Here is a 57671-nt window from a genome sequence, read left to right as displayed (position 1 = left end):
CATTGTTTGTGGCAACCATTGATAGTTAAAGTATGGAGAGGGATCCTCTGAGCCAAGGGCGGTTCGTAAGGCTTTATGGGTATCTTGTTTGCCATTTGAGAGTGCGTGGAGGTGACCATGAATACCAGCATAATCCAATAAGGCCAGTCTGGCTTGTGCGGGATCATTTCCCAATAAGGCATGAGTCAGCTCGGTGCCGCTACCCAGATCTTCCATGATGAACATGCCCAGATTGCGATCCCCGGCATAAAATTTTGGTGCCAGTGGTTCATCTGGCGTCAGGGCCTGCACAAATTGTAGGCTGGCCCACTCGTTAAGAAACAGTGGATGAATATCTGTAAGTGGCGTTCCATCTGGCTGGCTGGCCTGTTTTATAATGACACTGGATGACAGGACATCTTGACCCTCTATGACAGGACAACGATAAACCTTAGAGCGCTGGCTACCACCTAAATCTTCACCGGCCCCCAGCCGAATTGTGGTTCCGTAGGTCTGAGTCAGCAATTTTTCTGCCGCAGCCACCGTTTCAACGGCCTGAAGTGGCTGAGTCGTCTGATCTTGTGCCATGGGTCCTTCCTTTCTTTGTCTTCTTTTTTTATACAGTATATGTAATCAAGCAAGCTGCTAGCAAAAATTGAGGTACGCTTCCTTCGCTGCTATCTCTAGTTTGCAACTTTATTGCATGTGTTGCGTAACTTTTTAGAAGGTTTTATACATATGTTATGCGACAATTTTACAGGGGGTTTACAGGATGACACCACAAATGAGCTCTGAGGAACAGCGCCCGCACTCCAATACTTATCAAGGATATGAAGGGCAGTCGGAGATCCGGCAGAATCCACCACCATATGAACAGACGCGACCACCTTATGCGCAAGCGCCCGGTGCCAATAACTTTGTTGACGACAATTTTGTAGAGGCGGTCTCCCAGCGTATCGCCCAGCGCCTGACGCAGAGTGATCAATTTAATGGTAAATTGCGTCAGGCCTCAGGTAGCCAGCGCTCAAGAGCATCTTCCGGTCAGCGTCTGGCATTGGGCATCGTCTCTTTGGGCGTCTTGATTCCATTGGTTTCGGTAATCTTTTCAAATGGACTCAGTTCTGGCATCGCGTTAATTGCGATGGGTATGATCTGTGGTTGCATTTGTTTGATTAATGTGATCTTTAACTATTGAACCTGCTCCTTTTTATTAAAGAGAAACACCAGGCCAGGGGTATACCTGATTTAGTGTTTCTCTATCTCGTTTTTGATACTAGTGATGTCATTGTCGAGACGACCGATATGGTTCTGTACTTCGGCGGTTTTTTGTTGTTCGGAACGCACAAAGCGGGTATAGGGTGCAATCGCGTCCTCGATGCGGCCAGTTGAATTCTGTAGCTCCTTGCGGAACTGCTCGCTCATGGCATTGGTCAGACCTGTTTGCAATTCGGCCATTTTTGCTTCAAAGGCTTTCTTGGCCTGTTTGCGGCGCAATGGAATAATGCCATATCCCACGAGCAATAAACCAATGCCAGCGATAATGCCGGTGACATCGGCTGCCAATGTGCCCATAAAGGCTACAATCAGGGCGCCCAGACCTACACCGCCAGCACCTGTAATCACCGCCTGGGCGACAGTGCTGCGCATATCCTGTGCTAGCTGGAATGTCTCAACTTCTGGATCATAGGTGTTAACCACGCCAGTGACCGTGCGTGAGACGGATTGTAAGAGGACACGGCGGTTATAATCAAATTGTCGGCTGACCGTGCCAATCATCTTGTCGTCTCGCTTCAGACTGACCTCTCGGCGTTGATCCAGGTATTCCATGACACTTTGCCAGAAGCGATGTTCCTGCTCAACCATCCAATCAATCATTTCCTGTACCGCCTGGTCAATGCGGGCCGCACTATCCCCAAGGACCTCTCGTTCAAACTCGCGGCGAATACGCTCGCCCTGCACCAGATCCAGGATGCGACGCAGGCGCATCGTATCATCGAAGAAGAAATCGCCACGCTGGCGCATCTCTAGCACGATGTTGACGATCTCGGTCAGCCGATGCTTAAAATTGCGTTCCATATCCTCGCGATAAAATTTGAGTTGATCTTCAATATTCGCGACGGTACGAGAATCTTCTGCCAGGAGTTTGGCCCGCTCTTCGACCGAGACACGTGTTTGTTGGAGCAGGCGTTGCATGACGCCGAGGGGGCTAAGTAGTTTAATGCGTACACGTTCTTCCGCATCCAATGTCTCAAACAAATACTCTTCAAGCTTACCAAAGCGGCTACGCTCCCAGAAATTCAAGGCATCATTGCCGACCGCTGTAAGCGCCTTCTGCGCCTGTAATGCAGAAACAGGAAAAATGTCCGCTTGAAAGCCCAGTAATTGCTGACAATTTGTGGCAATAAAGGTTGTGATTTTTTGTAACTCTTCGGGTGTACGTACCAGATCGATTTTATTCAGCACAAAAACTACTTTTTTGCCCCAGGCGCGGATACGTTCCAGGAAAGTTTTCTCGCTTTGAGTAAAGGGGCGATCGGTTGAGGTGATAAACAGGATCAGATCGCTACGGGGCACAAATTCTTCGGTCAGGCGTTGATGTTCCTGCAAAACGGCATTGACGCCTGGCGTATCCACGATACTGATATCGCGTAGAAACTCCGCTGGATACTCGATTTCCAGGATATCGTGCGCCAGCATCTGTTGGGATTGCTCTTCGCCATGGCGCAGGATGGTTACCTGATGGGTTGTTGGGATAACCCCTTCTTCCAGTACTTCGCCGTGCAGCAGAGCATTAATGCAGGCAGATTTGCCTGCATTAAATTCACCCACGATGACCAGCAGAAATAGATCGTCGAGCGAGGCTGTGACCTGCCGTAGGGTCTGTTCATATGGCTCGCCACCTTCAAAATTTTCCAGGCAGCTTGCCAGATCAATTGCCAATTGTTTCTCTTGTTGTAACAGGACCCGTTGTCGATCCTGTAGAATAGTCTTGGCCATACTCTTTTTCTCTCCTCTGCAAGGCCACTGTATTACCCATCAATCACGATGAGTGGTGTAGTTGTAATACGTTACAGTGGGGGCTGAGAGAACAGATCTTCTGGCAATATTTGTGGCACAATCACTTTTAGGGATTGTGGTACGACGGTAAGGCGGGTTGGTTGCTCTTCTGACGTACTGGTATGTCCCACAGGCTCTCCATCCACTTGAATAGCAACTGGTTCAGTGGTGGTCAAATTGATGGTATCGCTGACCTCATAGCGCACCCATTGCCGGCGTTGTCGTCGGCGCAGGAGAAAATCAAGCAGCACCGGTAAACGACGCAAGATACTTTGTCGGCGTACAACACAGATATCGAGTAGACCATCATCACATTTTGCTTTCCAGGTATATTTCATCGCGCCACCATAGAGCTGGGTATTCCCAATAATTACTTGCAAGGCGTGAACTTTAATTATCTGGTTATTGAGGCGTAGGGATGCGCGGAAGGCTGGATAGCGCGCCCCCCACCAGGCCGCGACCAGCAAATATCCAATGACGCCAAAGCGTTTCACTGGCTTTTTCTCGACGGCATGGGTAACCTCACCATCTACCCCTATGCCTACCATCAGCAAGAAGTAGCGATCATCAAGTTTGCCCAGATCGATACGGCGTGTCTGTCCATTCAGCAGGACCTCGCTTGCTCCATTCAGGTCCAATGGAATGCCTACCTCACGTGCCCAGACATTAACGGTCCCGCTGGGTAATACTCCCAGGGCCGTATCGCTGCCGGCTAACTCCTGAATAACTTCATGAATAGTGCCATCGCCTCCGATGGCAATCACCACATCAAGATGTTGCTCGACCGCCTCACGGGATAGGCGTCGTGCATCGCCACTGGCCTCAGTCAGCTTAAGTTCAGCCTGCCAGCCGCGTTGGCGCAGGGTTGAGATGATACGATCAATCTGATGAGCGTGTGTCGTATAGCTACCTGAAGTTGGATTCGCGATTAAAATGGCCTTTACGTTTTGCTTTTCGGCGGAAGAATTCGTTTTATGGGTCGTCTTCTGCATTATCAGCCTCACCATCAATGAAAAATTATGTATTCAAAGGTTAATGATAACCTGGACATTTTATAGGTGTTTTATATGGATACGCGCGTATCCATATATGTGTTTACTCATCCATTTCTGTTACGTATTATCATCGTCTCTAGTTGTGACTGGCGAAAATCAGGAACTTCAATCGACGCGTGGCACGCGGGCCAGAATTCCTGATACGACTTCATAATTGAAGGAGCCCAGGCGTTCCGCGACTGTTTCAGCGCTCAGGATCAGTTCTCCCTGGCGTCCAATCAATACGACTTCATCTCCCATGCGTGTTTGAGGAATATGGGTAACATCCACCATACATTGATCCATACAGACACGGCCTAAGATGGGGGCTTCCTGCCCATGGATGAGTACACTGCGCCAATTTTGTGGACCACGGCGAAAGCCATCGGCATACCCGACCGGAAGTACCGCGATGCAGGTAGGTTTTTCGGTGATATATGTACTGCCATAGCTAATGCCTTCGCCGGCCGGAATCCATTTGACCTGTGAGACCTGCGTTTTAAATGAGAGGGCCGGACGGAAACCTTCAGGTAGAGGTACATTGGGTGATGGCTCAAGCCCGTAAATGGCGATGCCTGGCCTGACCATATCAAAACGTGCCTCGGGCAGCATCAAGGTTGCGGCGCTATTGGCTGCATGTACAATGGGAGGTCGTAAACCTTCAGCCTCCAGAACTTGCAAGATCTCGTTGAAGCGGGCCAATTGCATGTGCACATGTGTCTGATCTTCCGCATCGGCCTGGGCAAAATGTGTATAGATGCCTTCGAGTTCCAGTCCTGGCAACTGACCAGCCTCACGTACCAACTCCAGAATCTTGGCGCGCTCCTCATAGCGAATACCCAGGCGTCCCATGCCTGTATCAACTTTGACATGGACCTTGACGAGCTTATTCAAGGCCAGTGCCGTCCGTGAGAGCGCCTGGGCCTCTTCTTTAGAATAGATGGTTACGCTGACCCCGAGGCGTAATGCTTCACGCATCTGCCAGCGTGGTACATAGCCAAAGACGAGGATTGGTGCATTGATGTGAGCGTCGCGCAGTGGTAGTGCCTCACTTACCGTCGCCACTCCGAGCATGCTGGCCCCATTTTGTAGGACGGTGCGCGCGACCTTTAGTGCGCCATGGCCATAGGCGTCGGCCTTTAAGGCAACCAGTACCCTGGTCTGTGGTCCTACCAATGAGGCGATGTGGCGTGTATTGCTGCCAATCGCATTCAGGTCGATCTCGACCCAGGTTGGACGTTCAGCATGCATAAAGAAGGTCTTTTTCCAGCCCGGTGTCTGGCGTACCAGTAACTCAGATGCTTCCCAGGGACGTGCCATCAAGAGCTCAGTTACACGCTCCATTCTTGTTTCTTCAGAGCCTTTGATCAAGATAACCGCAGTGGATGTGGATTTATCCGTTGTCGTTGAGGCGTTAGTGGCTGGTAATGCATCCAGCAGACGACGAGCGGCCTGTGCGGCGTCTTCGTGGGTTGAGGTCATAATGATCCGTTCAAGTGGCATGCCAGCTAATTGCGCTTCTTCAGCGATCAGGGCGGCCCATTCTCCACGCGTAATCAGATAATCTACCTGTTCGACCACTTGCCGCCCAATACTACGATGGGCTTCCTCCTCATATTCGCCCAGGTGTAGCATGTCGCCAAGAATGGCAATGCGCTGGCTATCGGTCGCTGCCAGACTATTGAGCGTCTGTAAGCCTGCACTCATCGAGGCTGGTGTGGCGTTATGACTATCGTCTAGCAGCATCGATTGCCGTACACCGGGGAGTGGATTGAGCCTGCCAGCTAGCGGTTTCAGTTCAGTCAAGGCCTGTTCAACATGTGCTGGATAGATGCCACGGTTGAGTCCAATCTGGTAAGCAGCCAGCATTGTATCAAAGTGATGCTCGCCCAACAATTGAGAGCTCAACTTCACAAAGTCATGTTCTCTTTTATCCGTAGCCTTTGCATCTGCATGCTGCTCGTGTGTATCCTCCAGGGCAATACTACCCTGAATACCCTGCCAGTTTACCGCGGTCACCATTTTTCTGGAGGTCAGTCCCTTAGGGATGGTTGGTAGGAAAGGATGACAGGTGACGGCTGGTATGGTATCGCGCGTATATTGAGTGAGCAAAGCTCGAATGGTTGGATCATCCTGATTGTAGAAGAAGTGGCCGCCAGCAGGTAGACTGGTCAGCAAGGTACTCAATTCAAAGGCCAGATGTTCAAGTGAACTGAAATACTGCAGGTGAGCAGGACTGATATTGGTGAGCACACCGATGGTAGGTTGGAGCATGCGGCAAAGGGCAGCAATCTCACCTGGATGGTCGCAGCCTAATTCGAGAACGGCATATTCATGGCGGGCTTCAAGTCGGCCCAGTGAGAGAGGGATGCCAAGCATGTCATTGTAATTTTGCCAGCTACGGAAGGTGTTAAACTGATGTGCCAGGACGCTGGCAATCGCCTCCTTGGTACTGGTCTTTCCTACGCTGCCAGTTACCGCAATTACAGTGGGATGCCAGATCTTTAAGATGGCGCTGGCATAGTGTTGCAGGGCCAGGCGTGTATCCTCAACCAGAATAATCTCTATATCCTCTTGTGCCAGTGTAGACCGCGTCTGTTCAGATAATTGTTGAAAGACTAATCCTTCGATCAGTAGTCCTGCTGCCCCCTTACGGACGGCATCCAACAAATAATCATGGCCATTTCCACGTTCGCCGCGTACAGCAACAAATAGTTCATCTGGCGTTAGTTGCCTGGTATCATGATTGAAGGCCTGAAAATGTGTATGTTTGCTCTGTTGATGCAAGCTACCCTGGGTCGCTTTTAATAAGTGGTCGAGATAGATCATGGACATCCCTCTGGCTATTTAGTGGAGTAGTGATTGCTCGTTTGGTGTTAGCGTAAGATGATACTCATTTTCTCTTACTTATAGAGTACGATATCACAGTTGTCCCCATGGCTGCGAATAATTTCTGTGCTCTACTCAAGCCTGCTTTTATTATAAAGAAGCGACAGCGATTTTACGCTCAAAGTTGTTAGTTGGTGCGCACATATTGCATGTTCCCGATCTGCTTCACCAGACCATTGAGTTCCATGATTGTTAAGGCGGCGCTCACTGTATTTGTCGCTAGAGTCGATATACGGATGATATCGTCGATATGTTGAGGCTCACGTGTCAGCAGAGCCAGCAGCTGTTTTTCCTCCTCGTTTTCAGGCTCATACAGTGGTAACTCTTCAGCTCGTGGAACTGTATGGATGTTAAGGTGTTCCAGAATATCTCTAACCTCGGTGACAGGATGTGCCCCTTCTTTTAGGAGCTTATTCACGCCGATGCCACTGAACGCGAAGATGCTATTTGGGACCGCATACACTTCGCGTCCCTGGCTGAGTGCCGAGTTGGCGGTGATTATCGCCCCACTTTTATCAGGAGCTTCAGTGACCAGGACTCCTAGCGAAAGGCCAGAGATAATGTGGTTACGTGCGGGAAAGTTGCCTCCATCTGGTTTAATGCCCAGCGGGAAAGAGGTGAGTAAGACGCCCTGGCCGGAATCGACAATCTGTTTGGCCAGGTGATAATTAGAGGGCGGATAGATAGTATCCAGGCCACATGCCAGGACCGCGATGGTGCGTCCCCCTTCATCCAGTGCGGTGACATGGGCTACGGTATCCACACCGAGGGCCAATCCACTGACAATGGTTATTCTGCCTTTTACCAGGTCACGCGCAAAATGTTCAGTCACCTGACGACCATAAGGACTCATCTTGCGTGTGCCAACGATCCCGATGGTATAGCGCAGGTCGTCCTCCTGTAATTGCCCACAGACATACAGTACCGGTGGGGCATACTCCATTTTACGTAGCAATGGTGGATAGTCAGCATCTTTCCAGGTAATCACCTGAATGCGAAGCTTATCCAGGCGCTTTAACTCATCGGCTGGCTCAATGTTGGCGCGCTGCTTGAGAAAGCTGTCGAGTGTACGCTGGTCCAGACCCACTTCTGCCAGTGCGCGCGGTGAGGCCCGCCAGGCGCTGGCGACATCATCGTGAAAAAAATCCAGGAGCATTTGAAAACGTACCGGACCAATGCCCATCACACGACTAAAGGCGATCCAGTATGCAAGTTCATCCAATGATAATGCGTCCGAAGGGTAGTAGCGGGCGGATGTGTCGCTTACTCCCATCCGCCTCTGTTTCTTGCTTACCATGTTTATTCTTCCTCTATTATTTATTTTTTGCAAGCTTTTTGTGTGTCCACACTCGTTCCCTGACGGGAACTTGCTTACTTTGTAGTATGTGGTGCTATTGATGTGCGCCGCAGTGCACATCAATAGCACCACATACTACAAAGTAGAGAATATCTTTGGCGCCCAACTAGCGTGTCAGATATCATTTGATGTGAAAGCTTCTTTCTATATGCCTTGTTTGTCAAATAAACAGGAAAGAATCTTGGTATGCCCGTAAAAATTCAAAGGTCTTGTTAATCTATGTCGTAGTTGTTCGTTTAATATAAATGAGGTTCGGATGGTGCTCGCCCATCACAAAAATCCGAATCCAGGGAATGATGTGGAAGTGGAAGGGAGGTTGTTTGCTACAGATGGGACTCTTCAATGCATGGCATCCTCTTTGGTGTTCTTACGGTTTTGTTCTACATATGCAAAGGACCAGACAGTGCTGTGCCCTTTGGGTAAACAGAAAGTGGGTAGTGATGAGGATGATTACTGTATGAGTAATAATTCAGATCAGCAACTTGATAGCCAACAACCACGGCTTGAGGATAATAGCATACCAAAAACAGGAGGACTTTTAACCAGCTATCGAAATCAGCAGCAGGCAGCTTCTATTTCGCAATCCGGAATACAATCTGAGCCTTTTTCCCCACTGGTATCGGCCCATCCAGAGTCATCGCAGGTGCCTATTTCACGTCTGAAGGGTCCGATCTCCCTTCCTTCAATGCCACTTCCTCCCTCACATGTTCCTTTATCTTCACCGCTACGGTCGTCTCGACTTGACCTGATTGCGACCCAGGGGCAATTGGGTAGCATTCCTGGCTTTTTGTCGACGACGGTAGATCTCGTACGTCATTGGTCAGGTAAGGTGGCTGCGGTAGCGGGCTATAAAGTCCAGCCTCCAGCACCATATATGGAGCGTTATCATGCTCCGAATCCACAGCCAGCTATAACCGAGTCTCCTGTGAGTCAGCCGCAACGTAAGCGCTCCTGGCGACGTTCACGGACCTTACGTATCGCTATGCAGATGAGGCAGCGCCGCGCTCGCTGGCAGCGTGCTCCACGTCGTATCTGGTTTCCTCTGGTCATGGGCCTGCTCTCCATCTTGCTCCTGGTTTCTTTTGCCGGTACTTCGTATAGTTATGGCTATTATGAACACCAATTGCCTCGTGTTAACGAACTGGCCAATGCGCATATTCCCCAGACCACCCGTATTTATGATCGCAACGGAACATTGCTGTTCGAAGCTTATGATCAGAATTCCAGGCAGGGTGGGCGGCGCATGGCCGTGCACTATGAAGACATCCCCCGCGTCATGCAGGATGCTCTGGTCGCGATTGAAGATAAAACCTTCTGGAGTAACGCTGGCATTGAGCCAATGGCAATTGTGCGGGCGGCCGCACGGCAGTATGGCGGTGGCAGTACTTTAACACAGCAAGTGATTAAAAATCTTTCAAATAATCGTGAATATGCGCTTGATCGCAAGCTTACTGAAGCTGCGATGGCGATTGGACTGACAAGGCAGTACTCTAAAAGTAAAATTCTTGAGATGTATTTTAATATAGCGGCCTTTGGTGGGCAGACCTATGGGGTTGAGGTGGCGGTTGAGGATTATTTTGGTTTGCGGCCGGACTGTAAAACGAATCAAAAGTGTATTCCAGGAATTTCCAGGCTGGATTATAATCAGGTTACGCACAAAATTGATCCTTTGTTGGGCCTGGCGCGTGCATCATTGTTAGCTGGTATGCCTAATCAACCTGGCTATAATGATCCAACCCTTGGGCCAGATGCCAAAGGTCGGGCGATTGCGCGCCAAAAACTGGTCTTGCAACAGATGATGCTCCAACATATGGCGGTGGCTGGTCTTGGGCTGGTGACTCCTGAACTGGCAAGTAAAGCTAGTTTGCTCATGGAGAGGACCAGTTTCCAGAGTTATACACGCACTAAGCATGCGCCCCACTTTGTAGATTGGATCATCAATCAAGTTTCGACTGCATTGGGAAATGGTAATGCTGCCGATGGCTATGAGGTTTTTCAAAAGGCTGGTTTAAATATTCGGACTACTATTGATGTAAACTTGCAGGAATATGTCGAGCGGGCCATCGAGCGTCATATCTATCAGCCAGAATACCAAAAGTTGCGGGGTTATTATGCGACTTTAAGTACTTATAATAATTTGCATTCGGCGGCCGTGGTCGTGATGGATGCCAGAACGGGCGAAATCCTGGCGATGAATGGCAGCGCCAATTATAATTCAGATGATCCCAGGGTAGGTGGACAATTTAATGCAGCCGTTAATAGTCGGCCACCCGGTTCGACCTTTAAGCCGATTGAGTATGCGACCGCTTTTCAGATGGGCTGGTATCCAGGTATTATGGTGCAGGACAATCGTACCTATTTTCCGAATGGTGCCCATGTAGGTGCGAGCCTGCCGCTCAGTGACAAAGAAGCTAGCGATAAACACTCAACCATCTATGCTCCTTATGATTATGGGCATAATTATACCGATCAGTTGTTGACGTTACGTAGCAGTATTGCTAATTCTTATAATGTTCCCGCCATTAAAGCTATGCAGTTCAGCGGTGCCCACGAGGTATTGAATACTGCTCGTCGCCTGGGTATTACGACGCAAGCGAATACAGGACTGGCCTGGGCGTTGGGCTCAAAAGATGTCTCGCCATTACAGATGGTTAATGCCTATCAGACCTTTGCCAATGATGGTGTCCGTATCCCTCCTCAAGGAGTATTAGATATCTGGGATAATTCTGGCCAGAACCTGTATCACTATAATCCAACGCAACCACCGGGGGGACGTGTCTTTTCTCCCCAGGTCTCCTATCTGATGACCTCTGTTCTGGCCGATGAATCTTCACGGGCCGCAGAGTTTGGCAGTGACCATGATCTCTCCTTCGCAGATATGGATCCCAATTGTGCCTATTCACACACCACCTGTACACGTCAGGTAGCCGCCAAGACCGGTACGACCGATGAGTTTAGAGATAACTGGACGATTGGCTATACGCCCGATGTTGTCGTTGGTGTCTGGGTCGGTAATGCTAATAATGAGCAGATGAAAGATGTGATTGGTATTACGGGGGCTGGTCCGATCTGGCATAGCATCATGGAACGCGTGATGGGACGCTGTAATGAAAATCCTTTGCCTACCAATGCTTTTGTAGCAGCCGATCAGATTGCCTGTGGACCCGATTATCATTTCCGCTTTTCACAAAATCCGCAATGGACATTTTCGGTGCCGCCTGGTCTGGAAATGTCTCCGGCTGAGACGCTGATAGGATTGCGTGGCGGTGGGCAGCCGGATTTGACGATCGAGGATCTGTCTTCCTACCAAAGCGCTGCTGGAATTTTGCCATAGGAGAGCTTTCTCATCATTACAGCTGTAATTTGCTTATGTATGCCACTCAGCAGTATAGTCTGTGCTGAGTGGCTTTTCTTTTACGATTAATTGTACCTGAAACCTCGCGCCTGCGGCGCGAGCTTAATTTCAGATGTGTGGTGGGATCAGGGCGGTCGCGACCGCCCTGATCCCACCACACATCTGAAATGAGGAATAGATGGCAAGAAAGGCACCAATCTCATTTTCAAGGTGAGGTGTGAGGCCGCTGCGGCGGCCTCACACCTCACCTTGAAAATCCAGGCTCGCGCCGCAGGCGCGAGCTTACAGATATGAGCATAGACACATAACTATAACTAGACAGACATCCACTATCCCCTATTTGGGTAGGTGTGTTAACGTGTGTCAAATAGTTCGTTCACATATGTAGTTCGAGACACTAAAAATAAGGCAATTTGTGGACGACCGATTGTCGGGCAACGTATGTGGTGAGGGGGGCTTATGAACATTTGGACTGACGTCCTCCGAATGTACCTGGATACTACGTTCTTTTTGGATGCATAGAAGAACATCTATCCAGATACTTTCTCTAGCATGTGAGGAGAGGAAGGAGCGGGGACGGCTATTATTTTTTGTTTGACAGTGGGAATGGCAGAGGCTTTTATATACTGCCAGGCAGAGATTTACCTACTGCACTAACATGAGGATAATGTATGAGCGACAATATGAATCCATATTCTGATTCTAATCAACCTGCTGAGAATAATAAACCTCCTAAGACGGGAGGACTTTTAAGTAATTATAAAACACAACAACCAAATCAGAATCCACCCAATGCTCAATCGACTCCTGGATCGAATTCTGCCTCTTTACCGGGAGGGCCAGCTAGAAGCAATTCATCGTTGTTGCGTGGTTCCTTTGCGCAGCATTCTCCTGCGCAAAATTCGCCTTCGATGAATGGCGGTCAGTATCCACAATATTCCCCCTCCCAGCAATATCCAGCAGGTGGGCAGCAGCAATGGTCTCCGGTACGTCAGCCGCAGCCGGGCCAGCAATATCCAGGACAGCAGTTTCCACCCGCGCCCGTGGATCCTCAGCAGGCTTCTTTACGTCAGCGCCATGGCTTGTTATCGAATACGGTTGACATGATGCGTCGCTGGTCCGGTAAATTCGCTTCGGTGGCTGGACAACCACCAGCACAGCCGCCTGAACCATATATGGAGCGCTATCGGCCATCTGCTCTTGTACCCGCTAGCGAGATGCCTCTGCCACGGCGGGCCAAACCCTGGAAACGCTCACGCGTATTGCGCATCAATCAGCAAATCCGCCAGCGTCGTCTGAAAGCTAATAAAGGTGGTCCTGGTCGCGTCCTGGTTATTGCGCTGGTTACTCTGCTTGTCCTTGTGATGATGGGCTCCTTTGGTAGTACAGCTTATGGCTACAGCTATTATTTGCAGCAGCAGCCGCGTATGGAAGAGTATACCAGTCAGCATATCGATCAAAATACACGTATCTATGATCGCAATGGCGTATTATTGTACGAAGCGTATGATAATGCCACCTCTGCTTATAGCGGTCGCCGTGTCGCCATACGCTACGAAGATGTGCCACTGGTCATGCAGAATGCCATGACCGCGATTGAAGATAAAACCTTCTGGACGAACTCCGGTATTGATCCACTGGCTATTGTTCGTGCTGGTGCCAGCAATTATGGTGGTGGTAGTACCCTGACCCAGCAGGTTATTAAAAATATGACTCGCGATACGGCCCCTTCTTATCAACGTAAGCTGAACGAAGCTTCGATGGCCATTGGCCTGACACAACAGTATCCTAAAACGAAAATTATGGAACTGTATTTTAATGTGGCCCCTTTTGGCGCCCAGACCTATGGGGTTGAGGTCGCAGCCGAGGATTATTTCAACCTGAGGCCGAACTGTCAAACCAATAAAGTATGTGTGCCGGGTGTCTCTAATCTGGACTACAACACGAGCACAAAGAAACATGATCCTATTTTAGCTCTGGCTCGTGCTTCTTTCCTGGCGGGGCAGCCAAATGCCCCAAGTGCCACCGATCCAACGATTGATGTTGCGAACAAGACCCGCGCACTTGATCGCCAGAAATTGGTCCTGAATGCCATGATTAGTCAGGGTATGACCGTAGATGGCAAACCTGATGGACAGCTTATCACGCCTGAGATCGCGAAGAAAGCTGAAGATCTTATGGCTAAACAAAAATTTACCCCATACAAGCGTCAGATGCGTGCCCCGCATTTTGTCAATTATGTGATTGATCAAATGGTGGCAGCGCTGGGTGGCGGTAACGCCGGATATCACGCCTTTCTGACAGGTGGCTATAATATCCGTACCACCATTGATGTTAATCTGGTTGACTATACTGAACGTGCCATGAAGCGCCACCTGTATCAATCAGAGGTTCAAAAGGTGACTGGTTTTTCCCTGACGCTGAATGTGGACAATAACGTACATAACTCGGCTGCGGTGGTTATGGATTCTAAGACAGGTGAAATCCTGGCGATGAATGGTAGCGTTGATTATAACTCGGTTGATCCGAAAGTGAACGGTCAGTATAACTCGGCTGTGAATGCGCGCCCTCCAGGTTCAACCTTTAAGCCATTCGACTATGCGACCGCTTTCCAGATGGGTTGGAATCCAGGCATTGTCTTGCAGGATAATCGTACTTACTTTCCAAATGCAGGGCCTGCTGGAACTCTCATACCAGTCGCCAATGACGAACAGGCTACAGAAGCGTCCCAGGGCGGTTCAGTCTATTATTTCCCGTCCGACTATGGTCAAATTTGGACAGGTAGACCTTTGACTGTTCGTCAGGCAACCGCAGGTTCTTTGAACATCCCTGCCATTAAAGCCATGCAATTTGCCGGCGGTGCTGCTGTCTTGAATACTGTTCAGCGCCTGGGTATCACTACTCAGAAAAACAATGGTCTGGCCTGGGCGATCGGCTCTACTGATGTGTCACCTTTACAAATGGCCAATGCTTATCAGACCTTTGCCAATGGTGGTGTGCGCATTAAGCCGCAAAGTATTCTGAATGTATGGGATAATTTAGGCAACAATCTGTATCAATATGATCCTGGCAAGGCCAATGCCGGTCGCGTCTTTTCGCCTCAAGTGTCATATTTGATGACCTCTGTTCTGATCGACGAGCCTGATCGCCGTACTGAATTTGCCAACGACTATGACCTATCCTTCGCTGATATAGATCCCGCTTGTGCTACAAGTCGTGCCTGTGAACATCAGGTAGCGGCTAAAACTGGTACGACCGATGGATTTAAAGATAACTGGACCATTGGCTATACGCCGGATGTGACGGTGGCGGTCTGGGTTGGCAACGCCGATGATTCTAAAATGAACAACGTGATTGGTATTACCGGTGCCGCCCCGATCTGGCATAGTGTGATCGAGAGGACCCTGGGTGTTTGTAATAAGGATACCAAATATATCAACAATTTTCAGGTTGGTGACGATGTTGATTGTGGACCAAACTATAAATTCCGTTTCTCGAAGAATCCACAGTGGAAGTTTGATGTGCCGCCTGGTATCCATCAAGCATCACTTTCGGCGGCTACCGGCCTGGCTGGTGGTGGTCAGATGGATTGGGTGATTGATGGTCAGGATCCACAACGCTAATGCCGTTGTATGGGTTTCTGAATGGAGAGGATGCTGCCAGAAGAATATCTCTGGCAACATCCTTTTTCTTTTAATCTGGCATTGGACAGAAAGTGTCCTCGGTCGTGTCCAATCTCCTATTTCTGTTAGAATCCTGCTGCACATTCCGCTGATAAATTTGTGTGCTCTTGTGATCGGCTGTTTGAAAGCCTTGACAATCGACCCTTGAGAGTGCTATTCTGTACTTGCAGTCTCCAAGAGAGAGTGCTAGCAATCGCAGTTGACAGATGTTGTATCATCCGAGCATATCCATAAACGGGACCTACCGTGCAATCAGAGAAGCCGCTACTGGCGGCGATCCGATTGTAAATGATGGGATACTTGCCAGGGAGGTACAGCAAGACTATCGAGGGAAGCAAGGACATGACACCTCTGAGCCCACGTAAACAGCAGATTTTGCGTGCGCTGGTTGAAGAATATATTCATAACGCGACTCCTGTTGCGTCTGAGACGCTCGTACGCAAGTATGGGTTGCCATTCAGCTCTGCTACGGTGCGCCATGAATTGGCTGGCCTGGAAGAGGCGAATCTTATCAATCAGCCACATACCTCTGCTGGTCGTGTACCTACCGACCTTGGCTATCGCTACTTTGTCGAACACCTGATGCAGGAATCGGCATTGTTGCTCGACGAGCAGCGCCTGATTCGCCATATGTTCTATCAAGTGCAAGATCAACTGGATCAATGGGTGCGACTGACGGCTTCTGTGATGGCTCGTTTGCTCCACAGTGCTGCCGTAATGACGCCTCCACGTTCCAGTGAGAGTCGCTTCAAGCATTTTGAAGTGCTCGCGGTCACCGATCTTTCGGTGCATCTGGTATTGGTTTTGATGGATGGGTCGATTCAACAACAACGCTTGCTCTTAGAGACGCCAACACAGCAAGAAGAACTGAGTGCTATTGCCACTCGACTCAACCCATTATTTCAGGGCAAAAATGCCGATGAAATCAATGAGTTTCTCGTGACCTATGCCCCTGCCCCTGTGGAACGGATTATTGCTAACGGCATTGTGCGTATCCTGGAGCAAAACGGTGATATGCAGGGGGATGTCTTCTTTGGGGAAGATATTGTCAATATTCTAGATCATACAACTGGTTCAGCGGTCGGTATACGTCTGGCACCCGAAGAAGAGCGTGCCGAGCGTATCCGCAAAATCATTGAGGAACTTGAACATAAACGTCTGCAAAAAGTGATGGATGACATTGAGCAGAAGCGTATTCTACCCGTGCTCGCTTCTCATCTACCATCTACAGACGGAGTCCAGGTAATCATTGGGGGCGAAAACCAGTGGGACGAAATGAAAGATGTCAGTTTGGTCCTGGCGCGTTATGGGCAGCAAGGTAAAGTCGGTGGATTGTTGGGAATTATTGGGCCTACACGTATGCAGTATGGTCGTGCCATTGCCGTTGTTCGTTATATGGCAGAGGTTATGAATGAACTATTGGCTGATGTTTATGGATGTGAGTAATACTCAGGTAGCAATATAGATTTTTAAATCTTGAGGTGTTCCATCTTGGGATTTTGATTTTTTGATTTTTTAGGAGGCAACTGTGCCAAAGGTTATCGGAATCGATCTAGGAACTACAAACTCGTGTGTGGCTGTAATGGAAGGCGGCGAACCTGTTGTTATTCCTAATGCAGAAGGTGCACGTACAACCCCATCTATCGTAGCTATTAATAAAAATGGTGAGCGCCTGGTTGGTGAAGTTGCCAAACGTCAGGCCATCACAAATCCAGAGAATACCGTTTACTCGATTAAGCGTTTCATGGGTCGCAAATTTGATGATCCTGAAGTTGATCGCGACAAACGCTTGATGCCTTATAAAGTGGTACGTGCCAGCAATGGTGATGCCTGGGTAGAAGTACAGGGTAAGCAGTATAGCCCCCCAGAAATTTCCGCGATGATCTTGCAGAAATTGAAAAATGATGCGGAAGCGTATCTGGGTGAGCGCGTGACACAGGCTGTGATCACAGTTCCTGCTTACTTTAACGATGCTCAGCGTCAGGCAACCCGCGACTGCGGTAAGATTGCCGGTCTGGAAGTTTTACGTATCATCAACGAGCCAACCGCCGCCTCACTGGCCTATGGTCTGGATAAGAAAAAAGATGAGCGCATTGCGGTCTATGACCTTGGTGGTGGTACCTTCGATATCTCCATTCTGGAACTGGGCGATGGCGTCTTCGAAGTAAAGAGCACCAATGGTGATACTCACCTGGGTGGTGATGACTTCGACCAGCGTATTATCACCTGGTTGGCCGATGAGTTCCGTAAGGAGCAGGGTATTGACCTGCGCCAGGATCGCATGGCTCTGCAGCGCTTGAAAGAGGCTGCTGAAAAAGCGAAAAAAGAGCTCTCAAGCTCAATGCAGACAGAAGTTAATCTGCCCTTCGTTACCGCCGATGCGAGCGGTCCAAAGCACCTTGCCATGACCCTGTCTCGCTCCAAATTAGAGCAGTTGGTTGAGGATCTGGTTGAGAAATCCCGTATCCCGGTCACCAAAGCTCTTTCTGACGCTGGTGTTCGCCCTGGCGATATCAACGAGGTCGTACTGGTCGGTGGTCAGACGCGTATGCCTGCTGTGCAGACGATGGTTCGCCGTATCTTTGATCGTGAGCCTAACCGTGGTGTGAACCCGGATGAGGTTGTTGCGATTGGTGCCGCCATTCAGGCCGGTGTCTTGACCGGTGACGTGAAAGACGTGCTGTTGCTCGACGTAACCCCATTGTCCCTGGGTATTGAGACCCTTGGTGGCGTCTTCACCCGCTTGATTGAGCGCAACACCACCATCCCAACCCAGAAGAGTCAGGTCTTCTCCACTGCCAGCGATAGCCAGCCTAGCGTAGAGATCAACGTCCTGCAGGGTGAGCGCGAGTTCGCCAAAGACAACCGTTCTCTGGGTAGCTTTATCCTGGATGGTATTCCACCTGCACCACGTGGTGTACCTCAAATCGAGGTTATCTTCGATATCGATGCCAACGGTATTGTAAACGTGTCGGCCCGCGATAAGGGTACCGGCCGTGAGCAGAAGATCACCATCATGGCCTCTAGCGGTCTGTCAAAAGATCAGATCGACAAAATGGTCAATGATGCTGAGTCCCACTCTGCTGATGACAAGCGCCGTAAGGAAGAAGTCGAAGAGCGTAACCTGGCCGATAGCGCCGCTTATCGTTCAGAGAAGAGCCTTTCTGAAATCGGTGATAAAATCACACCTGAGCAGAAGAGCGAGCTCGAAGGTAAGATCGCTGATGTGCGCACCGCCCTCTCAACCGATGACGTTGAGCGCATCAAATCGAGCCGTGAAGAGTTGGAGCAGAGCTTCTACAAAATCAGCCAGTCAATGTATGGCCAGGGTCAGCCTGGAGCTGGCTCAGACTTTACAGATGCCCAGCAGCCTGGCGGTGATCAGGGTCAGCAGCGTCCTAACGATGACACCATCGAGGGCGAATACAAAGAGATGTAGTTCATTGAAGGAGGAGTATGCTGTCTGGTAAATGCTACATTTACTTCACTGGCGGTATACAATCTCCTTCCGAGAGGATAACTTATCGGTTATCCTCTCTCACCTGTTTTGGCACAGGTATATGGCGCAGGCACACATAGAGGTACTCCCAATATTCCTACCTGGGGCTATTATTATTGCCTATATTTTGTGTCATGATGTATTCTTAAACAATGCCAATTCTTTGAAACTCTATAGTCGATACGTGTTTTTCATCCAGTAGCGCGGATACGTTCGCGCCCTGTTTCTAAGGGTAAAGGACCAGCAGATGGCCGCAAACAAAAGAGATTATTATGAGGTGCTGGGGGTATCGCGCAGCGCAACGGACGACGAAATTAAAAAATCTTTCCGTCGCCTGGCGAAGCAATATCACCCTGATGCGAATAAAGAGCAGGGAGCGGAAGCCCGCTTTATCGAAATCAATGAAGCCTATGAGATTTTAAGTGACCAGCAGAAGCGTAGCGCTTATGATCGTTATGGGCACGCCGGCGTAGCGGGTGGCGCAGGTGGCGCCGCGGGCTTCGACTTTGGTGGTTTTAACAATCTTAATGATATCTTTGAAACCTTCTTTTCGGGTTCCGCGGGAGGTGGTCAGCGTCGTTCTGGACCTCAGCGTGGGGCTGATTTACGCTATGAATTGACCATTTCTTTTGAAGAAGCTGTGTTTGGATGTCAAAAAGAGATTGAGTTGCCGCGTTGGGAAACCTGCTCAACCTGTCGTGGTAATGGTGCTCAACCAGGAACATCCACTCAACGCTGCCCCAGTTGTCAAGGATCTGGTGAGATCCGCCGTGTCCAACAGTCAATTTTCGGTCAGTTTGTGAATGTAACGATGTGTGAGCGCTGTCGCGGTGAGGGGCGAATTATTACTACGCCTTGTGAGAAGTGCCGTGGTCAGGGCCGTGTCCGTAACAATCGTCGTGTGGTGGTGAATATTCCTGCCGGCGTTGATGACGGCATTAATGTCCGTGTCACCGGTGAAGGTGAAGTGAGTGCCCGCGGTGGTACACCGGGTAACCTCTACGTTGTCTTGACGGTAAAATCGCATGAGTTCTTTAAACGTCAGGGTAACGATATCATCTACGAATTGCCAATCAGCTTTACTCAGGCAGCGTTGGGTGATGAGGTAGATGTCCCAACGGTTGATGGTAAGACGACTTTATTGAAGATCCCTGCCGGCACACAGAGTAATCGCTCTTTCCGTCTCAAGGGCATGGGTGTTCCTGTCGTGCATAGTAGCGCTCGTGGCGATCAGCATGTCATTGTTAAGGTGGTGACCCCAACGAACCTGACCACTGAGCAGCGTCAATTGCTTGAAGAGTTTGCACGCATCGAAACCGAGCGTAATGAACAGAACGATAAAAATATCTTCCGCGATCTGTTCGAAAAAACGAAAGATGTGTTCCAATAAGTGAATAGCAGATAGACGCTTCCGTTGCTGCTTTTTATTGAGAGAGGGCCGACCCCTTATGAAAAGGTTGGCCCTCTCTCTTTTTGTTGTTTTTTCTGTTCGGGAAGCTATGTATTTGTGCCTGGTGCTGTGGTTGTCTATCTTCTATATCACACGCAAAAACTGGTGATTAGCAGCGTTGAACATTACGTAAACATACATCTTTCTCTCCCCCAATCCCGATTTAGATTTTTGTCTTATCTGCCAATTGGATTATGGTGTAGCATTGATGGTTAAATGTTATACACTATAATATAATATTGTGCCGTTTTCTTAGCCTGAGTGAGGTGGCTCTATGAGCACAAACCCGCGCTATCTCGGTCCGTATGAGCTACAGCAGCGCTTAAGTAGCACAAATCAGTATGAGGTCTGGAAGGCTTTTGATCAACAACAGCAACGCGAAGTGGTAATCACCATTTTGCATTTACAGGGCACAAATAGTAATGAGCTCGTGCCGCGTTTTCTGTACGAAACCAAGAATCTGACGGCGCTGAATCATCCCAGTATTGCAAAAATTTATGAAACCAGATTTTCTTCCTTGCCGGAACAGGAGGAGGCTGGTTTTACACGTAATGATGCCTACATTGTGTGTGAATATATTGAAGGCGTCTCGCTGGTCGATTATATTGATGCCACGGCTCGGGTCGGTAATTTTCCTCTTCCAGCTGACATCTATCATTTGCTCGCGCCGATTGGTTCAGCCATTGATTATGCTCATCAACACGGTATTATTCATAGTCGCCTGAAACCTGCTTCGATTGTGTTTGCGCGTCAACAAGATTCTGAAGAGCCATTGGGTGAGGCGAAGCTGACTGGCTTTGGTATGCATAATATTCTGTCTCCTCTGGGACTGCCTTTGGGAGATGTTGCTTACATCTCACCTGAGGTTGCGCAGGGATTGACGGAGAATACACGTAGCGATATTTACTCACTTGGTGTGATTTTGTATGAGCTCTGTACTGGTACGCTACCCTTCCATGCTGATTCTGCATCCGAGATGCTGTTACAACATATCCATGCCACACCAATGTCGCCTGCGTTGATCAATCCACATATTGTGCCAGGCCTGACGGCGATTATTCTACGCTGTCTGGCCAAAGATCCGGCCTCTCGTTACCCGACGGCAGCGGCTCTGGTAGCGGCTGTGGCCAGGGTTCTTAACTCACCTTCCAACTCTCGTCTTGGAATATCCGGCACGGCAATCAGTGGTAATCGCTTGACCCCGCAGCTTACGCCGACAAATGCGACCGATGATGTTACCTACTTGAGTCCTTTAGCGCCACAGATCTCTGCCCAGTTGTCGTCGACGGCGCAAACAGGTGGGAACAGCAATATGCCGCTTACTGCGGCCGCGGCCCTGACTCCAAATATCAGGAGCACCCAGCTATCTAGCGACACTACTGGATCAGCGACAATTTCGTCTCAACCGACCCAGCAACTGCCGGATGCCGCATCTATTCCGGTTCTACCGTCGCAGCCAGCCGCAAATCAGATTCGCTCGGCGCGTAGGAATACATCACGTAAAAAGATGCTGGCAATCTGGGGCTCGGTCTTACTGTGCGTAATTGTGATTGGTGCTGGTCTGGCAACGCTTTTCCTCTCACAACGGCAGAGTGTGGCAGCCGAGAACATTTCTGGTCATGCCTTCTTTGTCAGCAGTGGCTTGCTCGATCCAAGTAATCCCAATGGTATCGTTGATGGTCTCCAATTGGATCTGGGTCATATCCCTCCGCCACATGATGGTAAAAGTTATTATGCCTGGTTGATTGGTGATAATGATGCCAATGTCAGCATACCAGCACTTTCATTGGGCACATTACAGATCCTGAATGGGCGCGCTTCCAAGTCTTATAACAGCGATAATAACGAGAACCTTCTGTCGCACTATAGCCGTTTTCTGGTTACTGAAGAAGATGCGAACACCCCTCCCGCTAATCCTTCGCTTGACCAGAATACCTGGCGTTATGGGGCCTTCTTTTCGCAGGTGCCAAGTCCTGAGGATACGCAGAATCATTATAGCTTGCTGGATCACATGCGCCACCTGCTCGCGCAAGATCCCAAACTGGCCTCCGTTGGACTGAGCGGAGGACTGGATATCTGGCTGTTCCGCAATACCCTCAAAGTACTTGAATGGTCTGGTAGCGCGCGCGATGCCTATCGTGGTGGAGATACTGGCTTAATACAGAGGCAGGCGGTGCGCATTCTGGATTATCTGGATGGTACCCAGTATGTGCAGAGAGAGAACATTCCGAAGACGCTCTCGCCGATCCTGGTGGACCCTAAAATTGCGCGTGTGGCTTTGCTGCCGATCAGCAAGGATGAGAGCCCTCCAGCTTACTTGCAGCATATCGGTAATCACCTGCATGAGGTCTCGTTTGCACCCAATGTTAATAGTGACCAGAAAAAACTGGCTGCCGAAATCAATGTCGCTATTAACAATGTGAAGGAGTGGTTTATGGGGGTACACGACGATGCGGCCGACCTTATCCATATGACTCCTGAGCAGTTGCGCCAACCTTCGACACGGGTGAAACTGAATCATATGTTTAAGCTGGCGAACAATGCTTTTGTGGGCGAGGCTGATCCCGCCACGAATCAGGTGAAAGAAGGCGTTTCGCAGATCCACTACAAAGCCCAACGTCTGGCGACCTTTGATATTATGGCGTGTAGCGCGAGCAATGCGAACAAGCCCTGTATTTAGGGCTTGTATAGAAGAGATGAGGGTATGCAGATGAGTAGTGCTCTTCCTCAGCGTCTGGATAAATATGAGTTGCTGGAACGGTTGGGCCATGGTGGTGTGGCCGAGGTTTGGAAGGCGTTAGACACGCAGTTACAACGTAACGTTGCGATTAAGATGCTCCATCCAAACTTGCGTGAAGATCCACATTTTGTGGCCCGTTTCCAGCGTGAAGCCCAGTTGATCGCGGCCCTGCACCATCCTAATATTGTTCAGATTCACGATTTTCAGGTGTATCAGCCGCCTGATCCACAAACCTCTTCACCTCTGGCTTATATGGTGATGGATTATGTAGAGGGTCAGACACTGGCCGAGTATATCTATGGGACCTCAAATGAAGGTAAGATACCCGAGCCAGCCAGGATTGTTAATCTCTTTACGTCGATTAGTCTGGCGATCGATTATGCCCACAGTAAAGGCATGATCCATCGTGATATCAAGCCGGCTAATATTCTGCTGGATAAGCGCAATACCGTGCGCAATCCGATGGGGGAGCCAATTCTAACGGATTTTGGGGTGGCCCGGCTCATGAGTTCGCTGACCAATACCCAGAGTGGTGTGCAACTTGGTACTCCTCTATACTTATCGCCCGAACAGGCTAAAGGTCTGCTGGGAAATGAGCGTAGCGACCTGTATTCACTGGGTATTATTCTGTATGAACTGGTGACTGGTGTACTGCCTTTCCGTGGTGATACACCGATGGAAGTCATCATGCAGCACGTCAATAATACGGCCATTTCTCCCACCTTGATTAATCCGAATATTCCCCAAGAATTGGGGCAGGTCATTGAGCGCAGCATAGCGAAAGATCCCGAGGCGCGTTATCCGACAGCTTCAGCGATGACGATAGCGATCGCGCGTGCGCTGGATATTCCCCCGCCTGAGATCCTTGGTCAACCAACGCAACTGGAGGTCTGGGATCGTGAAAAGATGCTCACAGTCCAATCCTGGCCAGCCCCTTCAACTTCATCTGGCCCTGATAAAGCGGCTGAAGTTACGGCAGCCCTACCTGGTACATCCCAGCCGATAGCTGCACCTGCCACACATATCGCAGACGCGGCGACGGCCAGAGAAGTTCCGGTGGGAGCGCAGCATACTCCTATACTTGCGTCTGCTGCGGCTCCTGCGGCCAGTGTCGCGTCTCCATCCTTGAGAACTACCAGTAATGTGCCACCAACGCCACCTGCCGTGCGTCGCCGTCGTGTGAGTGGTTGGATGATCGGGGGAACGATACTCATTGTTGTCTTGCTGATTGTTGGTGCTGTGGCCGCTTTTCTGTACCTGCCTCAGACTCCTGCATTTACGGCTCCGCCTGATGGGCATGCTTTCTATGTGAGCAGTGGCCAGACAACTGCTGATGGAGCCCAGGGTATCGCGGACCAGTTGCAGATTGATATACCTGGGGCGGTCGCGCCACAGAATGGAAAAAGTTATCATGCCTGGTTGCTTGGTGATCTTGATCCTTTGCGCCGTGATGATCTAACCGGTCCATTGCCTGTTAATCCACCGATACTATTGTCGAAGAACCTGCCAGTCCAGAATGGACATATTCATTACTTTTTTGCTGGCGATGCCGGACATAATAATTTGTTATCTGCAACCAGTCGCCTCTTGATTACTGAGGAGGATGCCAATAGCACCGCTACAGCGCCTTCTAAGGATCGAGCTACCTGGCGCTACTATGCCGCCTTACCGCAGAAGCCTATCGCGCAGGATGCCGCGGCCTTTAGTGCTTTGATTCATATTCGGCATCTCTTCTATAACGAGGTTGATATCAGTGTGCTTGGTTTGCCGGGTGGACTCGATGTCTGGCTTTCAAATAATACAGAGAAGTTGCTGGAATGGTCGGTCAGTGCGCGTGATAACTGGCATGGTCAGCAGACGAATGATTCGCAGTTGCGGCTGATGAGGAATCAGTTTATCAGCCAGCTGGATTATCTGGATGGTTTGAGTAATATCCATGTGGACCTGCCGGCCAATACTCCTGTGACAGCTGATTCAACCGCTGCGAAGGTTGGTTTATTGACGGTCGATCCAGCGCATCAAGGTGGGGATTTCAATAAGACGAATCCACCAGGATATACCGATCATACACAGTTCCATGTAGCCCAGATCGCGAAAGCCTCGGACATTTCTCCGGCGATGCGTCAACATCTGGCCCATATCATTGAGGCTTTGCAAAATGTGAATGCGTGGCTCAACTCTGTACGCCAGGATGCGGTCCAGCTTTTTAAGAGTACACCTGCTCAACTGAGAAGTGCGGAGTCCGGTCGGATGTTGGATGATATGGTGACTTTGACGACTTATGCCTATATCGGCAAACTGGATCCTGTGACGAACCAGGTGCATCCAGGCGTGACTCAGGCCCATTATGATATTCAGCAACTGGCAACCTATACGATTACAAAAAACTTGCCGGCGCACCTCTAATGCTCAACGCTTTAGTTGGATGCGCGGCGTTCACGATTGCTCTTTGGGAAGATTATCTATGGAGACAGAACCACGTTACCTTGGACATTATCAGATGCAGGAATGTATCGCACGTGGAGGAATGGGGGAGGTCTGGAAGGCGCTGGATACCCGCCTGCAACGAACAGTGGCGATCAAGCTTCTGCTGGCTAACTGGCGCCATTCGACTGATTTTGTCTCGCGTTTTCAGAGTGAGGCCCGCTTGATTGCGTCTCTACGTCATCCTAATATTGTGAATATCCACAATTTTCATGTTGAAGAGCAGCCAAATGAGCCTCCATTTCTCTATATGGTCATGGACTATGTAGAGGGGCAGACGATGGCCAGCTATATTGCGGCTACCTCTAAACAGGGGCAATTTCCGGCGGCTGAAGATATTATCTATCTTTTTACCGCGATCTCTCTAGCACTTGATTATGCACATGGACGTGGCATGATTCACCGCGATATCAAGCCCGCCAATATTCTATTGGATCAAAGAAATACGAAATCCAGGTCGATGGGTGAACCGATCATCACTGATTTTGGTATTGCTCGCCGCCAGGGAGTCTCGGGTGGAACGCAGATTGGAACTATTGTTGGTACTCCTCTCTACGTCGCGCCCGAGCAGGCACTGGGCAACTATGAGGAGAAAAGTAGCGATCTCTATTCACTGGGCATAATTCTCTACGAGATGATGACTGGCACACCGCCGTTTCGGGGTGAGAACATGCTGAGTGTCGTCATGCAACACGTTAACCAACCTCCTCTGCCCCCTGAACTATTAAATGATCAGATTAGTCCGGCGGTCTCCGCGGTAATCTTAAAAAGTATTGCCAAACAGCCTGATGAGCGTTATGCCAGTGCCTGTGAGATGACTGTGGCGCTGGCCGAAGCTTTTCAGGTTGCCATTCCAGCTTCATTGCTCCAGGGTGTGCACAGGGCGCCTGCAGAGACTGTGCGTTCTCTGTCCTATCAACCGGCCAGTCAACCGGGCAGGCCAATCAGCCAGCCGGGCAATCTGATTTTATCGCCAGCCACGCTGGCCGCTTCACCCTCACCATATGTCGCGCCGGTGGAACCCGTGGCTGAACCTGAAACACCGCCTCTGCCACGACCGCGCTTGCAACATAAGCGTAGATGGTTAATTATCTCGGCTATCTCGCTACTAGTTGTCATTGGACTTATCGCCAGCGGCAGCCTGTTTCTGTCCACACGGCCGACTGTTCAGCCGCAGGGCACCATCCATTTCTCTCGTGGGCCAGCGGCCAAATATTATAATATACTCCAGATTGATGCTGAGAATATCCCTGATCCTCCAACTGGAAAAGTTTACTATGCCTGGGTTGATAATGTAAGCGATGAACAGAATCTGGCCCACTGGAAGCTAGAGGTGAAAAATCAGCAGATCCACAGTGGCGTGTTGACTGGCTCCGCGTCGGTCAATTTGCTGGCGCCGCAAAATCTCTTTCTGATCACCCTCGAAGATGCGAGCAATTCCCATCTCCTGGTGCCAGAGATGGATCCGAAGTTGCGCCTCTACTATGCACGCATACCCGCGAAGGATGCGCCGCTAGTCTATAACATGCATATGTGCGCTGGCGATGCCAATCCAACGGCCTGTTTCTGATGATCATCAAGGCTATTTAGCGCCGGCGTTTGGCGATATCTTCCTCGGTCGTATTGCTGGTGACCAGTTCATAGAGAATGGCCTGTCCCGTTTTGGGACGGAGGATACGGCCCAGGCGTTGAATATATTCACGTTTCGTGCTATTGCCACTGACAATAATCGCGATCCGGCAATCGGGCACATCAACCCCTTCATTGAGTACACGGCCCGTGGCCAGTTTGGTGTATTCACCGCTCCGAAAACGCTCCAGGATCGTGCGCCGCTCTTCCGTGGGTGTCTTATAGGTGATGCTGGGCAGGCAGAAGCGGCGACTGATCTCATCAACCACATCATTATATTCTGAGAAAAGGATGATTTGATCCTGACCGTGCTCAGCCAGCAGGCGCTCGATCTCGGTATATTTGGCTGGTGCGTTCATGGCGATATTGCGTGCTTCACGCCAGGCCAGCATCGCCGTGCGCGCTTCAGGATCGCGTGCGCTCATATAGATAATCTTCTGCTGAAAATCTTCTGGACTGCGGATCACAATACGTCGACGTTGCAGAAATGAGCGATACAGGCGGCGCTGTTCTGTATAGCGCTCCTGCTCTTCTTCGCCGAGGACAATATCAATAACCTTCTCTTTGTATTGGGCCAGAAAGCGTCCTTCCGTGAGTTCCGCTGGAGAGCGGCGATAGACCTCAGGACCAATCAATTCTTCCAGTTCCATATGTGCCATATCGCTACGCTCGGGGGTGGCGCTCAGTCCCAGGCGTAAGGGTGTAAAGGCACTTTCCGCAATCAAGCGATAGGTTGGAGCGGGCAAATGGTGGCATTCATCAAAGATCAGCAGGCCGAACTGACGTAGCTCGCGTGGATACAGGGCGGCTGAATCATAGGTAATAATGGTAATTGGTTTGAGATCTTTCTCGCCGCCACCAAACATCCCAATCTCTTCCGCAGGCACCGCAAGCGCGGCGGCGAGAGCCACACGCCACTGCTGTAAAAGATCGATGGTAGGTACAACCGCCAGCGTCCAGAGACCTGTTGCCTGGATCGCCATCGCGGCCACAAAGGTTTTGCCTGCTCCTGTTGGCAGGACCACTACTCCACGTTGCTGTTCCGCCAGCCAGGCTGCCAGGGCTTCTTGCTGATAAGGACGTGCATCTAGCGCCAGTTTTGTCTCAAATGGCAGGGCAGGTCGCTCGGTAAAAGCGATTCTGAACGGCGTCTGCTGCTGTTCAAGCGCCTTTTTGATTTGAGGAAAATGGATAGGTAGCGTGCGCAAGAAATGTCCGCGCCGATCTAATTCTATGCCTCTTACCAGTTCGGATGGTAGATGAGTGCCGAACAATTGCACCACTAACTCGGCACGTGACGCGGCCTGTAATTCTACCGGCGGTATAATGGCCAGATCGCGGCCTCGCTGATCAATAACTGTATACTCCACAAGCATCTCCTTCTACAGATGTCATTGTATCCCAGACCAGCACCCACTGTACATCGATACCAGACTCAAGAGGACGCTCTTTATCTTTATTCTCATCGGGACCCTCCGGGGCGGAACCTTTTAGCATCAAGAAGCTGTATATATTGTTGAACTGGCTGTTGTTACATAATAATTTCAAGGGATGATGATAATGGTACATGATAATAATCTTACCGGAAGGGCAGTGAAAGTTTTAGCTTTATCCCAGCAGGAAGCTCGACAATTAAACCATGCCTATGTTGGGACCGAACATCTCTTACTCGCTTTGTTGCGCGAAGGTCATGGTCTGGCCGCAACAGTCCTTAAAGAGCAGGGTGTTGAGTATAAAGATATGCAACAGGCGATTTCTCAGCACCTTTATGCCGCACACCGGCATCAGCAACGTAAATATGGTCTTTATGCCGCTGTTGCTACTCTGGCTGGCATTGCTCTGCTTACCTACATTTTTACGCATTGAAGCATAGCAGCAGGTCTTGTGCCTGCGACCTGTTCACGTAAGCAATGTTGTTCAAACACACGGTCGTATTGAAACGAACATATCCAGGCGCGTGTTACGTATTGTTTGTGCCTGGTCGTACGTTTACAGGTCGCAGGTGCAAGACCTGCCGCTACGTTGCATTATCTGCGACCAATGTTTAACCGAAATGCATTGGAGCTTATGTCTGTTCGCGCGTAGTACAGGGGCAACCGCAAGGGCACGCCGTTACGGTGAGGATTTGCATTGAAAGGAGCACTATAGTAATATTGCTTTATAGATATGTGCTTTTAATATTCTGCGGTAATAAATGTGGCGGAGGTTTTTTATATGCAAACTTTAAACAAATTTTTGTCCTATAAGATCAAAACTATAGCTATCGTAGATTCTGCCTCTGAAGGGCCAGAGATGACGCTCCCGTATTGGGATGTAGAATTTGCTGGCTTTGCTATCGTGCATGTACCCGAAGATCTTCAGACTATTCCTGAAATTATCAATTTCGTTCAGGAACATGCCCAGGCGGTTGTGACGTCTCATCGTCTGGGTGGCTATGGTGAGCCAATGTTCTATGGGGCCGAGCTTGCGGCCGCCCTCTATGATCTAGGTATTCCAACCCTGCTGGTAACCCAATACCTTGATATAGATCAGCACTCCTCAATTCGCCGCTGGCGTGATAAGTTGCCAGTGGTTTTGGAGCTACATGAGGTTGAGCCTTTCATGCTAAGACAGCACCTGGACTTATGTGTGAACGAGCTACGGGGTTATGTTCCTGAGTCGCGTCTTCCCTATCGTGTCATGTTGTGCATTGAGTCTATTCAAGGTGACGCGGACGAGCGCTACATTGATGTTTCTGTTGATTACTGGGATCATCATCAGCGTGTACGTATGCCGATGTCTCTCTTGCCAGCAGATTTACAGGCAACGGTTGTGGCAGGCTCATGGTTATTTGCGATGGTCAATATCAAGGCCGAGTATGCCCATGAATTATACTTCCGCGACTTCTTGCCTGCCTATGCGCCCGAATGTGATGAGAATATGAGCTACTGTGTAAATGTGTTAGATGATATTAATGTGAGCGAAAATCCTATGTTATGGTTTGAGAAGCAGCAGATGTACGAACAGGAGCTGGAAGTGGAGGAGTTTACTCTGATCAAGAATATCAGTAATTAAATGTGTAGGTGTTTGGATGTGAGAGAAATTGCCGGCAGGACCGCCGGCAATTTCTCTCAAACGGGTGTTGGCTATCAAACAGGTAAGGATACTTTTTCAGAGCGTTGAGTCAAGTCCGATGCGGGTTCCCAGGGTGCTGGCGACACTGTAGGGATCACGTTTGCGGGCGGTGACTTCGGCGATCAGGGCATCCCATTCCTGGGGATCGATCTGGTCCTGAAGTTTTTTGGCGACGGCTTGCATAATAAGGTTTTGAATCTCGCTGTGTAGCTGGCGTTGCGCACGCTGGTTGATCTGGCCACTTTCCTTGAGATAGGCGTAGTGTTTGTGTAGAGCAGTGATGAGTTCGCTGATACCCTGTTCTTTTAGTGCCGATGTTTTGATCACAGGAATACGCCAGGCCGATTGGCGGCGGTTGGGATCCAGGCTCAGGAGCATGGTGAGCTCGGCTGCGGTCTGGTCGGCTCCGGGTTTATCGGCTTTGCTGACGACAAAGATGTCGGCGATCTCTAAAATACCGGCTTTGATGGCCTGGATGTCATCTCCCATGCCGGGTGCCATGGTGACCAGGACAGTCTGGGCTGTGCGCATAATCTCTACTTCAGCCTGGCCGGTGCCAACGGTTTCAATGATAATTGGATTATAGCCGGCGGCATCCATGGCTCGTACCACGTCGCGGGTCGCGGTCGAGAGACCTCCCAGGTGCCCACGACTGGCCATACTACGAATAAAGACATTAGGATCACCCGCCAGTTCCATCATGCGGATGCGGTCGCCTAGAATGGCACCTCCACTAAACGGACTGGTAGGATCGACGGCGATGATGCCGACCTTATGATCCTGTTTGCGTAGCTCGCGTACCATACGGGTGACCAGCGTACTTTTACCCGCTCCTGGTGAGCCGGTGACGCCGATAATCTGGGCCTGACCACTGTGTTGATGGAGTTCGGCCAGAAACGCATGTGCCTGAGGTAGCTCGTTCTCGATCAAGGTAACCATACGCGCCAGTGCCCGCCGATCTCCCTGGAGAAGGCGTTCAACGATATTTTTCACGCCAACACCTATACCTCTACGCTTAGACGTTCGGTCTGGATGTTGTTACGGACAAACGTGATGATCTCTTCCGTTGATGTGCCTGGTCCAAAACAACCCTTGATGCCCATTTGTTTGATGGCTGGAATATCTTCATCCGGGAGGATTCCACCGGCGGCGATCAGGATATCATCGACTTCGTTCTGTTTGAGTAGCTCGATGATTTTGGGGAAGAGGGCCATATGGGCACCCGAGAGGATACTCATCAGAATGGCATCAACATCTTCCTGAATGGCTGCCTCCACGATCATTTCGGGTGTTTGACGGATACCTGTATAGATAACCTCCATGCCTGCGTCACGCAGGGCACGGGCGATGATTTTTGCACCACGGTCATGTCCATCAAGTCCTGGCTTGGCTACCAGCACACGGATTGGGCGCGCTGTCTGATTCTCAACCATACAAACTGACTCCTTCGTCAATAGCTGTGCGAGGCGGATCTGGCGCTCGCATCCCTTCAAGAGCGTTTTCATAGAGTACGCAAATCGCGCGCTCTTGTTCTTCATACAGCTCAAGGCTTTGTATTTTTAATTCTACAACGGAGGATGTTTCGCCGCAAGCATGCATTAGTAATTTAGCCCTGTCGATAATCTGTTCTTTTTCAGTATACGCTGTATTGATCGGTATCGGCAGGTGTGCCAGAACATGCTGCTCGATTTGTGGTTGAACTAGTTTGTAGGCAGTATGCAGAATATGGATGTATTCTTGCAGCATGCGCGAGTTGAGCAGGGCCAATAGAAAATAGAGTTCATCTTCAGCACTGAAAGTTTGCTCTGTGGAAGTGTTGGTCTGACTATCAGGTCCGTTTTCTGCCAGTTGGAGAATATAGAGCGTTTGTAGCACAATATGCCCTTGCAGATCCAGTGTGGCCTGCAGGCGTCCGGCGCTCTTTACGAGGAGTAACTTGGGCGCAAGATAACGGTCCAATGGCTTGGAGACTTGTTCACTGGCGATCCAGTAACTGCCTCTGGGTATTTCATATGGGCGTACATCTATGCCACCACGCAGAACGGGATAACTGGCTGGTTGTGACTGGCTGGTTGTGAGGAGTGGACTATCCTTGCCTAATTCTTCGCCACGTCTGATCGTCACATAGTCGCCCAGGTAGGCCAGGGTAAGCAGCGTATTCTCTTTTACCTGTTGCTGTATCTGGTGGTACAGGCGCTCGATCAGGGTACCGGTGATGGCACTCAGTAGATATCGTAACTCTGCTCGTGGCTGCTGGCTTAATAATTGCTGCGAGACACTTGAGGCTGTCTGCAGGGTAGGCTCATTATTGTTGCTTACCTGTTGTGTGGTAGTAGATACATCGGACCAGCGTGCGCGTTGCCAGGAGATCTGGTGCAGGTGATGCGGCGGCGTCTTCTGGGCAATAATTACTGCCGCCCCCACATAGGCCGTAAACACATCAGCCAGATGCCAGATGTGATGGACCGTTGTTTCCACTAGTAATAATTGACGTTCCCGAGTTGCATTGGTTCGTGCCAGTACAGGATCCGGCAGCACCAGCCCTATCCAGCCATGGGGTTTGACCACCTGGAGTGCCAGACTAAGGAAAAGTAGATAGCTATCGGCCTGACCACGCTGATGGGTGGAACGATAGCCGCTGAGATCGATATTCTTGGCGGCAAGATAAGGAGGATTGGCCAGAAAGAGATCGATATTGCTATGCTGCTCCCAGGGAAATGCCAGACCGTCTGCCTGATGGATATGTGGCTGCTTTAAGGCCTTACTCTTAGGATAACTGCTGGCAAAGGTCTCGTGTATTTGTAGCTCGGCTAACGTGCAAGCGATGGGATCTGGATCAAAGCCCCAGATGTTTCTTTTGATGGAACGGGCAATCTGCAGTCCAGACCTGTTGGTGCGTTGACCATAGGCCAGTAGACGGCGCGTGGCACCAGCTAAAAAGTTACCGCTACCACAGGCCGGATCTAGGACACGCAACATCGAGAGATCTCTGTCTGCTGTATAACCACAGGCATCTAGTATCTGCTCAACGAGGCGTGGTGGGGTAGAGAAATGTCCACGTACTTTACGTTCTCGTTGGGGCAGACCGGCTTCATACCAATGCAATAGATTATGCTGTTGTGTCATTGGCTGACGAGCGTTTTTCTTTCTTTTGCAGTAGCTGCAATGCTTCCCGAGCCGCTAACCGGCCAGCCTCTTTAATACTGGACGCCTTACCTGTTCCCAGCAGTTGTTCCTGATCAAATGCACCAACCAGGAAAATGCGATCATTGTGGCGACCACTTTGTTCGAGGACCCGATAGCGTGGGAGATGACCCGTGCGCTGCAGAATTACTTTTTGTAAACGTCCCTTGGGATTGGTATCAATCGAGTGGTTACTTACCAGTTCGATCATCGGAAAAATTGTGCGTGTGACAAATTCACGCGCCGCCTCGGTCCCGTGATCAATATGGATCGCTCCTACAATCGCTTCCAGTACATCGGCGCACAAGGAGTCGCGGGAACGCTCATTGAACGTACGCAGATTGGCGATATCAACGCAGATAAAAGGAAAGAGTCCAAGGTTTTGTCCTACACGCGCCAGTACACGGCGGCTTACCACCTCTGACTTGACGGCCGTCATCTCGCCTTCGGAGGCATCTGGATGTGTGCGGTAGATATACTCAACCACATGGGCACTGATGATGGCATCACCCAGAAATTCGAGTGTGTCATAAGAATCATGCACAGCCGTATTCGGACAACACGAATGGTGGGTGATTGCCCGCTGTAGCAGTGTACGATCATTAAATGTAATCTGGAGTATTGATTCCAGAGCGGCAAGATTATCTACAGTATCTGCATCGTTCATAGTGCTTATTATATCTCAGTTATAACAAGAGCGTCGAGTCTTCTTGAGTTTCGCTTCAGTTTTTATCCTGCGGGTTGCGCTATAATAGGAAAAAGGATACGTTCATCCTCTAGTATTTTGTCAAACTTCGTTTGATCGGTCGTTCGCCCGCTACGCGGGCGGGAGGGGGGAGAGGCCGGGGGCACAGCCCCCGATCCCCCAGTCAAGGGGCTCGCTGTCCCTTGCATCCCCGCTTTGCCATCACATGATGTCTGACAGACCTCTAGAATAGAGGTGGCGGTAATATTTTTTGTGGATGCATTCTGTTCTATGATAGGTTCAAATTCTATGCGATATATACGCCATTTATTGGTTCTGATACGTAGTTTGGGACTGGCTTTACCACTGGCTGGTCTCCTGTTGTGTTTGTTTACGTTACCTGCTCAGGCCCATGCGATCCTGCTCAAGTCAGATCCTGCGAAAGATGCTGTACTGACGACGGCACCTACCCAGGTAAGTATGTGGTTTACTGAAGACTTGAATCCGGCGTTTAGTACGGCTGAAGTAGTGAATGCCAGAAATGCGCGTATAAATACAAGCGATGCGCATGTGACGGCTAATGATGCTCGTGAAATACAGGTTGCCTTGCCCGCAAATGTGTCACCGGGTGTATATGTGGTGGTCTGGCGTACGCAATCAGCGGATGATGGACATGTGTTGCGTGGCTCATTCCGTTTTAGCGTAGCGCAGGCCGATGGGACGGTGCCACAGGCTAACGGCAACACGGTTCCAGGTACTGGTGTGCTAGGCTCATCCAATGATGCTAGCAGTGGTCAATTGGATAGCTCAAGTTTGTTTAGCTTCCTGATGATTACATTGGTTGATCTGGGTGTTGTTTTCTGGGTTGGAGCGCAACTCTGGCATTCATTTGTGTTGCAATTATTTGATACTGGTGAGTTGGAGCAGCGTGTCGCCGATCAGCGTGCCGTGCAGCGTTTTGAGAGCTTTTTCGCCGCGCCTGTGCTATTGCTTCTACTGCTGGCAAACTTTGGGGTTTTGATAGGACAGGGATTATCTCTCTCTGGTGGTTCCTGGTCGCAGGCGTTGTCACCTGAGACGCTGCAGGGACTGATCCTGCATAGTCGTTTTGGCACCTACTGGTTATGGCGTATCGCCGTGCTGGTACTTGCCTTGCTGCTGGCTATATTTGTGTCCTTGCAGCGTGAGCGCTCACGGATCATCAATAATGCTTTAGCCTGGATCAATCTGATACTGGCTCTAGCCCTGCTGATTGCTATGACCCTCTCAGGGCATGCAGCAGCGGTGAGTGGAGATATCCAGACGTTTGCTATCTTAGGCGATTGGCTGCATCTCCTTGCGGCCGCACTCTGGATTGGTGGGATGCTTTATCTGGCGTTAATCTACTTACCAATTCTGCGTCACACCCCATGGGCCGGGCGGGCGCGCATCTTATTATCGACGCTGGCCCACTATTCACCGCTGGCCATAGCTGGTGTCATCATCATGGCGGTCACCGGTCCATTTAATGCGGTCGTGCATATGGAATCTTTTGAGCAGCTACTGACTACCGCTTATGGCCGTGCACTCACCGTCAAAACGTTGCTAGTAGTCTTGCTGTTAGTCGCCAGCGCTATTCACCTGTTGCTGTATCGACCACGATTAAAAAAGGTTACCGGCGAGTATGAAGATCTTGTTGCTGATCCAATGGATGAACAGGAAGGTAGGCGCGAAACGTTATCGTCGGCAACAGGTCCAGAAGTGAAGGCGTTAGAAGGTAAGCTTGAGGCGCAGACGCGGCGCATGACAAAGATCTTGCGTTGGGAACCTTTGTTGGGGGTGGCCGTATTAGTATGTACAGGACTACTGAACGTTTTCGCGGGCACATTATTGCCGACGACGAGTGGGCAGGCTGCTCCATCCCAGTCTACGGTTGTGAAGCCATTTCATGGTACCGTACAGACGAAAGATCATCAGTATACTTTGAAGGTCACGGTTTCACCAAATCGCTTTGGAACCAATGTGTTTACGGTCAATGTGCTGGATGCTAAGGGGAAGCCGGATACCCAGGTGGGCGTATCGATCTATACGACGATGCTGGATATGGATATGGGCACGGATGCGATTAATCTCCAGCCCGATACTAAAGGGGATTTTAGTGGCCAGGGCGACTTAAATATGGGTGGACACTGGCAGTTGCGTATCGAGGTGCGTACACCTCAGAATACTCTGCATAGCGGAACTATTGACCTTACTACTCCATTTTAATATGTGGGGTAGTAAGTTGTTCTATTGATATTGAGGATGTAGGGATGAGCAAAAAAAATTCTTGGCTACCTGTCCTATCATTATTTATCTTGACCCTGTTCTTAAGTGCCTGCTCCAGTTTGACTGGCAGTACTCCCCCCGCTGCGACGCCTGAGCCGCAAAAGGTGAATGTCTTTGGTACGGCGGCTAACCATGTGCATGCCATGCTGGCCCTGCCGAATGATGTGCTGGTGCTGGCTACCCACTATGGACTCTACCGTTCCTCTAATGAGGGGAAAAGTTGGACGGGACCTGATCAGAGTATCAGTAATATGATGACTTCGTCTTTGACGAGTAGCTTGAAGGATCAGCAGCATGTGTATGTGTTGGCTGAGCATTCGCTGAGTAGCCAGACCGGTGTGATTGGTCTGTATGCCAGTGCGGATGGTGGTAAAAGCTGGCAGCTGGCCTCGAAGGCAGCGGATACAGGTAAAATGTATACCATCGTGGCGGGTAATCGTTCGGCTGATGAAGTGTATGCTTATGTGCCGACCAAAGGTGCCAATGGCTTTGTTGTCAGTCAGGATGGTGGCAAGCACTTTACGTCTCCCGGCGCTCTGCCCTTTGGACGCATTCTTGGTATCCTACCGTTACCTGGTAAACCTGGCCAGCTGCTTGTCTATAGCAATGATGGCGCGGCCCGTACAAGTGATGGTGGCGCGCATTGGGAGCAGCTCAAAAGTTTTGATTCCGCTGTCTATAATATGACGACCAGTGGCCCTGGTGCTCCTATTTACGCTTCGGGTGATCAGGGGATTTTATCATCGCAGGATGGTGGGAAAAGCTTTAAGCTGGTGTATACTGATGCTCGCTATAGTGCTTTGACCTCTGCACCTGGACAACCCGACTTAATCTATGGCAAGACTGGACGCATGATTTATAAGAGTATTGATGGTGGTAAGAGTTGGAAATCGTTGCCGCAGATCAAGGGGAATCTGGAGAATCTTGTGCCAGATCCACAGAGGGCTTCACGTCTCTTTTTATCGTTATCTTATCCTAGTGAGGTCTATCAATTTGATCAGCAGGATGCGGCGTGGTCTTCATTAACACCAAAATCATAGAAAGATGTCAGGCTCCCATCCCAATGGGGGTGGTGAATTTTCTGCCAGCCTGGGGAGCGCAGGCGCCCCCATTCTTATTTTATTGTTTGGTGCAGAAATGGCGCACGTGCGCCATTTCTGCACCAAACAATAAAAATAGTAGTTAGCGCAAAAAAGTGCACATTCGCGCACTTTTTTGCGCTAACTACTAAACAAAGGAGGTTCCCGTCAGGGAACGAGTGTGGAGATGTGCCATAAGGGTGATGGGGATGAACGTTAGACACATTTATAAAGAGGAATAGAGGCCAGGTATTACATGTATATACGGAATTATGCGTTTTTCGGCATGTTGATATTTCTTGCATTGGCGGCAAGTGTCGCGTTTGTACCAACTGTGCAGGCGGATGGGGGTGCCCCCAATCTGGCTTATGTGGCTGGTGCCAATGGTGGCGTGGGTGTCATTGATGTTCAGCAGCAGAAAGTAACCAAAACTATTAAAGCTGCAGGCGATCCGCATATGGTGGCATTAAGCCAGGATGGTCGCTTCTTGTATGTGACACAGCCACAGTTAAAGCGTCTGGCCATCATTACCGCCAGGACGGGCGAGCAGTTCTGTAGCGCTAACATTCCAGGGGAGCCTACCTTGCTGGTCTTTGATCCCAACGTTAAATCTTTGTATGTGGGCGGTCCTCAAAGCTCAACCGTTACTGTGGTTGATTCTGACAATTGTAAGATCAAAAAGAGCATCCAGACCGCGGGTCCTGTCTATGGATTGGTTTATGCTGCGGTTGGCTCGGCCGTCTCGGGGAAAAATGGCAATCAACTGTGGGTCTCTAATGAGAAAGCTATCTCGATCTATGATGATGTTAGCGGCCAATCCCTGGGAACGGTAGCCGTCCCACAGGGACCTCGCTACCTGTCGATTCCGCCTGGGGCGACAGTCTATGCCACCACCAACGAGGGCTCGATCCTGGCGATCGACATGGGATCACACCAGGTATCCAAACTTATCAGTGGTGGTAGTTATGGTCCTATGGATTTCAACGAAACGAACGGCGAAATATACGTGCCCGATAGTGCTAATAAGCAACTAGTGGTTTTGAATCCGGTTAATGCTGGCTTTGTCCTTCCGAAGGAACCCAATCATGTCCTCAAACTGGATATCGCCCCGCGTTCAATTGCGGTTACCAATGACGGACAACTGGGTTTTGCGGCTTTAAGCAATGGGCAGATAGCGATGTATGATATTCCTGGTCGCCAGGTTATTACCATGATTGCCACCGGAGGCACGCCACAGTTTATTATTACCGGCCTCTATCCACCCAGCCTGGGCTCTACGCCTGAGCAGGCCAGCATGATTGATAAGTTTGGCAATATCCTTGGCTATGTAATCGTCGTTGTGTTGCTGGTCGTACCCTTTATACTGTTCCGCCGCTACTCCAGGGTGCGAACCGCCGTTAGCGCCAACAATGCCCCGGTCGTACCTGCGGATAAAGCTGAGGAGGAGCACTCCTCTTCTCAGCCGCCGTCAGAGCTTTGACCATTTTAAAGCCAGTGATTGTCGCTCATACTCTCCTTTTACTGTGCCAGTAAAGGGAGAGTATGTCCGTTTTACGAACAAGCTTGTCCTTTCCCTTTCTTGAGAAAAACGCTTCAGCTGTTTACACTATGTCCATACCGTATCTGATACTCACGCTATTCGGACAAGGAGGACTGAAATGCTTAACGCTGAACAGCAGGCTTTTTATCAAGAAAATGGTTATATCCTGGTTAAAGGGGTATTAACCAAAGAGGAGGCCCAGGCCTATCGGCAGGAGTGCCATAGTCTGGCTGAGCGCCTCTCAAAAGAGAAGGATATCGATGCGACCTGGGGGAGTGCCAGGACTGGAGTTGCGGCCCCTACGAAGATTTTGCATTGCCATGATGTGCAATTCCAGGCGGCGGCCTTTAGCCGTTTGCTGGTAGATGAGCGTATAACAGGTATCGCCTCGGATATCATTGGTAGTCCTAATGTCCAGTTGCATCATAATAAGATGTTTATTAAGCCGCCTGAGAAAGGTTCACCATTTCCACTGCATCAGGACCATCCGTTTTTTCCGCACCAACATCATAGTATGATTGCAGCGATAGTGCATTTTGATGATGCACCGATGGAGAAGGGCTGTGTCTGTGTCGTGCCCGGCTCACATAAATTAGGTCCATTACAGCACCTTCCAGAAGGTAGCTGGCATTTGCCACTAGAACAATATCCGCTGGAGTCCGCGCAACCATGTCCCGCAGAGGCTGGTGATGTCTTGTTCTTTAGTTACTTGACCATTCACGGCTCTGGTGTTAATGTCAGCAATGAGGCCCGCACTACTGTATTAATCCAGATGCGTGATCCTCAAGACCCACCAACTGTGGATACCCATAAATCGCGCGGTCAGGGTATGATGCTACGTGGTATCGATCCCTTGATCTCAAAATAACTCTGTAAAGAAGGATGTTCCTGTCAGAAATGTCGATTGAAACACCACGGCCGCGTTTTACCAAACTGAATGATCTTCCCTTATCATTACAGCTGGGAAGTTATCATAGTGAGTTATTGGGCTGGGGCTTTTTTGAGCCACGCTACTGGCGCAACTACTTGCATCTCCATTCCTGCTTTGAAGTCTGCTATGCCTTTCAAGGCGAAGGAAGTTTTCGGGCCGGTTCAACACTGTATGAGATCCATGCGGGCGATGTATTTATTGCTCGTCCAGGTGTCAGTCATGAGATCATTTCAGCACAGGAACAGCCGTTAGGCATCTATTTCTGGTCCTATAGTTTGACGCCTGGACCCCGGCAAAGCGTTTCTAGCCAGAGTGACGAACGCATAAGTGCCATCGATAACTTGTTGGCTGCATTTGGTAGTTCAAAGGATGTCGTAAGCGCCCGTACCTCAGCCATGCTACCAACGCTAGAACTGCTAACGCAAGAGATCGCCAATCAGAATCCAGGCTACTCCCAGATCATTGAAGGACTTGTCACCAAGCTCCTTTTGGATACAGCCCGCTCGGTCGTGGATGATGAAACGCTGGCTCTGGCCGAGAGCCAGCTCTCCAGAAATCCCGATCGCGCTATCGTCCAGGTAATTGTGCGCTATATACGCGATAACTATAGTCAGCCACTCTCAATCCGTGATCTGGCGGCTCAGGTTCATCTCAGTGAGCGCCACACCTGTCGCCTGTTCCAGAAAGAGACAGGAGAGACCATGATGGCCTACCTGACAAAACTCCGGCTGGATATCGCCTCCCAGTTACTCCTCGAACAACAGATACCACTCAAAGAGATCGCACAATCCGTTGGCTACCCCGACGTACGCTATTTTATCACCCTCTTCCGCCAGAAAACAGGCCAGACCCCAACAACATTTCGCCAACAAGGCGGCACCACCTTCTTATAATCAGTACTCAAAATGTAACAACCCCCAACATATGTAGCCCCCCAACATATGTAGCCCCCAAACCCCAACATGTGTAGCCCCCCAACATGTGTAGCCCCCAAACCCCAACATATGCAGCCCCCCAACCCCAACATATGCAGCCCCCCAACATATGTAGCCCCCAAACCCCACCATGTGTAGCCCCCCAACATATGTAGCCCCCAAACCCCACCATGTGTAGCCCCCCAACATATGTAGCCCCCAAACCCCAACATTTTGAGGGAGAGAATGGCGAGGCGGTCGCAACCGCCTCGCCATTCTCTCCCTCAAAAAAACAAGCGAGCGCCGCAGGCGCGAGGTGTCAACAAAAGGGTCCACAAAAAGCATTTCAAAAGGGGCCATGCACTGAAATTGTTCAGTGCATGGCCCCTTTTGAAATGCTTTTGCTTTACTCTTTGCCAATTATACCGGCAATTTCGGGCGCTTTTTTCAAGATGTGCGGTGCAACGGTGTTGGTTACCAGGATATAGAAGACCAGAGCATAAAGTAGCGAGGCCGGCAGGCTGAGTATCCAGATCCATTGCGCATGGAAGAACACAGGTAATACGACCGCTGCCGCGACAGGAATCATCAGGACCATCATGATGAGCCAGGCTACCATTGAGAGAGCGGCGCGCAGACAGCCACCTTCGGCCGACATATTGCTTGTCGTCTGAAAACCACGCCGTGCCTGACGCATTTTTTGCGGTAGAAAGACGCTGGTATAGTTGCCAATACCCAGAATAATACCAATACCCGCCAGACCAACCACCAATGCCGGAGCCACATATATCCAGCCATTGGTGATGATTGCCGCCAACAGAATCAGGACCGCAACTTCAAACAGGCCAACCAGGAAAACCGCGATGTTTTTGCCCCATAGGATATAGCGGGGATCAGTTGGAAAGAGGAACAGGGTGGTAATACCCTGACGCTCAAAACCCAGCGAGTTGTAGGCCAGCGTATATAAAGACAATAGGATGAATAGCGGAATGGTAGGTACTACCCATGGACCCAGCAGCGCGAAAATCTGGCTACCATTTCTACCAGCACTATTAAACACGGTAAAGCTGAAGTAGAGGATCAAGAATACGATTGAGAGCAAGGATTGTAGAAAGATGGCTTTGATCTGTGGATCACGCCAGAAGTATTTGAGATCCTTGGTCAGCATTGCTCTAACCGGTACCGGCAGGTAGCGTGTAATCAGGTTGCCGCTGGCCGCGCTTCCTCCTGTCGCAGTAGCAGTAGCGGCGGTGGCACGCTGACGACGAACTGTTTTGGCCGAGCCGGCACTTTCTGCCGCGGTCAAACCACGCTCGACGATCATTTGCCAGAAGAATAAGAAGCAGAGGCTGATTACGACCAATGCCAGCAACCAGACTATGCTCAAGAGCCAGTTACCAATTGACGCTTGCTGAATGGCGCGTGCCGCCATGCCTGAAGGTAACCATTGCAGGTAAGGCGAGATGCGGGCACTCTTCAGGGCCTCCAAAAAGCCTTCATTGGCAAATCCACGTATAGCAAACTGGCAGAGGTAGCCACTGGACGATAAAAGCACGACCAGGATCACGCTGATATCGCGGAAACGCCGGCTCTGCAAGAATCTTTGCAGCAGGGCCAGCACTAACTGACTGGCAGCCACCAGTTGTACATAGAACACAAGCATGGTGACAAATGCCATTAGTCCCAGTGGGATCGAGGTGGCCCAGCCAGCCACAACCGCGGCCAGGGCGATTAGCAGGCCCACCGTTGGAATGTCCAGCAGGGTTGAAATGACCAGGCTTAACATCAGTTCGGCCCGCGTTAGTGGAAACAGCGCCAGTTTAGAGATGTCCAGTCCCTCATTGGTTGTGAATTCTAGTAGTGGCAATATCAGCCATAGGGCGAAGATTCCGGTCAAAACCAGGAATAACACTTCGGCATTGGCTGGCTGGGGGAGCAGGCGATAGGCTAAAAAAGTTCCGCCCGCAATACTCAGGCCCAGGGCCAACACGAATATACCGAGGAAAATGGTACCGATAATACGGCCTACACGACTACCGCGTGTAAAGCCACGGGTAAACATTTTCCAACGTAACCAGAATAACCATCGAATTTTATCGCCGTGGATAACCATCCTTGTACTCCTAATCCAACCAGCTTAAATTGTGGTTTTCATTGCGCACACCGATCACATTGAGGAAGATATCCTCTAAGGTGGCATCTTTATCTCCACCATTGCCACTGGCACGCTCACGTAGCTCTTGCAATGAACCTTCAGCGACCAGCACACCCTGGTTGATGATGCCGACACGTGTACAGAGCCGCTCCACAACTTCCATGATATGTGAGGAGAAGAAGATGGTGGTGCCGCGCCGCGTGAGGTCTTGCAGGATATCGCGAATGACACGTGAACTGACTGGATCAATGCCCTCAAAAGGCTCATCCAGGAACAATACCTGGGGGCGATGAATGATGGCGGCGGCCAGGGCTGCTTTTTTGCGCATACCCACTGAATAGTCGACAATCAATTTATCAGCATCATTGGCCAGGTCCAGAATCTGAAGCAACTCTTCAGTACGTTTCTGGATATCTGCTTCAGGCACACCATACATATGTCCTGAAAAGATGATAAATTCTCGTCCCGACAGGCGCTCATAAAGATTCAGGTATTCTGGTAGCACACCCATCAAGGCTCGTGCCCGTAGCGGATCCTGCCAGACATCGACGCCTCCAACCCAGATATTTCCTGAACTGGGTCGTAGCAGACCAACCATCATCTTGATGGTTGTAGATTTACCTGCGCCATTCGGTCCGAGAAAACCAAAGAACTCACCGGCCCGCACCGTGAGATTCAGGTTATTGACCGCCCATTTCTGATCAAACTGGCGAATCAAATTGCGTGTCACAATGGCATAAGATGTATCCGTATTCGTCTGCGCGGGAAGTGGTACAGGAGTAACGTAGGGCTGCTGCTGTTCAATTGAAGAAGTAGTAGATGAGTTCGGCTCAGGAAATGTCGTCATGCTCATTATCCTTTTTTCTATGCTGCCTGCAGGTGCGATATCCTGCGGCTCTTTCAATAGGTCCGGTCAAATAACACGCATATGGCCAGGCACCTGATGACTCTCATTGCCAGCGGCTATATAAAGTATAGCAGAAAGCTATTTTTTTACCAGCCTTTCACACACACAAACGGAAGAAGATGAAATTTATCAAATAGAGCGATATTGTGTATTTTGTTCAGGCATGGTATGGAGAAAAATCCTACCGTCCACAAATGGTATGAGAGGCTATGTTAAGGAGCAGGCGTAAAGCGGCAGGACCTATCCCGCTTATTGATTATACAATATTATCAGGTACAACATCATACAGTAATTGTAGCAGATAGACACTTCTGAAAATCTATAAAAAATTATTATTTATGCAAATTTCAGAATAAAAATAAACCATGAGAATCTTTGTACGTGCTTATCGTGATTCTCATGGTAAAGAGCAATTGCTCAAAAATCTATCAAGTCAGACTTAAATTTATTGTGTTTTGCATTGAGAAAGCACACGACCACTTGGACTACGAGCTTTTATACATACTTGTACTTGCGTAGTACCATCTACCATATTTCCCCATGATGTCCCTGCACCAGTGGCAAAACCTGTACAAAGAGGTCCTGAATATATGCCACCGCCACCTGGATAATAATAATCTGTGACATCGACACCTAGATAACAACCTCTATCTGACTCGTACTGATCAGTACCAAGGGTGCTTACGATGATTTGAATACCAGTAGCATTAACTTTTGTTACTGCACCCCAATTAGAATTACATCCAGCTGAATAATAATTGTATCCACCAGTAGTAAGGACGAGGTTACCATCCATGACATCTGGTATCGGAGCTGGAGAGGTAGCTACACAGGAATATGCATAGGGATCTTTACCAGGACCACCTTCAGCGCCGCATGTACGGCCGTAACATGATAATGCGGCTTGTGCATGTGGATAGAGTTTATTCGGATCGCCGGTACCAGAAGCGTGTGCAAGGTTTGGTAATTGGCTAAACCAAACAATAGCCAGTATTACAGCTAGCACAAGAGAAATACTTTTTCTAACCATTCTGATTGTCCTTGCATTTTTAATGTACTTTTCTAGGACATTAAATAATTGACTTTGCAGTCTTTGTCAGGATTATTATATAAATGAATTGATGTTGATTTTGTAGCTTTTATGATTTATTCAAAATAATTTACAAAAAGCTATCAGAACATGCGAAATTCAAATATTAAAATAATCCTTTTTTTCTTTAGAAAAGTACCTATATCAACCATATAGAATATATCATGTGATCATTGAATAGTCAATATAAATTTTTTTGAATTACCAAGCCTGTAATAAATTTTTATATTTAAAAATACATGACATAATTATCTAGGTAGTGATCGAACGTGTTTCGTACCAATGTGGCAACTGATAAAAAGAGGCGGAATATAGCAAGGTTGCTATATTCCGCCTCTTTTGTAGGTTTTTTTAGTTCATCCACTCACCAGGAATACTACGATCGCGTATGCGCACTCTGGCTTGAGCCTCGTTCATGTTTTTGCCATCTTCGTTGATGCGTTTTGGCAACTCGGACAAATTAATGCGGTGCCAGTAAGCAGCAGGGAAGAGGCCCAACCCGATGGCGAGTGCTACGCCTATCTCGGCCTGGTTAATGGGGAGTCCTTGCGGTAGGCGGAACAGTGATTGTGAGATGACATGCAGCATAACCAGCAAGGCACCGATGAAGAGCAGTAGCTCAAAGGCACATGCCCCATAATAGGACAGGATCTCGATACGCTTATTGCGGCGATAGAAGATAGCCAGTCCAATATTAAGCAGGCAGAGAAAGCCTGTGACCCATAAGACAACAGGAATGATGTCGGTAGACCTAAAGCTCATTGGACCAACCTGTTGTTGTGCTACTGATGCGATTGTGCTAGTAATTGTTATCAACGAATACCTCCACCCAGAAATTTTTGCGTGAGCGCTGGAATGATAAGATCAATAAAAAATTAATTGCTTGTTAGCAGGAAGTTAGTAAATACAACTTCAGAGCCATCGGCGCCGGTCAAGCCATTAACGCCCATACCAACTCCTCCGGAACCATATTTTGTATCTTCTTTAGTACCAAGTTTAACTCCATTCACAAAGAATGTGAATTTATGGCCATCAACCTGTACTTTTAAATTGTTTACTGCCTGTTTGCCACCGTGGAACTCTTTGCCGGTTTTATGTTCCCACATAGGGTCATCTAACCATCCACTCCCTGGTCGTCGGCCATCAAGGGAATTGAAATCATAGCGCCGGTCATCTTTATTATTGACGATACGGAATGCGTAAGTTACTGGATGATTGCCAACCTCAGTATAGCTAAATAACAGACCATAAAAGTTATACGCGTTGTTTTCATCACCTTTGACCTGCTGAATATCCACACTCAAGCTATATTTGGCTGGTGGAATCACGTTCCGCTGTACTGAAGATGCAAAGTATGGGAAGTCTTTCGTTTTCTTCGAGCTAATGTGATAAGCATTATTTTGGAAAAATGCTCTAATACCCTTATTTTCAAAATCCGATCCCTTTGCAGTAACCAGCCAGTTGTGTATATTACTGCTAAGTGCGTCATCCATAATTTTTGAATTATTAAATGTTGCTGTTGCCTGTACGTTCGCTGTCGCGGTAGCATTGATTTTCGCCTGTGACGCTGAAGTATTTTTACCCGGAGGTGTACCTGTGACCTGTGGGTTGCCACCTGTGTGGGTGAACAGGTAAATACCAGAGCTGAAGATGACGAGTATGATCAGGGTCACAATGGTCAGCTTTTTGCTGTTGTTTTTGACCTTGCCTTGAAATGAGGTGTCAATCGGCGGCGGAGGTGGTAATGCCCCGGTAGGATTTTGTGAGATTACGGGTAGAATGCCGGTTTTGAATTCGCCAGGTTTGCCGGCGACCGGGATGCGTACGACTTTAACGGCCTGATTTAATTTGAGCATGCCGGTATCGCCGCTATACTCACCTGCTGGATGCATGAGTGCGCCTGTATTGCCGTTGCTTAACGTTCCGGTTTGATTGGTGTACATGCCGCTGTTACCAAGGGCACCGGTAGGATTTTTGTACATGCCGCTGTTGCCGAGGGCGCCGGTAGGATTTTTGTACATGCCACTGTTGCCGAGGGCACCGGTAGGATTTTTGTACATGCCGCTGTTAGTCGGTTGGGCATTTGGATCAGGTGCCATACCATAGGCATCTCCAAGATTGTGGGTACCGGCGACTGATTGTCCATTATTGGATTTGGGAAACATGGGGTTGCCCAATAGTGATGAATTAGGACCTAGTTTTCCCGTTGGGGTACGTGGGGTCTGGTCGGTTTGCCCAAATGAGGTGTTGGTATTGGCTGGTGATTTGAAATTTGTGCCTGACTGGAAGGCTTGCGTTGCGGTTTCATTCCACGGTTTCTGGGCAGCCTGATCTGACTGAGATGCGGTTGATCCGCCCCAGGATTGTTGTGGTGGTAAAAATGCTTGTGGACCATTACCACCGGCTGGCGGCTGCTGCGCTGATGGGAACGCCTGCTGTCCATTGTAATCTGGATTTGTCATTGGCGGTTCCGTATGCTGATCCGCAAGATTTCCCTTGCCTACACCGCGCAGGTTGGTTTTGCGTCCAAGGCGGGCGTTAGGTCCAGTTGTTCTTGTATTCTCAGTTTTTCCTGCGTCGCCAGAGCGATTCCCCATCTTTGGGGAAAAGGGCGAATTAAAAGGTCCTTGTTGATTATTCATATTTTCTCACCGGTAGTAATGGCGTATGTTTAACAGTAATAAAGAATGTTTCCTCTATATCAACCACTTAAAATGTGGCGATTAGGACATCATTGCTGGCTGGTCTTCTTTAGTATTTTGTCAAACTTCGTTTGATAGGTTGTGCGCCCGCTACGCGGGCGGGGGGAGGGAGGTTACGGGGGCATAGCCCCCGAACCCCCAGTCAAGGGGCTGGCCGCCCCTTGCATCCCCGCTTTCCCATCAAAGGATGTCTGACGGACTGCTAGTTCATCCACGCACCAGTCCAGGCGGGCCTATGGCGGATCTCAGTGACCAGCGGAGCCACTACGCTGCTGATATGCTTTTGCGCTGGCATCGATCCTCCCGCAGCCGGGGGGGTACTTGCCTGGACAAATGTGTAGATAATTATGCTCAGCACAATTACGATTACTACTGACACCAGAATGGCTGCTTTTCTATATTTTTTCAGCAGCTCTAGCAAGTATTGCTGCTTTGTTTGTATGGGTAGGGCGCCTGTATTTTCTTTTGATGTGGCCGACTGTGCCAGTGCATCGGCTGTACCTGTATTGTTCAGGATGCCGGACATTGGATCTATCTGCTGTGAAAGCGGGTCAATGGCTTTACCTGGCTTTTTCCCTGCTCCCGCCAGATGTGATGACAGCAATTTTTGTGGTATGGTCGGCGCCGTAACCTGTTCACTCACTAGTGCGGGCCGACCCGATATGCCTCTGCTTATGCCGCGTAAGTTTGTTTTATGCCCCAGGCGTAAGCGAGGCGCCATAAACATTTTTTGCGCGGGCGCTTCCGTGGTTTTGTTCTCCGCAACTGGTGGCAGAGGTGTCTGTGCCATCGCTTGTCGCTTGACTGGTGTATTGGGTCTCGCTGGTGTATTGTTCACATCAATCGTTGGTGGTAGCGGTGTGAGCCCGATCGATGCTAGATTGTTATCAGGTGTTTCAGGTACACCTTTGGGACCAAGCAGCGAACCACGTCCAGGCAATGCCGATTGTTGTGCATTTGCTGGCTGTAAGGTTGGGATATTCATGTCCGTCAAGATGCCCGAAAAAGATGGCATCGTCATGCTGGTCTGGGCCACAATATCGTGTCGAGCTACCCGGGTATTGGCGGCATTGGCAGCCGGTGGCTGGGCGACCTGTTGCGGTTCAGGTTGGGCGACACGTTCAGAGCCTGGACTCTGCCAGACGGGATCAAAGAGTCCACGGCGACGATTGCCGGAGTCGCTCGGGCTACCTGATCCATCAACCTGGACACCGGCCGCCTGCAATGCTAATCTGAAGGCGCTGGCCAGATCACGGGTGCAGGCATAACGATCAGCGGGGCGCTTGGCCAATGCGCGTAAGATAACCTGTTCCGCCGCAGGAGGTAAATCTGGGCGCTGCATACGTGGTAGGGGTGGTGGCGTATGTAAATGCTGGAGCGCCACCTTCATCGGCGTCTCACCTTGAAATGGAGGTGCTCCTGCTACCATATGATAGAGCAAGACACCCAGAGAATAAATATCCGCGCGTGCATCCACCACACCACCAACAACCTGTTCAGGAGACATATAGTCAGGCGTCCCCATAGGCATCCCGACTTCGGAGAGAGGATTCTGATTTTTCTGTCCATCCGTGATAATTTTAACCAGGCCGAAGTCGGTCAGGAGCAGGCGCTTTTCCGGGGTCATCAAAATATTGGCAGGTTTAATATCGCGATGCACCACTTTGCGCTCATGGGCAAAGTCCAGTGCAGCCGCCATCTGTTCTAAATAACTCACAATACGTGTGAGGGGTAATTTCCCTTCGTTTTCCAGTTCATCACGCAGCGTGCCACCGCTAACATAAGGCATGACCAGATACGCCAGACCATCTAATTCTCCATATTCATGGACTGGCGTAATATTAGGATGTTCCAATGAGGCGGCCGCATCGGTCTCGCGTCGGAAGCGTTCCAGGAACGCCTTATGTTGTTGCGGTTTGAAGGCCGTGATGGGTAGAAGAACTTTGACCGCTACCTGCCGGCGCGGACGAGATTGCTGAGCCAGGTAGACTGCTCCCATACCACCCCGTCCAATCACTTTTTGGAGCGTACAGGTGCCAAGCACCTTTCCACACAATTCTTCTGCATTCATGAATAAATTCCCTCTTTACCGCCAAAACTGGCTATACTGATGGTTTAGTTCCGCGTGAGCAAAAGATCTTTAAAGGCCACTTCGGTCCCATTCATATTAACCGTCATGCCTATGGTTCCAGTTTTGTATGTACCATCCTGGAAAACCTTTTTCAACTTCGTTCCATTGACTGTGACTGTGAATTTATCGGCATTCATAGCAATCGCGATGGTATTAGGCTGTTTACCCAGGTGAAATTCGTTTCCCATGGCTAGCGTGCCGTTTTTCACTGCGATCCAAGGGTTATCCTGGCTATCGTCATAGCGCCATAGTTTGTATTCTTTGCCTTTCACATTCGCGACTTCAAAAGTATAAAACGTGATGTTGGGCTTACCATTTTTCTTTTGCTGATTAAAACGGAAGATCATCCCAAAGGTGTTGGCAGTATCGCCATCATTGCCTTTGATTTCCTGCATGGTTAAGCGATAGTTCATCGGCCCATCAAAGTTTTTCCCAGGTAAAATGGCCCCATTGCCTTTGTCTCCCTGAACCGCGATATGATAGGCACCATTTTTAAAAGCATAAAGATTAGCTGGAGTTGTACGCCAGCCATTAATGTTCTTGTCCAGAGCATCTGAGACAAGTATGTTGGCGCTAGCCGTAGCCGTAGCGTGCGCAGCCGGTGTATTGAGATTGGCTGCATTGCCAGCCTGATTTTGCTGATTTGTGCTTGCGGGCTTATTCTGATTTTGTATGAAGAGTAACGTTCCCATTGATGCCAGGACCACAGCTACAACCACAACTGCCAGCACTGTACGCATCCATGGCTTCATATTTATAATGTTAAGCTTGCGTGCTTTTTTTGCCGGCATTTCTGGTTCATCGGGTTGGCGTTCAAAGGGCAGGATGCCAGTGATATATTGGCCAGGTTGACCCGCGACAGGGACTTTGACGACTTTCACGGGATCATTGAGTTTGAGTGTGCCAGTTGGCGTACGGGTTTCTTGCAGTGCCAGAGCATTCGTCGGCGTCTTTAGCTGCGCGCTATTGCCAGCCTGGGCGGTAGGCGTCTGGGGTAGCTCTTTATTCCAGGCCGGGTGTAGTCCACTGCCGATGCCGGGTTTATTGACGGCAGGCATAATACCAGTGCCGACCATAGGGAACTGTCCCGTTTTTGTCAGCAAGCCCTGTCTGGGAGCCTCACCTGGCTTCAGAGCAGGATCGACCGGCATGGTCCCAGAACCAACCATCGGGAATTTACCGGTCTTAGAGAGCAATCCACCGCCTGGCTGTGCTTCCGCCGCAGCGTCATTAGCGTTATTCATCCTGATCGAAGACATCATTCCTGTCCGACTTAAGAGCCCACCGGTTGGTCTGTGGCCTGGATTATTCTGGTTGATGGCGAAACCATTCTGGGCGGGTGGCTGCTGCATCCCTGCGCGATTATGTAGAGCACCAGTGGCATTAGGAGCTACATCTGCTTTTGTCACTTTAGGCATTGAAGCGGTCTGGCGCATGGGATCAAACTGCCCCTTGGGTACCGCCATACGCGATGCGGTTGACCCGCTAAGCAGGCCGGCCCACGTCTGAGCGGCATCAAGGCGAATGCCTGAGTTGATCAAGGCGTTACGGAATGCTCGGGCCATATCTTCGGCACGCATAAAGCGATCGCCGGGCCGTTTAGCCATGGCACGCAATACCACCTGTTCGGCGGCAATGGGTAGATCTGGCCGCAACATCTGTGGAGAGGGAGGTGGTATCTGTAAATGCTGGGCAGCGATCTGCATCGGCGTCTCTCCTTGAAAAGGAGTGGTACCGGTCAGCATTTGAAAAAGAATGACGCCCAGAGAATAGAGGTCCGCGCGGGTATCAACTTCCTCGCCGATAACCTGCTCTGGAGCCATATAGTCTGGTGTGCCGACCGGCGCGCCAGCACCTGTCAGGCGTACCTGGGGAGTTTGCCCCTCGGCAATAATTTTAACCAGACCAAAGTCAGAGAGGATGAGTCGACCTTCGTTGGTCACCATAATGTTGGCGGGCTTAATATCGCGGTGAATGACCCCATGGTCGTGAGCAAAATCCAGGGCGGCTGAAAGCTGTTCTAAATAATTGACGGCCTTCTGTAGTGATAAGGGACCGTCACGTTCCAGTTCATCGCGCAGGGTACCGCCGCTAACATAAGGCATAACCAGATATGCGATACCATCTTGCTCTCCATATTCATGCACCGGCATAATGTTGGGATGTTCCAGTGAAGCGGCGGCATCGGTCTCACGGCGAAAGCGTTCTAGAAACGCGGCTAACTGGTTGGCATTTAGCTGGGTTATCGGTAAAAGCACTTTAACTGCAACTTGACGCTTGGGACGAGACTGCTGCGCTAGAAAGACCGCGCCCATTCCTCCCTGGCCTACCAACTTTTGGAGTGTGCATGTGCCCAATGCCCTTCCAATTAATGCTTCTGCGTTCATCAAAACTCTACCCCTCTATTACATCTGGCGCTCACATGCCAGTGTTGACTAACCTTCTTTTCCTCTCCCTGCCTTCCCAACATACTTGTACCTTTGTACATATTAGTCAACTTCCATGCTTCTGACAATGAAATGGTAGTGCAAGCATGACCAAAGTAATGTCTATTACTGCGTCAATTTGTGCTTTCGTGCCATTTATCAGTAATGAAGAAAACGAGAAATTGTTGATTTTATTGGAGGAGCAAGAAAGGTATGGTGTTTCAGTGGATTTCAAATTGTGGTTTGTACTGTGATGGATTCTGTTTTTGCGTTCGCTGTAAAGCATCAAGAAATGTTGCATTTCTGGACATTTCTTGATGCAAAAACATGGCTTAGACGTCGCCTACAAATGTCTCTGTATCGGATAAGCCCTGCGGATCGCGATCGGCTTCGGCGTCCAGCGTAATCTCTTCGGTGCCAACCTGAACGGCCATCGACGGCACGGTACGGCTCTGCGCGATAATGCCGTGTAAGAGTGAGGCTGCGGCCTGCCCTAGCAGTGGGCGTAGATGTTCGAGGTGCTCACGCTGCCGTAGCATCTGCTCATTGCGTTTGCTTTCATAATCGGGGGTATTCAGTTCGTTATAGATGCCCTCAACCATCACAGGTGAGATCTGTTGCCAGATGGTTCGGCTATCAAGAACCTGTCCAATGGCGGATTGTAGCTGTTGGATCAGGTCGATGCTCTGGTTGAGGATCATCATAATGTCGCCTTCAGCCAGTTCGATGCGCTTCATCAGGCCGCTGAGTGTCGTCTTGCGGGCCCAGGCGAGGGCGATACCGTGGAATTCAGGTACGACACCAGGAGTAAAGCTGACGCCCGCGCGCTCTTCGACGCCACGTACATGTTGGATGATATGCCACAACTCACGGCGAATCTGGGCCAGGCGGCTATGCATGACATCGCGGTTGTTCAGGCGGCGATCATTATCATAGGTAAACCAGCTACAGACCTCTGCCAGTTCGGCAGGTGAAAGATCATCCAGATAGCCGTTGGTGATCAGCTCTACCAGGATGATGCCAGCCGGATGGAAGATGTTACGCAGCAAGCGACCTTTGATGGTTAGTTGCTCATCTTGTCCAATATGGCCCATAGCGCGCAAGGCGAAGATAGTTCCATCCAGTTCCGCGGCACCCGCGCGACTGAGCGGGAAGGCACCAATTTTCTCACGGCGTCGCTCCAGTGCCCGCTCTGCCTCTTTGGATGCAGCCCCCTTCTTCTTCTTGCCAGATTTGCTGGCCTTCTGGTAACGTTTCTCCAGGCGCTGGAGCTCATTGATCTCCCAGAGTAGATAGCGCTGGTATTCACGTAAACTGGAGGCGCAGATGCGGCGCAAGTGTTGCAGATCGTTTGGTCGCCAGAGATTGAGTACCGAGTTGTAACGGATCACAAATGAACTGGTGACCGGTAGCATCTCGCCAGTGATCTTCTGGAACGAGCTCTCAAAGGGCTCCCAGGGTGAATAAGGGATAATAGCCGAGCCATGCACATCCATACCACGGCGCCCGGCTCGTCCAGTTAACTGGCGATACTCGTTGGGTGTGAGCAGGCGCATCTCCTGCCCATCAAACTTGCTGAGACTGCCGACAATGACCGAGCGGGCAGGCATATTAATACCCAGTGCCAGTGTATCGGTCGCGAAGACGGCGCGCAAATGTCCACGTGAGAACAGCGTCTCCACCAGAACTTTAAGGCCTGGTAAGAGTCCTGCATGGTGGAAGGCCAGTCCACGTGGTAAGAGGCGCAGTAAGGAGTGTACCTGCTGGAGATTGCGATCTTCTTTCGGGAGATTTTCCAGCCAGACATTGGCTTCCGCCCGAATCAGGGCCTCTTCTTCAGGGGACGTAAAATTATGCTGGGCAGCACTCATCGCAGCCTCTTCCACGACCCGTCTGCCGGGCAGGAAATAGAGACAGGGAAGCATTTTAGCCTCACGCAGGACCGTCAGGATCTCGCCCGGCTCGGGTGTCTTCCGTTGTTTGGGACGGCGCTCCCGTGGCTTCTCCTGTCGCGCCGAGTCACCCGTTGTCTGAGCCTCACTACTGGTACTGCTCTGAGGAACCCCGTTATTGGCCTCCGTTTTTTCTGCATCCCGCTCTTTACTACCTGCCCGAGGACGTGAACGCTGGCGTTCGCGTTCGCGCTCTTTGCGGGACACGCGATGGTCCTGTGGACGTAAGCCCCGATTGCGCCGGCGTCGCTCCTCCCATAGATCAGTGTCTAAATCGTTCTCTTCCTCATCATCATCCTCATCATCATCATCATCAAAAGAGAAAACGCGATTACGGCCAAGCATCTGAGCCAGCTTAGCCTCACCACCAACGCGCGGAAATTCCTCAATGCGCTTCCCATCAGCATCCTGGACAAGATGTAACTTGCCATCTAAAAAGTAATAGTGTTCAAGCGGGACCGCGCGTTGTTCATGGGTGACCAGAGAGATTGGACGATGGACGCGACTGATCCAGCTTGCCAGATCTTCGGCATTGCTGACGGTAGCTGAGAGTCCGACGAGCTGTACATGCTCGGGCGAGCAAATAATCGCCTCTTCCCAGACCGGTCCACGGCCAACATCGCTAAGGTAGTGGAGTTCATCAAAGATAATATATCCCACATCGGCTAGCGAGGCCGGACCGGCTTCCAGGCCAGCTTTTTCGCCACCCTCTTCGAGCAGCATATTGCGATAGACCTCAGTCGTCATAATCACGATAGAGGCACGGCTACGCTCCACAATATCGCCAGTCACCAGTCCGACGGCATCTGCGCCATAGATCTCACGCAGGTCGCGGTACTTTTGATTGGAGAGCGCTTTTAAAGGGGTCGTATAAATGACGCGTTGCTTTTTTTGTTGTGCACGCCAGATGGCGTATTCTGCAACAAGGGTCTTTCCTGTACCAGTGGGTGCCGCGACAAGCACGGATTGTCCGTGCGCCAGTTCCTCTATAGCTTCCAATTGAAATGTGTCAATCGGAAATGTGTAACGCGCGGCAAAGGCTTGTATATCAGCCTGGTAATCGTGCTCGGTCACCACGTATTCTTCCATCTCTTCTGCTATTCGCTGCCTATTATATCCGCATTATTGTAGCACCTCTGATAGCCGTCTACAAGATAGTGGGTGTCCATCCAATGATTCCGCCAAGTTTTTCAAGGCGTGCCGACAATATACTTCGGGGAAGCACTCTGGTGGTTACGAAAGATGCCGAGAAAAAAAGCCGCCGCACGTTGGGCGAGCGCCACATGCAAGATCCAAGTCCTCTCACCGAAACGAAAAGTGATTGGGATGGGACGGCGTGAGAAGCGTGCCGAGCGTACGTCGAGTGGGCGCCACACGCAAGGCCCAATACATCTCACTTAGCGATTTGTAGCCTGGACAGGATGCGGTCTCTTCATTCCAGGCGACTGCTCTGGCAAAAAAATGTATGGCACCTACTTTTGGGCGTGTGCTTGCAAGTTTTAGGGTTCTTCGCTATACTAACTCTAAACAATACGATACCAATGCTTTCTAGCGATGAGGAAGAGGAGTAGTCTGTTACAGATAACAGCGAGCCGGCGGGTGGTGTGAGGTCGGCGATCTTGTACAGGTGAAGGGCGCTTCTGAGTTGGGGGCATTGAATTGAGTGGCTTCACGATCTGGTGAAGAAGCAGGGTGGGACCGCGGATGTGGTTGTAAAACGTAGCTGCCCCGGGCATACGTTAACACATTCGTCCCTGGGCTATAGACGCCTGGGGCATTTTTTTTGCGGAGGAAACCACTCATGACTCAGATCGAAGATAATCAGCCGGAGATTAAAGATACTCCCCTGGTCCCCATTGAAAAAGTTGTCTCGTTGTCTAAACGGCGCGGCTTTGTGTTCCCCAACTCTGAAATCTATGGCGGTGTCGCCGGAATCTATGACTTTGGTCCCCTGGGCGTTGAGTTGCGCAATAATATTAAGCGCTACTGGTGGTGGTCGATGGTGCAGAACCACGATAATGTCGTGGGTATCGATGGCGCTACCATTACCCATCCCCGTGTCTGGGAGGCTAGCGGCCACGTTGAGAACTTTGTGGATCGCCTGGTCGATTGTAAAAAATGTAAACGTCGCTTCCGTACTGATCATCTGGATCCAGAAAACCTGGAGCAGCATAAATGTCCTGTTTGTGGTGGCGAGCTGACTTCAGAGCCCCGCATCTTTAATCTGTTGATGGAGACGTACCTGGGTGTCGTTGAAGGTGACCGCATGAAGACCTACTTGCGCGGTGAGGCCTGCCAGAATATCTATCTGGATTACGATAATGTGGTGAAATCGTCCCGCGTCCAGGTCCCATTTGGTATCTGCCAGATCGGTAAAGCCTATCGTAACGAGGTTACACCAGGTAACTTCCTGTTCCGTCAGCGTGAATTTGAGCAGTGGGATCTACAGTTCTTTGTGCATCCCAGTGAGATGGATAAGTGGTATGAGTATTGGAAGAATTTGCGCTTTGAGTGGTATAAGGGTATTCTTAACCACAAGGATCGCCTGCGCTTCCGTGAGCATGCCAGCGATGAATTGGCCCATTATGCCAAGAAGGCCTTTGATGTCGAATATCAGACCGTTCTGGGCTGGCAGGAGTGGGAAGGTATCCACTGGCGCCAGGATTGGGACCTCACCCGCCATTCTGAGTATAGCGGCCAGGATCTGCGTTACACGGATCCTCTGACCAAAGAGCGTTATACACCCTGGATCGTTGAGACCTCGGGTGGTGTTGATCGTACTTTCTTGAATCTGCTGCTGGATGCTTATGAGGAAGAGCCAGATCCAAACGGAAAAGAGGCTCGTACGGTACTTCACCTGCATCCATGGCTGGCGCCAGTTAAAGTAGCGGTCCTGCCACTGCAGAAGAATAAAGAAGAACTGGTCTCAACCGCCCAGTCGATCCATCAGAATCTGCGCCGCTATATGGTTTCGCAGTATGATGATGTGGCCAATATTGGTCGCCGCTATCGCCGTCAGGATGAGATCGGTACCCCGTTCTGTGTGACCATCGACTTCCAGACCCTGGATGACCAGACGGTGACGGTTCGTGAGCGCGATGGTATGACTCAGATCCGCTTACCAATCAGCGAACTTACTATGTATCTACTGGACCGCGTCACCTGGAAATAGCCAGGTAGCGCGTGTACTTGATCTGATGTGGACCCTCTTTATGCAGAGGGTCCACATCAGATTTCTTCTGTCTCCATGAGTATATATGTATATATTGTTCTCCTCTTAGATTAGTCTGGTACTTCTGTAGCTAAAGGAACCTCTACCTTTTGCTTTTTTTAGGGTATTTGCTATAGTAAAACAGGCAATGCCTGCGTAGAAACAATCTATAATCGCCCTGTGGCGTG

The 57671-nt window shown here is 50.0% G+C and carries 35 protein-coding genes (1 of these 35 only partly in view); 17 read left to right on the top strand and 18 right to left on the bottom strand.

Annotated elements, in window-relative coordinates; translation table 11 throughout:
- Nucleotides 1-567, bottom strand: the beginning of a protein-coding gene (locus EL633_RS05805) for a hypothetical protein (RefSeq protein ID WP_126626281.1). The gene continues 636 nt to the left of window position 1, outside the view; only the first 567 of its 1203 coding nucleotides appear in the window; its start codon is at nucleotides 565-567; its stop codon lies off the left edge, out of view.
- A 184-nt stretch (nucleotides 568-751) separates the two neighbouring features.
- Between EL633_RS05805 and EL633_RS05800 the strand changes: the two genes are divergently transcribed.
- Nucleotides 752-1174: a hypothetical protein gene (locus EL633_RS05800; protein WP_126626280.1), complete on the top strand. Its 423-nt coding sequence runs from the start codon at nucleotides 752-754 to the stop codon at nucleotides 1172-1174.
- Nucleotides 1175-1224: 50 nt separating this feature from the next.
- On the opposite strand, the gene EL633_RS05795 is transcribed toward EL633_RS05800, so the two are convergent.
- From EL633_RS05795 to dprA, 4 genes are all read right to left on the bottom strand, one after another.
- Nucleotides 1225-2976: a dynamin family protein gene (locus EL633_RS05795; RefSeq protein WP_126626279.1), complete on the bottom strand. Its 1752-nt coding sequence runs from the start codon at nucleotides 2974-2976 to the stop codon at nucleotides 1225-1227.
- A 71-nt stretch (nucleotides 2977-3047) separates the two neighbouring features.
- The gene (locus EL633_RS05790) at nucleotides 3048-4028 is read right to left on the bottom strand and encodes a diacylglycerol/lipid kinase family protein (protein ID WP_161981980.1); all 981 of its coding nucleotides are present in this window, start codon (nucleotides 4026-4028) and stop codon (nucleotides 3048-3050) included.
- A gap of 168 nt (nucleotides 4029-4196) precedes the next feature.
- Nucleotides 4197-6899, bottom strand: coding sequence for an alanine racemase (alr, locus tag EL633_RS05785; RefSeq protein WP_161981979.1), 2703 nt, complete (start codon nucleotides 6897-6899; stop codon nucleotides 4197-4199).
- Between the two features lie 187 nt (nucleotides 6900-7086).
- Complete coding sequence (gene dprA, locus EL633_RS05780; RefSeq protein ID WP_161981978.1) at nucleotides 7087-8256, bottom strand: DNA-processing protein DprA; 1170 nt, start codon at nucleotides 8254-8256, stop codon at nucleotides 7087-7089.
- Nucleotides 8257-8773: 517 nt separating this feature from the next.
- Here dprA and EL633_RS05775 point away from each other — a divergent pair.
- From EL633_RS05775 to EL633_RS05740, 8 genes are all read left to right on the top strand, one after another.
- Nucleotides 8774-11650 (top strand): transglycosylase domain-containing protein, encoded by a 2877-nt coding sequence (locus EL633_RS05775; RefSeq protein ID WP_161981977.1) that lies wholly within the window; start codon nucleotides 8774-8776, stop codon nucleotides 11648-11650.
- A 692-nt stretch (nucleotides 11651-12342) separates the two neighbouring features.
- Nucleotides 12343-15294, top strand: coding sequence for a transglycosylase domain-containing protein (locus EL633_RS05770; protein ID WP_126626274.1), 2952 nt, complete (start codon nucleotides 12343-12345; stop codon nucleotides 15292-15294).
- Nucleotides 15295-15696: 402 nt separating this feature from the next.
- Complete coding sequence (hrcA, locus tag EL633_RS05765) at nucleotides 15697-16800, top strand: heat-inducible transcriptional repressor HrcA (protein ID WP_161981976.1); 1104 nt, start codon at nucleotides 15697-15699, stop codon at nucleotides 16798-16800.
- Between the two features lie 82 nt (nucleotides 16801-16882).
- On the top strand, nucleotides 16883-18793 hold the full coding sequence (dnaK, locus tag EL633_RS05760) for a molecular chaperone DnaK (protein WP_126626272.1): 1911 nt from the start codon (nucleotides 16883-16885) through the stop codon (nucleotides 18791-18793).
- A gap of 307 nt (nucleotides 18794-19100) precedes the next feature.
- Nucleotides 19101-20243, top strand: coding sequence for a molecular chaperone DnaJ (gene dnaJ / locus EL633_RS05755; RefSeq protein WP_126626271.1), 1143 nt, complete (start codon nucleotides 19101-19103; stop codon nucleotides 20241-20243).
- A gap of 334 nt (nucleotides 20244-20577) precedes the next feature.
- A complete protein-coding gene (locus tag EL633_RS05750) occupies nucleotides 20578-22983 on the top strand; it encodes a serine/threonine-protein kinase (RefSeq protein ID WP_126626270.1) in 2406 nt (801 codons plus the stop codon).
- Between the two features lie 24 nt (nucleotides 22984-23007).
- The gene (locus EL633_RS05745) at nucleotides 23008-25449 is read left to right on the top strand and encodes a protein kinase domain-containing protein (protein WP_126626269.1); all 2442 of its coding nucleotides are present in this window, start codon (nucleotides 23008-23010) and stop codon (nucleotides 25447-25449) included.
- A gap of 58 nt (nucleotides 25450-25507) precedes the next feature.
- A complete protein-coding gene (locus EL633_RS05740; RefSeq protein WP_161981975.1) occupies nucleotides 25508-27097 on the top strand; it encodes a serine/threonine-protein kinase in 1590 nt (529 codons plus the stop codon).
- Nucleotides 27098-27113: 16 nt separating this feature from the next.
- On the opposite strand, the gene EL633_RS05735 is transcribed toward EL633_RS05740, so the two are convergent.
- Complete coding sequence (locus tag EL633_RS05735) at nucleotides 27114-28526, bottom strand: DEAD/DEAH box helicase (protein WP_246039087.1); 1413 nt, start codon at nucleotides 28524-28526, stop codon at nucleotides 27114-27116.
- 190 nt (nucleotides 28527-28716) lie between these two features.
- On the opposite strand from EL633_RS05735, the gene EL633_RS05730 reads away from it, so the two are divergent.
- Nucleotides 28717-29022 carry a Clp protease N-terminal domain-containing protein gene (locus tag EL633_RS05730; RefSeq protein WP_218027420.1) on the top strand — a complete coding sequence of 102 codons (306 nt, stop codon included), beginning with the start codon at nucleotides 28717-28719 and terminating at the stop codon, nucleotides 29020-29022.
- Nucleotides 29023-29370: 348 nt separating this feature from the next.
- Nucleotides 29371-30210 (top strand): hypothetical protein, encoded by an 840-nt coding sequence (locus EL633_RS05725; RefSeq protein WP_126626265.1) that lies wholly within the window; start codon nucleotides 29371-29373, stop codon nucleotides 30208-30210.
- Between the two features lie 96 nt (nucleotides 30211-30306).
- On the opposite strand, the gene meaB is transcribed toward EL633_RS05725, so the two are convergent.
- Genes meaB through rnc form a run of 4 tightly spaced genes read right to left on the bottom strand, consistent with a single transcriptional unit; the run spans nucleotide 30307 to nucleotide 34120 of the window.
- Nucleotides 30307-31263, bottom strand: coding sequence for a methylmalonyl Co-A mutase-associated GTPase MeaB (gene meaB / locus EL633_RS05720; protein WP_126626264.1), 957 nt, complete (start codon nucleotides 31261-31263; stop codon nucleotides 30307-30309).
- Nucleotides 31264-31271: 8 nt separating this feature from the next.
- The gene (locus EL633_RS05715; RefSeq protein ID WP_126626263.1) at nucleotides 31272-31703 is read right to left on the bottom strand and encodes a cobalamin B12-binding domain-containing protein; all 432 of its coding nucleotides are present in this window, start codon (nucleotides 31701-31703) and stop codon (nucleotides 31272-31274) included.
- Nucleotides 31696-33396 carry an N-6 DNA methylase gene (locus EL633_RS05710; protein WP_126626262.1) on the bottom strand — a complete coding sequence of 567 codons (1701 nt, stop codon included), beginning with the start codon at nucleotides 33394-33396 and terminating at the stop codon, nucleotides 31696-31698. Before EL633_RS05710 ends, EL633_RS05715 begins: the two co-directional genes overlap by 8 nt.
- Nucleotides 33380-34120 carry a ribonuclease III gene (rnc, locus tag EL633_RS05705; RefSeq protein ID WP_126626261.1) on the bottom strand — a complete coding sequence of 247 codons (741 nt, stop codon included), beginning with the start codon at nucleotides 34118-34120 and terminating at the stop codon, nucleotides 33380-33382. Before rnc ends, EL633_RS05710 begins: the two co-directional genes overlap by 17 nt.
- Nucleotides 34121-34447: 327 nt before the next feature.
- Between rnc and EL633_RS05700 the strand changes: the two genes are divergently transcribed.
- The 5 genes from EL633_RS05700 (at nucleotide 34448) to EL633_RS05680 (ending at nucleotide 40888) form a co-directional block, all read left to right on the top strand.
- Nucleotides 34448-36385, top strand: a complete 1938-nt coding sequence (locus EL633_RS05700) for a copper resistance protein CopC (RefSeq protein WP_161981974.1) — start codon at nucleotides 34448-34450, stop codon at nucleotides 36383-36385.
- Nucleotides 36386-36429: 44 nt separating this feature from the next.
- On the top strand, nucleotides 36430-37485 hold the full coding sequence (locus tag EL633_RS05695) for a WD40/YVTN/BNR-like repeat-containing protein (RefSeq protein WP_126626259.1): 1056 nt from the start codon (nucleotides 36430-36432) through the stop codon (nucleotides 37483-37485).
- A gap of 295 nt (nucleotides 37486-37780) precedes the next feature.
- Nucleotides 37781-39004, top strand: a complete 1224-nt coding sequence (locus tag EL633_RS05690; protein ID WP_126626258.1) for a YncE family protein — start codon at nucleotides 37781-37783, stop codon at nucleotides 39002-39004.
- A 178-nt stretch (nucleotides 39005-39182) separates the two neighbouring features.
- Nucleotides 39183-39932 carry a phytanoyl-CoA dioxygenase family protein gene (locus EL633_RS05685; protein WP_126626257.1) on the top strand — a complete coding sequence of 250 codons (750 nt, stop codon included), beginning with the start codon at nucleotides 39183-39185 and terminating at the stop codon, nucleotides 39930-39932.
- Between the two features lie 29 nt (nucleotides 39933-39961).
- Nucleotides 39962-40888, top strand: coding sequence for an AraC family transcriptional regulator (locus EL633_RS05680; RefSeq protein WP_161981973.1), 927 nt, complete (start codon nucleotides 39962-39964; stop codon nucleotides 40886-40888).
- Nucleotides 40889-41315: 427 nt separating this feature from the next.
- On the opposite strand, the gene EL633_RS05675 is transcribed toward EL633_RS05680, so the two are convergent.
- The 8 genes from EL633_RS05675 to EL633_RS05640 all read right to left on the bottom strand — a co-directional run bounded on the left by EL633_RS05675 (nucleotide 41316) and on the right by EL633_RS05640 (nucleotide 55361).
- The gene (locus EL633_RS05675; RefSeq protein ID WP_126626255.1) at nucleotides 41316-43022 is read right to left on the bottom strand and encodes a hypothetical protein; all 1707 of its coding nucleotides are present in this window, start codon (nucleotides 43020-43022) and stop codon (nucleotides 41316-41318) included.
- Nucleotides 43023-43032: 10 nt separating this feature from the next.
- A complete protein-coding gene (locus EL633_RS05670) occupies nucleotides 43033-43911 on the bottom strand; it encodes an ABC transporter ATP-binding protein (protein ID WP_170216687.1) in 879 nt (292 codons plus the stop codon).
- Nucleotides 43912-44416: 505 nt separating this feature from the next.
- Complete coding sequence (locus EL633_RS05665; protein ID WP_126626253.1) at nucleotides 44417-45001, bottom strand: hypothetical protein; 585 nt, start codon at nucleotides 44999-45001, stop codon at nucleotides 44417-44419.
- A 411-nt stretch (nucleotides 45002-45412) separates the two neighbouring features.
- Nucleotides 45413-45877 (bottom strand): thioredoxin domain-containing protein, encoded by a 465-nt coding sequence (locus EL633_RS05660; protein WP_126626252.1) that lies wholly within the window; start codon nucleotides 45875-45877, stop codon nucleotides 45413-45415.
- 59 nt (nucleotides 45878-45936) lie between these two features.
- Nucleotides 45937-47703: a hypothetical protein gene (locus EL633_RS05655; RefSeq protein ID WP_126626251.1), complete on the bottom strand. Its 1767-nt coding sequence runs from the start codon at nucleotides 47701-47703 to the stop codon at nucleotides 45937-45939.
- Between the two features lie 262 nt (nucleotides 47704-47965).
- Nucleotides 47966-49834: a serine/threonine-protein kinase gene (locus EL633_RS05650; RefSeq protein ID WP_126626250.1), complete on the bottom strand. Its 1869-nt coding sequence runs from the start codon at nucleotides 49832-49834 to the stop codon at nucleotides 47966-47968.
- Between the two features lie 44 nt (nucleotides 49835-49878).
- Complete coding sequence (locus EL633_RS05645; protein WP_126626249.1) at nucleotides 49879-52281, bottom strand: serine/threonine protein kinase; 2403 nt, start codon at nucleotides 52279-52281, stop codon at nucleotides 49879-49881.
- Nucleotides 52282-52652: 371 nt separating this feature from the next.
- A complete protein-coding gene (locus tag EL633_RS05640; RefSeq protein WP_126626248.1) occupies nucleotides 52653-55361 on the bottom strand; it encodes a DEAD/DEAH box helicase in 2709 nt (902 codons plus the stop codon).
- 712 nt (nucleotides 55362-56073) lie between these two features.
- Here EL633_RS05640 and EL633_RS05635 point away from each other — a divergent pair.
- Nucleotides 56074-57444, top strand: a complete 1371-nt coding sequence (locus tag EL633_RS05635; RefSeq protein WP_126626247.1) for a glycine--tRNA ligase — start codon at nucleotides 56074-56076, stop codon at nucleotides 57442-57444.
- Nucleotides 57445-57671: the final 227 nt, after the last annotated feature.

Origin of the sequence: Dictyobacter alpinus, from assembly GCF_003967575.1 — a bacterium.
Lineage (GTDB): Bacteria > Chloroflexota > Ktedonobacteria > Ktedonobacterales > Ktedonobacteraceae > Dictyobacter > Dictyobacter alpinus.
This window is presented reverse-complemented; position numbering and strand designations above follow the sequence as displayed.

Bases quoted from the DNA above. Each gene is read 5' to 3' on its own strand.
- EL633_RS05650 (WP_126626250.1), bottom strand. From the start codon at position 49,834: ATGAATGCAGAAGAATTGTGTGGAAAGGTGCTTGGCACCTGTACGCTC.
- EL633_RS05745 (WP_126626269.1), top strand. From the start codon at position 23,008: ATGCAGATGAGTAGTGCTCTTCCTCAGCGTCTGGATAAATATGAGTTG.
- EL633_RS05710 (WP_126626262.1), bottom strand. From the start codon at position 33,396: ATGACACAACAGCATAATCTATTGCATTGGTATGAAGCCGGTCTGCCC.
- EL633_RS05675 (WP_126626255.1), bottom strand. From the start codon at position 43,022: ATGGTTATCCACGGCGATAAAATTCGATGGTTATTCTGGTTACGTTGG.
- alr (WP_161981979.1), bottom strand. From the start codon at position 6,899: ATGATCTATCTCGACCACTTATTAAAAGCGACCCAGGGTAGCTTGCAT.
- EL633_RS05680 (WP_161981973.1), top strand. From the start codon at position 39,962: ATGTCGATTGAAACACCACGGCCGCGTTTTACCAAACTGAATGATCTT.
- EL633_RS05695 (WP_126626259.1), top strand. From the start codon at position 36,430: ATGAGCAAAAAAAATTCTTGGCTACCTGTCCTATCATTATTTATCTTG.
- EL633_RS05645 (WP_126626249.1), bottom strand. From the start codon at position 52,281: ATGAACGCAGAAGCATTAATTGGAAGGGCATTGGGCACATGCACACTC.
- EL633_RS05725 (WP_126626265.1), top strand. From the start codon at position 29,371: ATGCAAACTTTAAACAAATTTTTGTCCTATAAGATCAAAACTATAGCT.
- EL633_RS05685 (WP_126626257.1), top strand. From the start codon at position 39,183: ATGCTTAACGCTGAACAGCAGGCTTTTTATCAAGAAAATGGTTATATC.
- rnc (WP_126626261.1), bottom strand. From the start codon at position 34,120: ATGAACGATGCAGATACTGTAGATAATCTTGCCGCTCTGGAATCAATA.
- EL633_RS05770 (WP_126626274.1), top strand. From the start codon at position 12,343: ATGAGCGACAATATGAATCCATATTCTGATTCTAATCAACCTGCTGAG.
- EL633_RS05715 (WP_126626263.1), bottom strand. From the start codon at position 31,703: ATGGTTGAGAATCAGACAGCGCGCCCAATCCGTGTGCTGGTAGCCAAG.
- hrcA (WP_161981976.1), top strand. From the start codon at position 15,697: ATGACACCTCTGAGCCCACGTAAACAGCAGATTTTGCGTGCGCTGGTT.
- EL633_RS05750 (WP_126626270.1), top strand. From the start codon at position 20,578: ATGAGCACAAACCCGCGCTATCTCGGTCCGTATGAGCTACAGCAGCGC.
- EL633_RS05740 (WP_161981975.1), top strand. From the start codon at position 25,508: ATGGAGACAGAACCACGTTACCTTGGACATTATCAGATGCAGGAATGT.
- dprA (WP_161981978.1), bottom strand. From the start codon at position 8,256: ATGGTAAGCAAGAAACAGAGGCGGATGGGAGTAAGCGACACATCCGCC.
- EL633_RS05800 (WP_126626280.1), top strand. From the start codon at position 752: ATGACACCACAAATGAGCTCTGAGGAACAGCGCCCGCACTCCAATACT.
- EL633_RS05690 (WP_126626258.1), top strand. From the start codon at position 37,781: ATGTATATACGGAATTATGCGTTTTTCGGCATGTTGATATTTCTTGCA.
- dnaJ (WP_126626271.1), top strand. From the start codon at position 19,101: ATGGCCGCAAACAAAAGAGATTATTATGAGGTGCTGGGGGTATCGCGC.
- EL633_RS05665 (WP_126626253.1), bottom strand. From the start codon at position 45,001: ATGGTTAGAAAAAGTATTTCTCTTGTGCTAGCTGTAATACTGGCTATT.
- EL633_RS05700 (WP_161981974.1), top strand. From the start codon at position 34,448: ATGCGATATATACGCCATTTATTGGTTCTGATACGTAGTTTGGGACTG.
- EL633_RS05670 (WP_170216687.1), bottom strand. From the start codon at position 43,911: ATGACGACATTTCCTGAGCCGAACTCATCTACTACTTCTTCAATTGAA.
- EL633_RS05635 (WP_126626247.1), top strand. From the start codon at position 56,074: ATGACTCAGATCGAAGATAATCAGCCGGAGATTAAAGATACTCCCCTG.
- EL633_RS05790 (WP_161981980.1), bottom strand. From the start codon at position 4,028: ATGCAGAAGACGACCCATAAAACGAATTCTTCCGCCGAAAAGCAAAAC.
- EL633_RS05795 (WP_126626279.1), bottom strand. From the start codon at position 2,976: ATGGCCAAGACTATTCTACAGGATCGACAACGGGTCCTGTTACAACAA.
- EL633_RS05730 (WP_218027420.1), top strand. From the start codon at position 28,717: ATGGTACATGATAATAATCTTACCGGAAGGGCAGTGAAAGTTTTAGCT.
- EL633_RS05640 (WP_126626248.1), bottom strand. From the start codon at position 55,361: ATGGAAGAATACGTGGTGACCGAGCACGATTACCAGGCTGATATACAA.
- EL633_RS05655 (WP_126626251.1), bottom strand. From the start codon at position 47,703: ATGAATAATCAACAAGGACCTTTTAATTCGCCCTTTTCCCCAAAGATG.
- EL633_RS05775 (WP_161981977.1), top strand. From the start codon at position 8,774: ATGAGTAATAATTCAGATCAGCAACTTGATAGCCAACAACCACGGCTT.